The sequence below is a fragment of the Geobacter sp. genome (assembly GCF_030834625.1).
Lineage (GTDB): Bacteria > Desulfobacterota > Desulfuromonadia > Geobacterales > Geobacteraceae > Geobacter.
On sequence record NZ_JAUQXO010000007.1, the window covers coordinates 1 to 57,671 of the forward strand.

Sequence of the window (57,671 nt, forward strand, 5' to 3'; positions counted from 1 at the left end):
CTGGCGGCAGGACTACAACTCGGAAAGACCACACAGTTCATTAAACGACATGACGCCCGAAGAATTTGCAGCTACTTTCAACCAGGAACAACTGACCGAAAACACTAACCTAAACCTGGCCCACTAAGAGGGGGAAGGTCACGGCACCGCTTATGCCAAGTCCTGGGCGGAGCAGGGAACCGCCCGGGCCATTGTCGCTAACAGCAATGCGGGGACCGAGGCGGTCCGGAATTATCGCGAAGGGACCTTCCCGGAGGCTGACCGGATCGGCGGTGACGCTGCCCGGCGCGATGTCTGGGTGAAAGACATCGCCTGCTACTGCTGCCCCCTCGCCTGCAAGAAGAGCGGCAGGACGCGGGGCAAATACGGCGGCATCGTCCACGACGGCCCCGAATACGAAACCGGTGTCATGCTCGGCTCGAACCTCTTGATATCCGACATGCCCGGTTTGCTGAAGGCGATCACCATCCTCGACGATCTCGGCCTGGACCAGATCTCCACCGGCAACGTCATCGGCTTTCTCATGGAGGCCTACGAGAAAGGGCTGATTGATCGGGGATTTCTGGACGGCATCGATCTCAAATGGGGGAGTGTCGATGCGACCCTGGCGATGATCGAGAAGATCGCCGCGAAGGAGGGGGTGGGAGCCCTGGCCGCTGAAGGGGTGCGGGCACTTTCCTGGCACATCGGCAAAGGGAGTGAAAAGTTTGCCATCCAGGTGAAGGGGTTGGAGCTGGCGGCGCACAACATCCAGGCGAATCAGCCCCGGGGGCTCTCGTACGTCACCGCCTCCCGGGGAGCCTGCCACATGAGCGGCGACAACATTGCCATGCAGAACCGCCGGGCCATGCTCGACTCAACCGGCATGTGTTTTTTCCCCACCTTCGAGCCGGCGCTGGAGGAGCCGATGCTCTCCCTGCTCAGCGCGATAACCGGCCATGAATACGACAAAACCGAGTTCGAAAAAACCGGCGAAAGGATCTTTAATCTGGAGAAGCTGTTCAATTACCGCGAAGGATTTCGCCGTGCAGACGATCGGCTGCCTGACCGTTTTTTCGAGGACGCCTTCACCATTGGCCCCAAGAAGGGGGCGGTGCTCGACCGGAACCAGTTCGACACCATGCTCACCCAGTACTACAAAGATCGTGGCTGGGATCCTGAAACCACCAAGCCGGGGAAGGCAAAGTTGCAGGAGCTCGGGCTGGATTCGATCTGATCACAGGGAGATAGGAAAATGAATTCGAAAGTAATAACAATGAAACGAATTCTTTTCTACGTCGTAATTTTTGGAGTCCTTTTTGTTATGGCATCAACACTGCTCAATTCAACCAGTTCTGCCCAGACCCGATCATCTCTGTCACTCGATAGCGACCAGAAAAATCCGGTCATGGTTACCAAAGGCGGGCGGCTTGAACAGGCTCGCATCATGTGGGATTTCTTCTTCAATAAACCTACTGATACCCGTCCATCCGGGAAGATTCCCGTACAGACGCTGACAAAGCAACAGTTACTGGCCGCCCCGAACAACACGGTATACCGCCTTGGTCACTCAACCGTGCTGCTGAAGTTGCACAACGCATTCTGGATCACCGATCCGATGTTTTCTGACCGTGCATCCCCGCTACAGTTTGCCGGGCCGGAGCGGTTTCACACGCCCCCCATCAATATAGACGAGCTCCCGCGGATCAAGGCGGTCATCATCTCCCACGACCATTACGACCACCTGGACCATGATTCCATCATGAGGCTGGCGGGAAAGACGGACTATTTCCTAACGCCGCTCGGGGTGGGAGACATCCTTGTCGACTGGGGGTTGCCGGCAGCAAAGGTGCGGCAACTGGACTGGTGGCAGGGGATTGACATCGGCGATGTCCGTTTTGTTGCCACGCCTGCGCAACACTTTTCCGGTCGCGGGCTGTTCAACAAGAATCAAACCCAGTGGGCTTCATGGGTAATCCTTGCCCCTGACCAGCGCGTGTTCTTCAGTGGCGATTCCGGCTACTTCGACGGATTCAGGCAGATTGGCGAGAAATACGGCCCCTTCGACCTGACCCTTCTGGAAACCGGTGCCTACAATGACAACTGGCCGAATGTCCATATGCGCCCGGAAGAGAGCATCCAGGCGCATCTCGACCTGAAGGGCAAACGCCTGCTGCCGATCCACAACGGCACCTTTGATCTGTCCATGCACTCCTGGCGGGAACCGTTCGACAGGATAGTCGCCCTGGGCAATGTTCAAGGCATTCCGGTCATTACCCCCCTGATGGGTGAACCGGCGAGCATGTACGACACCACGGGTGGCCGGCGCTGGTGGAAATTTCAGGAGAGATACAAAGAAACCGAGCAGGTGCACGTTAAGAGGCTATCTTCCGGCCCCGGCGGTGATAGCTGATGCCGAGCTTGTCCAGGCGTGAACGTAGCGTGCTTGGATGAGAGATGCAGCATTAGAGGTATTATTCCAATTGATCGCAAATGCAGCAATTAGGAAATCCCAAGCCCATGCCGCGTTACCAGATCGAGTACTTTTCCTCCAGGGACAAGGCTGATTGAAGCGTGACGATGAGCCAGAGCTATTGGGACAACCGCATTTTCGTAAAGATCAAACTCAAAATATCGGATGACGTCAAAAGCTCGCGCAATTTGATCACCATAAAACGCAACATCAGCCTTTTGTTTGGCAAAGAGTTTGCGGTTTTGCTTGTCACCAAACGGGTACGGTATCCCAACAGTAAAAATACGACCTTTTTCTGTCTTAAAGATGAAATCTTGACCGTAATAGGTTTCGTGGCCAAAGTTGTCAGTAAGCGCTGATGTGCCAATAATGAAGCGCTCACGGTAAGTGTCATCAACTACTCGATAAGAATTATTTGGCAAAAAACGATTAAGCGCACGAGCATGTTCCATAACCTGCCCATCTTTTTGCAAACCTATGATAATTGGCGGGGGGTACCCTTGTTTTTTCAACTGTTGAGCAATCCGATTATATAGGGATAACAATCTGAAGGAAATGCGAGCTGGCTGCCCAAAAATTGCTAACGGACCATCCAAAATGAAAGCCATACTGGAAAGAGCCTTCGGTTGGTAGTGCGCCAACATTCGGACCAGTGTAGCGACAATTAGGTGTTCAGCAGCATTCATAAACCGAGTCATTGCAGAGGTGTTGTCACCGAAGTCGCTCATCTGTTCGTGAATTCGGAGACTGTCAGTCAGATAAACGTCTTCGTTGCAATCGGGACAAGGCTGAATTTCCTTTTCCTGAATAAACTTGAAGCCACCACTTGGCTCAAAACCACAGACTGGACATTTTTTCATCTCGACAGTACCGCCATCGATGTCGAGTAGGGTGCCTCTGACTGTGAAATCAGTCCCTTTAGCAAAACTTGTACGCTCATCGGAAAGCTGGTCCCAGACAGCACGTCTAAAACCGGCTTGAACGGTTTTGGCTCCTTTGTAACGAATGTTGCTACCGGGTAGCGTAAATGAAATAGCATCAGCGTTTCGATGCATTTCTGCAACCTTAAAAGGGTCCACGAACCTCGACCCCGGCTTGCTTAGTCCGTCATAGTCCTTGAGATCAATTAAAACTAAACTGATTTTCACATAACCAATCTGTGTGCTAGGAAATTTCCCATTGATAGGCTCAGAATATGGACTGGCATCAGATGCAACGATTTTTATAGGTAAGGATAGATTAAGAGGAGCTGGTTGATATGTTGCTACAATTGATGCTGCTTCCTCGTCTGTTGGTTCTCTCATGTAGACGCAATCTTGGAGAAAACCTGCTACATCCGGATTTTTCACAAGATCAGAATGCCCCCCTTTTGAGGCACGTTCTCGGGCATATGGCATATTAGGCACCTACCCCGCTAGTAATCTTTGCTAACTTCTGCTTCAGCTCAGAAGGTGTGAATCTGTGAATTTGAGTTGGAATTACAAACGGTGATGACAGTGTCTTGATTCTAGCAAAACCAACATCTTGGGCTGATTTTAGCGAGTCATGAAAGTCAGCGAAATCATAGAACTTCCCTAACGCCCTAAGTTCATCCTCATTGTTAAGGTGGGACACGAACCAGTTTTCAGTGTTTGCTAGTATGTTGGGATGTATGGAGGATGGTTCCTGAGTCGCATATACGAAGGCAATCTTTGCCTTCGCACCTTCCTTGGCTAGACGTGGCCACGTATCGCTGAGATCGTCTTTCTTGCCGATGAGGTTGTGTGCTTCCTCAACATAAATCACCATGTTCGGTGGAACCTCTCCGGCGTTCATAATGTTAAAGGAACGGACAAAAATTTGTTCAGCAATTCGCTTTGACAACACAGTGCGCACAGTTACGGGACCTGCGGAAAGGTCAAGAATTACTATCTTACCATTCATTAGATGAGCGATGATCTCGTCAATGACATCTCCCATGCGACGCGGCGAGTGATAAGGTCTGTAATTAACGATCGCACGGTAGCCGCCGAAGGGTTGCTCTCGGCTATTTTCTCGCACCATAAAGTTTAGATACGACTCCAGTGTTGGGTCAACCCATGGATTTCCCTTAGTGCTAGACTCAATACCAATTGTTGGTCTGCCATTACTTTTCTGATCTATCTTTATTTTTAAATTAAAACTGCGAATAGTTTCGAACCAAGCGCACGCATCTGACAAGCTTACATTCGAAGACGATGGAATCGAAACTACTAGTGGTGGTGCCTGCGCTGCAGCATATCGGACTATTTGCTCAGTCAGCGTTTTAGAGACAGGTACCGTTACTTGAAAACCAGCTGGAGCAGCGTATCCGGCTTTATGAAGGATGCACTGAAAAACTGCTTTTCGTACCTGCCAACGATTGTGCTCACCACGATCTGAAGTATCAGGTTCCTCAAGAGAAGATGACATTACGTTATCTAGATCTTGTCCAGAATACGACGAAGGCTCTTTCCTGAAAAGCTCTTGAATCAAGTTAAGCCCGTGATTAGTTTCTATATAGAAATTCGTTCTTAAGTCTTCAAAACCCGCCGTATCAATGGCGCGATAACGGACACAATCTGCACCAAATACATCCGCGATAGAACTCCCATCGTCTTGGTGGTTCGCGTTAGCGTATTCGCCGTTAATGTCGAAGATGATCTGTCCAACTTTAATTCCGTCATTCGTCGCTGCCATTGTTACTGCAGCCACAGTCGTCTTTACCGTGTTAGATTTACCGGTTCGTGTCATCCCAAGAACAGCAGTGCGACGGGAAAGAAAATCAGACGGTTGAATCATCACTGGTACCAACTGTTCTCCAGTGCCACGATGAAGTCGAGCGGTTGATGTGTATCGGACAGTGCCAATCTCAATTGCTGTAGGTAACCCTGAAAATCCGGATTTTAGGGCTTCTTCTAGCGCTTTATTACGAACTTCAGGATTGATGTGATTCACAATAGCAGACAAGGCATCGCCCCGGGGCTTGAAAACGCGAAGCCTAGTTGAACTAACGTAATTTTCCAAGTCACTTCCCAAGCGGAGTTCTCCGTTTTCAACGTAGAACGTGCCCAGAATTCGACATTTCAATGCACCGTATTGGAGTTCTGCATGTGTAATAGGATCGAGACCATCACTGCTGTCCCATAGTTTGATTCAATAAATGAAGGCTCGGAGAGCTCCCTGTGTTATAATGCGTTCGCCAAAACCATTACGAAAACAAGGAGATCCGAGCCGTGGCGCATTGTAACACAGTACTGTCTCAGGTTGTCAAATTCTTCCGGCGACATGAATTTGAGTCGCTGGCCCGCGCTAACCATGCGGGGCAGAAATTCCGCTCCTTCGATCGCTGGTCCCAGTTCATCGCTATGCTTTCCGGCCAACTCACGGGGCGAAAAAGCCTGCGCGATCTGGTGGAAAATCTCGCGGCCCAAGGGCATAAACTCTATCACCTGGGCATGAAGAAGGTTCCCCGAACCACCCTGGCTCGGGTGAACGAGGAACAGCCGCACCAGCTGTACAAAGAGCTCTTTCACAAGATGCTGGGTCGTTGCCAAACCGTGGCTCCCAAGAACCGGTTCAAGCTGGACGCCAAGGTCTACCTTTTGGATGCAACGACCATCAGTCTCTGCCTGAAGGTGTTCCCTTGGGCCACCTATCAGCAGAAAAAAGGGGCCGTCAAGCTCCATATGGGACTTTCCGCCGACGGCTACCTGCCCGAATTCTTCGATGCCACCACCGGCAACGTCCACGAGGTTAACTGGGCCAAGCTCCTCACATTGCCGGCGGGCTCGTTTGTGGTCTTTGACCGCGGCTACACTGATTACGGTTGGTATCAGGCGTTGATGGAATCCGGCGTCTTTTTTGTCGCCCGGCTCAAGGACAACGCCCTGGTTGAGTACTTCAACAAACGTCGCGGCAGAAAAGCCCAAGGCGTCATTGCCGACCAGGAGATCTCCCTCAAGGGGATCACGGGCAAACTCCGCCTGGTACATTTCGTTGCGGAGGACGGCAACGAATATCGCTTCATAACCAATGCCGCTCACCTTCCAGCGGCTACAGTGGCAGATCTTTACAAAGAGCGCTGGCAGATCGAGCTGTTCTTCAAATGGATCAAGCAGAACCTGAAGGTGAAGACGTTTCTCGGCACCTCGGAGAATGCGGTACTCACCCAGCTCTGGATCGCCCTGTGCGTTTATCTGGTGCTGGCCTGGTTGAAATTCAAGTCAAAGATCGGGCTGTCGATGCAGCAGATGTTACGGTTATTACAGCTGAATTTGTTCGAGCGGCGTGATCTGGAAACTCTATTGAAACCACCTCAACTCACGCCAAGTCCACAACTGGCGCTACTTTGAAAACTATGGGACAGCAGTGCGAGACCATCATGAATATCCTGATTAAACACTTCATCGGCTGTCCTCCGCTGATTGTGCTCAATTCGCGTTCTTAGCAGATCACTATCTGATGGGAGTGAAGCAGGGCCAAGCACTCGCAGCAATACGACTTCTCTATCAAAGTTATGGGCTTCAGACATTTTTTCAGGATCGAATGCAGCTGCAACAAGAAACCCATTATGAGGGATACCGGAGACACGCTCTTTCCACGCATCATTTGTGAGGACGCAAGCCTCTGTAAAATTCATTGTATATACGTAACCTATATGACTCGTTTGATAATCACCCAAAAGGCTAATTAAGGGGTTAGTATCTACCATTATTTTGTCTGCAATGCCCATCTAAATTCTCCTTTAAGCGGAAGCGTTTGGTGAAGTTGGAATACGCGTCAGACCAAGTCCATGCTTGGCACTCTTTTTATATTTGCGGATTGTTATGCCTATATGTTCCTCATTTTCTGAGGCGGGGGAAGGCAATCGAGATAAATTTGAGAAGAAGAGTTCTCTGCCCACAAAAGAGGCCCCTCCCATCGGATGCGCCGAATAAGTGCTATCAATTACTCTGGCCCGTTTATTATGTTCTTTATATAACTCACGAACTTCTGGAGTGTCATCGTAAGACAATATCCAATTCTCGTTATTATTATCAAGGTAGCTCCTCAAGTTAGTGTGATCCTTATTAGAAAAATAATAACCATACAGTGCATCTGCCTTGTGATAGAAGGGGGGGTCAAAGTAGAAAAAAGTCTTAGTCTTCTCTTGAATACGATCACAGAAATTTTCCCAATCATTGCACGACACTGTAACAACACGCTCACTTAACAAACTTAATTCACGTATTCGCTGGGCAAGTTTTTCTCTATTGAACCTGGCTGCAAGTGTGCGTTTGTCTTGCTGCCATCCGCCAACAGGGCCAGCCTTATGGATAATTCCGTTAAAAGAGGTTCGGTTTAGATATAAACACTTCAGCGCAGACTCTCTAGTGCTGGTTGGCTCTAGTGACTTCTGACGTTTCCACTCGTCAATGGTTAGCGGTACATTGAGGATTTGATCAGCCAGCCACTCGGAATGGATTGGGCAAAATATTGTATCCCAAAGATGCGCAATTAAAGGATCAGCATCATTAAGTGCTATTCTTTCGACAAGTCCTTTTTCTAGTAACGCAATTGATACACTAGCCCCCCCGCAAAACGGCTCCGCGAAGACATCAATACGCAGCCCATTTAATCGAATCACATTTGCAATGAATTCAACAAAACGAGCTTTGCTACCTGGGTACCGAAGAATGCTTCTTGTATTTGTTGACATTAATTTCTCCAATGGAATATCAGTCACGCAGGAACCTGTGGGGTCAGGATTTACATTTAGACTTTTCCCCCTTTTTCAAGTCCACCACTTCATTTATCCGAAATCTTCCTTCTCCCCGGCGGCAGAAAATTCTCCCCGGTCACCACACTCCTGCCGGTCTTCTCCTCAAGATCCACCCGCGCTTTCCGGGCAATGCCGCCCCCCTTCTTTCCGGCCACCTTATTTTCCTTCATGCCGGTGGCTGCCATCGTCTCGGCAATCTGGCGGGTGGAGAGTTCGGCCAGGGCGGTAAAGATCAGCTCCGCTTCACTCATGTGGTCGCGCAGATTCTGGGTCTTCAGTCCTTTGAGCTTCTTGTGCTCTTTGACTGCGACTCCGGCCCATTCCTGATGAATGATGTTGGTCAGGATGGCAAACTCGCTCTCCTTCTTGATGTCGTGCTCTTTCCAGTAATCGGTCAGCTTGTTGCGGGTTTCCTGCCCCATCATCCGCTGCTGGATCCATTTTTCGCTTCTGCCGTGCTGCTGCCAGTACTCCCTTGCCCGATCCAGTGACCGCGCCGGGTCGGCCATGTCCTGCATCCGCTCATAGCCGACCTTTGCCAGCCAGAGCTTGATCGGCTCGGCTTTAGGGCTGGGCACCGACTGGACCAGGCGCAGCAGGGTTTCCGGGCTGGCGACATCTGTGAGGTATTTCTTCCCGTCAGCCGCTTCCAGTTTCAGTCGGTGACAATTTGTCACCGACTCATTCCCTTCCTTGCTCATGCGCTCTTTCAGCTTATTCCAATACTTCCGAGCTGTTTGATAATCCGGCTGCTGCAGCAGTGCCCGGATGATATCAACCACTGAGAAATACCAGGTTTCGGTATCCTCGTCGTAAATTCTGCGGATTTGATAATCTTCGAAAATCGCCAGCTTGTTTTTCATGGCACTAGAATCTCTTGTTTGTGTTCGCTAAACCTAGCCCTGATAACAGGGCTAGGGCTGGATACTGGCTGTAAATAGCTCGAATTTATCGCACTTACCCCTATTAAAGTCAATTATTCTATCGGTTTTATCGAACCATGCTCTACGCTTCTGAAATCATTCTGCCTGCCGATTTGTCCCCATCTGCTTTTAGACCTCCCGTCAACAAACCACGTGCCATATCGGAACACAATGCGTTAAAATGAAACAGTGGCCCCTGTCCTGAAATGGAGCAATGGCGGTGGGCGTTTGTGGCGCGGAATGCTGTAAACGGTCGGTTGGCGGCTTTTGCACGGGAATTGCAGATGTATACGGCTGTATACGGCATCGTCCCTGAGGTTTGACGGTGGGGAGACGGGGGGTGCCCGTTCCGAAAGGAGACAGTGTGAATATCAGCAAGTTTGTGGCGCCGGAAATCATCTTCGGCCGGGAGTCCCTTAGCCAGATCGGCGAGAGCGCCGCACGGATCGGCGCCTCCAAGGTGTTCCTGGTCAGCGACGAGGATGTCATCAACGCCGGGTGGGTGGACAAGGCGCTGTACTACCTTCATGCCGTCGGCCTGGAAACGGAAATCTACTCCTCCCTCACCTCCAACCCGAAGGATTTCGAGGTGACAGAGGGGGCGCGGCGGTACCTGGCCTCGGGGTGCGACGCCATCGTGGCCGTTGGGGGCGGCAGCCCCACCGACGTGGCCAAGGCCGTGGCCATCCTCGCCAGCAACGGCGGCCAGCTGCGCGACTACGAGGGGATCAACAGGATTGCCCGCCCCCTGCCGCCGATGGTGATTGCCCCATCCACCGCCGGAGCCGGTTCCGAGGTGAGCCAGTTCGCCATCATCGTCGACACCGACCGGAAGCTGAAGATGTCCATTATCTCCAAGTCCCTGGTGCCGGATATCGCCATCGTCGACCCGGAACTCCTCAGGACAAAGGACGCCAAGCTGGCGGCCGCCACCGGCATGGACGCCCTCACCCACGGCATCGAGTCCTACGTCTCCCTGGCAGCGACCCCCCTCACCGACATCCACGCCTGCAAGGCGATCCAACTCGTCGCGGCCAACCTGCGTCGGGCGGTGGCCGACCGGGGAGACATGGAGGCGAACACCAACATGGCCATGGCGAGCCTCACGGCCGGCATCGCCTTTTCCAACGCCATCCTCGGCGCCACCCACGCCATGACCCACCAGGTGGACGGCCTCCTGGACCAGCACCACGGCGAGGCCAACGCCTCGATCCTGCCGCACGTCATGGAGTTCAACCTCCCGGCCTGCCCGGAGCGGTTCAAGCATATCGCCTGGTCCCTGGGTAAGGACGTGCGCAACACCACCGTGGAGGAGGGGGCCCGGCTGGCCATCGAGGGGATTCGCGAACTGATCGCCGACATCGGCCTCGCCAAGGGACTCGGCGACATGGGGCTGCGGGAGGAGTTCATCCCGCTACTCAGCCGCAACGCCCTGAACGATGCCTGTCTGGTGACTAATCCGCGCAACGCCACTGTCGACGATATAGAGGTCATCTTCCGTAAGGCGATGTAACCGGGGAAAGCCATGGACAACAGGGAAAAGCTGCTGGAACAGTTGACCGGGGTCGACTCCTCCAAGCTCAACTACTATATCGAGCTGAAAAAGCGGAACCAGGAGGTTCTCAAGCAGAACAGCCGCCTGGAGATCCTGCAGCAGCTGACCCGGGATATCAATATCGACATGTCCATCGAGGATATCATCGAACGGGCCTTCACCAAGTTTCCCCAGACCCTGTCCTGCGACTTTCTTGGCCTGGTGACGGTCCGCAACGGCGCGCTGCTGCTCAAGGCGATGATGCCGAAGGACTTCTGCAGAATAGACAACTTCCCCGCCCATTCCCCCGCACTGAATGTCATCCGGGACAAAAAGGCCGGCATTTTCAACCTGACGGCGGAGGAGCTCAGCCACATCCAGATCAATCCGAGTTATCCGGGGCCGCTCCGGGCGTTGGCGGTTGCGCCGATGTTCAAACGCAACGAGGTGATCGGCGCCCTCATCGTCGCCAGCATCGTCGAGGGGGCCTACAACGAGGCGGATCTCAGCTTTGTCCAGCATCTGGCGGACCAGTTGTCGATCAGTATCCAGAACGCCCGACTCTACAAGCAGGTCTCCCGGGCCAAGAAGGAATGGGAGGAGACCTTCCTGGCGGTTACCGACCCGATCTTCCTGGTCGACACCGACTACAACGTCCTGCTCCACAACAACCGGTTGTCGCCGGAGATGAGCGGGTTCTGGAACCAGGCGGTGAGCAACAAGTGCTTCGCAAAGCTCCATGGCCGCACCCACCCCTGCGAGGAGTGCCCCATCAAGGAGGTCCAGCGGACCGGCAAGCCGGTGTTCCAGCGCTGGCAGACCGAGACGGGGTTGATCCTCGACCTTTCCTACTACCCGGTGCTCAACGAAGACAAGCAGCTGTCGGCGGTGACGATCATCATCAAGGATGTCACCGACAAGACCAAGATGGAGGCGCACCTGGTCCAGACGGCAAAGCTGGCTGCGCTGGGGGAGATGGCGGCCGGCGTGGCCCATGAGCTGAACAGCCCCATGACGGTCATCATCGGCACGGCGCAACTGCTGGCCAGGGATCTCAAACAGGATGCGCACTACGAACAGGCCGAAGTGCTGGAAGATATCATCAACTCGGGCCTGCGCTGCAAGCGGATCATCCAGAACCTGCTCACCTTCTCCCGGCAGAACCAGCCTCCGGCCACGGATGTCGACCTCAATGCCGAGGTGGAGCGGGTTTTGAGCATGATCCAGTACCAGATCAACCGGAACCAGATCAGGATCGTCGAGCAGCTCGCCCCCTTCCTCCCGCGTCTCACCGCCAACGGCCCCCAGATCCAGCAGGTGCTGACCAATTTTCTGATCAACGCCCGGGATGCCCTGACCGACGTGGAGCGGAAGGAAAAAGTCATCACGGTGGCCACCTTGCTGTTGGTGAAGGATGGGAAGAAGTGGGCCATCCTCAGCGTGAAGGACAATGGCACCGGCATCGCACCGGAGAACCTGTCGAAGATCTTCACCCCCTTCTACACGAGCAAGGAAGCGACCAAGGGGACCGGGCTCGGCCTTTCGGTGAGCCTGGGGATTGCCGAGTCCCACAACGGCACCATCGAGGTGGAGAGCAGGCCGGGGGAGGGGAGCACTTTCTCGCTGCTCCTTCCTGTCGAGCAGCCGTGATCCATTGGAGACTTAATTAGTTCCCTCCCCCTTGGCGGGGGAGGGCTAGGGTGGGGGGGAAGTTGCCACAACCTCTGCTGATTGAAATTTCACCCACCCCCTCACCCCCTCCCGTCGAGGGAGGGGGGATACCATGAATGGTAAAGACGGAGAGACCATGTCCCAGACTCAGGTACTTATCATCGACGACGAGGCGGACGTCTGCACTTTTTTCCGCCGACTGCTGACGCGAAAAGGGTACGGTGTCGTCACCGCATCGAGCGAGCCGGAGGCGCTGCGGGCCCTTGGGGGAAACAGCTTTAACGTGGCCATGGTCGATCTGAAGCTGCCGGATACCGACGGCCTCACCCTCCTGAAGGCGATCAAGTCCCGGCAGCCTTCCTGCGAGGTCATCATCATGACCGGCTACAGCACCATCAAGACGGCAGTCACGGCGATGCAGCTGGGGGCCTACGAGTATCTGGAGAAACCCTTCGAAGACATTGGGGAAATCGAGACGCTGATCGAGAAGGCGGCCAGTCATGGCGTGGCCCTGCGCGAGGGGACCGGCGGACGGGAGGAATGGCAGGATGTGGCCCAGGCCGTCGGTTTTCAGGTGGGCGCGTCGCCGGCCATGGGGCGCCTGGTGTCACTGGCCCACAAGATCGCCGGCAAGAACGTGACCGTGCTGATCCAGGGTAATACCGGCACCGGCAAGGAGGTGCTTGCCCGCTTCATCCATGCTGCCTCGGGCCGGGCCGACCAGGCGTTCATTCCGGTCAACTGCGGCGCGCTGCCGGAGAATCTCCTGGAAAGCGAGCTCTTCGGCCACGAGAAGGGGGCCTTCACCGGGGCCGCCCAGCCCCGCCGCGGCATTTTCGAGCTGGCAAACCACGGCACCCTGCTCCTGGATGAAATCGGCGATGCCAGTCCCCAGATCCAGGTGAAACTGCTGCGGGTGCTGGAGACGGGCGAATTCATGCGGGTCGGCGGAGAAAAGCCCATCAAGACCGATGTGCGGGTGATCGCCGCCACCAACGTCGATCTGGAGCAGGCCATTCGCGAGAAGACCTTCCGGGAGGATCTGTACTACCGGCTCAACGTGGTGCGGCTCGAGATCCCGCCGCTCCGCTCCCGCGCCGATGACATTCCCCAGCTGGCGGAGCATTTTGTCCGTCAGCTCAATCCCGATTTCCGCATTTCCCCCCAGGCGCTGCGTCTCCTCCAGGGGTACGGCTGGCCGGGCAACATCCGCCAGCTCGCCAACGTCATGCGGCGCGCCGTGGTCATGTGCAGCGGCGACACCATCCTCCCCGAGCACCTGGAGAGCAGCCTGCTGAGTGGCGCCTCCGGTGCCGCCGAAGATCGTTCCTCCCTTGCCACCGGAGAAGGCGGTTCCCTTTCCCTGAAACGGTCCCTGGAACAATCCATAGGCGCCGAGGATCTCCAGAAGCTGACCCCGGAGGAGCTGCAGGGAATGCTCGACTCCCTGCGCTCCCTGGAAACCAGGCTGGTCTCGGCCATGGGGGAGAAGGGGGGCGGGACACCGGCCCGGCGATGCCTCAAGGATACCGAGGAGGAGACCATCAGGCGGGCACTGGTGCAGTACCGGTGGAACATCACCGAAACGGCGAAGGTGCTGGGCATCGGCAGGAACACCCTCTACCGCAAGATCAAGGAGTACGGGCTGGGGAGCTCCTGAGCGGTTGACGGCGGGTGTTTGAAATTGAAAAAGGCCATCTCTTTTACGGAGATGGCCTTTTTCTGTTGGGGGAGTGATCTTCGGTCCGGTTCTCTGGTTCACGGAGTTGCGGCGGAATCGCCCGTGCCCGTTACCCCCTGCCTCAGCGGCAGCACCACCCGGAAGGTGCTGCCCCTTCCCGCCGTGCTCTCCACCCGGATATTCCCCCCGTGATCCCTGACGATGCCGTAGGAAACCGCGAGGCCGAGGCCGGTCCCGTCGCTGCGGGTGGTGAAGAAGGGGCTGAAGATATTCTTGAGATTTTCGAGGGGGATGCCGACTCCCGTGTCTCCCACGGCAATGGTGCAGGTTCCCGCGTCGCTGTCCCGGGAAGTAGCCACCGTGAGGGTTCCCCCCTGCTTCATGGCCTGGATGGCGTTGAGGATCAGGTTGGTGAATACCTGGCGGAGCTGGTCGCCGTCCCCCTGCAGGGGGGGGAGGTCGGCGGCGTAGGCGCGGCGGACCTTGATGCCAGCGAGGGGGACCTGGTGCCCAACCTGTTTGAGGATCTCGTCCAGGAGGCCGTTCACCGCCACCGTTCCCAGCTCCTTCTGCTGCTGGCGGGCGAACGTGAGAAGATTGCCGACGATCCGCTCCACCCGTCCCACCTGCTGGGCGATGGTGTCCACCTCCTCCCGGTTCGGGTCGTCCTCGTCAATCGCCATCTGGAGAAGCTCCGTGTTCCCCCGGATGATCGCCATGGGGTTGTTGATCTCGTGGGCCACGCCCGCAGCCAGCATACCGATGTCCGCCAGCTTCGCGGCCCGCACCAGATCCTCCTGGGTCTTTACGAGGAGGAGGTTCTTCTCTTCCAGTTGGGCCGTGCGGTCCAGGACCTTCTGCTCCAGGTCCCGGTTCAGCTTCTGGATGTCCTCTTCCCGGTGGGCGAGGGTGCGGGTCATCTGGGCGAATTCGCTGGCCAAATCACCGATTTCGTCGCGAGTTTGGACGGTGATGGCCACTTTCCGTTCGCCGGCGGTGATGCGGCGGGCCGCGGTTTCCAGTTCCTTGATGGGTCGGGCGAGGCGCGAGGCGATGAAGCTCGAAATGGCCAGTCCGATGAGGGAGCCGCAGAGGAGGACCACCCCGAAGATGAGGGATATTTCCCGCTTCATCTCCTGGAAGGGGCGCTCCATGATCCCCACGTAGAGGGAGCCCACCGGCACCCCCTGGAGGTTCAGGATCGGCTCGTAGGCGGAGTAGTACCAGTCGTTCACCACGAAGGCCCGCCCCACCCACTTCTCCCGGTTAACGATGACCCGCCGGTAGACCTCCTCCGAGACCCGGGTGCCGATGGCGCGCCGCTCCGGCGTCAGGAGCACGTTGGTGGCTATCCGCAGGTCCCCCTGGAAAATGGTGGCGTTCCCCACGTCCTGCCCCTGGTAGCTCACCGCCTCAAAGACGATCTTCTTGATCCGGTCCACCAGTTCGTTGTTGTCGTTGAGCAGGATGCCGCCGTAGAGGACTCCGGCGACCCTGCCGGCCCGGTCCCGCACCGGCACCGACGCCACCATGGCCATGCCGGCCCGCTCCACGGCCTCGTCCCGCTGGCGGGCGTGGCGGGTGGGGAGGATCTGAATGGACGCCCTGGCGGCCAGGTTCTTCCCCTCCTTTGCCAGTTCCTCGGGGGGGATGACCTCGGTGCCGGCGATATGCTCGCCCCGCAGCGCCCGTGCCACGATCTGGTCGGCGATCTTGCTGTCGCCGAAGGCCCCATGGTTGCTGGCCCGGAACACGACCTGCCCGTTCCGGTCCACGGCGGTGAGAAAGTCGAGCCCCTCGCTGGTCATCCGGGGTGAGAGGAGGCTGTTGAGGGTTCTGCGATCCCCCTGGGCGATGATCATGGAGGTGAAGGGGTTGGTGGCGGTGAGCTTGACCACGTCGCGGATGTGGTCAAGCTCGCTCTCGTAGACGGCCCGGGCCGAGTTCAGGTCGGTCCGGACCTTCTCCTGTGCCTGGCTCACGACCCGGGAGTTGATGATAGAGATGCCTATGACGCCGCAGAGCACCGTGGCCGCGAAGAGGGGGGCGAGGGTGGCGACGGTGAGTTTGAGGCGGATGGGGAAGCGCTTCGGTCCCATTCAGTCGTCCAAGGTCCCGGCGCCCGGCTGGCCGGGTATGGCCAGGGCGTACTCCACGATCTTGCGGTCGAGGGTCTTGCGGGAGATGCCGAGGATTTCCGCCGAGCGACTCTTGTGGAAGCCGGTCTGGCGCAGCACCCGTTCGATGTGCTCCCGCTCCATGTCCTCCAGGGAGACGAGCAGGTTGTCTGGCCGGCGGGGGGGGGCATCATCCCGGGGGCGGATGGGGAGGACGTCGGGGGTGACCAGGTCGCCTCGGGTTAGGATGGCGGCCCGCTCGATGACGTTTTCCAGCTCCCGGACGTTGCCGGGCCAGCGGTAGCCCTGGAGCGCCTGGAGCGCCTCCGGCGTGAACCCGCGGATCTCCTTCCGGATGCGCCGGGCATACTTGGCGAGGAAGTGGGACGCCAGGGGCTCGATGTCCTCGCGCCGCTCCCGCAGGGGGGGGAGGGCGATGGTGATGACGTTCAGCCGGTAGTAGAGGTCCTCCCGGAAGCGCCCGGCCTCCACCTCCTTTGCCAGATCCTTGTTGGTGGCGGCCACGAAGCGGATGTCAACGCTTTTCGGCTTGGTGGCCCCCACGGGGATGAACTCCCGCTCCTGGATGACCCGCAACAGTTTCGCCTGGACCGCGGCCGAAACGTCGCCGATCTCGTCCAGGAAGAGGGTGCCGCCGTCGGCCTCCTCCAGGAGCCCCTTCTGGGTGGTGATGGCGCCGGTGAAGGCGCCGCGCACGTGGCCGAAGAGCTGGCTTTCCAGGAGGGTGTCCGACAGGGCCGCGCAGTTGATGGAGAGAAAGCGCCGCCCCTTGCGCTGGCTGTTCACGTGGACCGCCCCGGCGATGAGCTCCTTGCCGGTCCCCGATTCGCCGAGGACCAGGATGTTGGCGTCGCTGGAGGCCACCTGGACGGTCAGCTCGTAGACCTCCCGGAACTTCGCGCTGGTGAAGATGATGTTGTCCGGCGTGTCGGGGCGGGAGAGCTCCTCCTTCAGCACCCGGTTCTCCTTCATGAGAAGGTCCAGCTGGAGGGCGTTCTCCAGGAGGCCGAGGATCTTTTCCTTGGGGAAGGGCTTTGTCACATAGTCGTAGGCTCCGAGCTTGATGGCCTCCACCGCCGCGTCGATGGTGCCGAAGGCGGTCATGACCACCACCGGCAGGGCCGGCCGGAGTTTCTTCACCCGCTTCAGGACCTCGATGCCGTCCATGTCGGGCATCCGCACGTCCTGGAGGAGGATGTCGGCATCCCCCTCGGTTCCCCCCTCAAGCCGCGCCAGGAGGCTCGCTCCGTCGGCGAAGGTCTCGACATCGTATTCCTTGGCCAGGAACATCTTCTGGAGGTAGCGCCTGATCCCTTCCTCGTCGTCGCAAATGAGAATGCGTGCTTTCATAATGGGTTACCGTGTTCCGTCGCCGTGGTTTGTCTCATTAGTTTTTGTGTGTCTACGGGACAAAATGATACAGAGGCGGTCAGGATTCCGCAAGACAAGATTCCGCACTGCTCTCCCTGATATGATGGAGATGACGTTGCTTTTAGTGTTTACGGCGAGTTATGGCTGTCGTTGACGTGTAAACGGTATTGGCACGGACGTTGCCCATGAGAGCCCGTTGTCAATTCAACGCAACGGGTCTTCTGGCCCGATATATGAAGGGGGTTTGTGAAATGGGAATTTCACGCAGGCAGTTTCTGCAGCGGGGGGCATTGGCCGGTGCGGCCATCGCGCTCTCCGGCAAACCGGGGGAGGCGAGCGTCGATGCTCCCGATCTCCGGACCAAGGGGCTCAAGACCACGACCACCATCTGTCCGTTCTGCTCGGTGGGGTGCGGCCTGATCGTCCACACCAAGGACGGCAAGGTCGTCAACGCGGAAGGTGATCCGCAGCACCCCATCAACCAGGGGGCGCTCTGCCCCAAGGGGGGCGCGCTCTTCCAGATCGCCAACAACGAGAACCGGCTCCAGAAGGTGAAGTACCGGGCCCCCGGCTCCGACAGGTGGGAAGAGAAGTCCTGGGACTGGGCCCTTGACCGGATCGCCCAGCGGATGAAGGAGACCCGCGACAAATCCTTCAAGGAGACCGAGCTGAACAAGAAGGACCGCAAAGAGTACGTGGTGAACCGCACCGACGGCATGGCCTTCTTCGGCGGCGCCGGCCTCGACAACGAGGAGTGCTACCTCTGGACCAAATTCGCCCGCGCCATGGGGGTGGGACAGCTGGAACACCAGGCCCGACTTTGACACTCGTCAACAGTCGCCGGTCTGGCGGCTTCATTTGGTCGTGGCGCAATGACCAACCATTGGATTGACCTGAAGAACTCTGATGTAATCTTTGCCATCGGCTGCAACCCGGCCGAGAACCATCCCATTTCCTTCAAATGGATCGAGCAGGCCCTGGACAGCGGCGCCAAGCTCATCTCCGTCGACCCGCGCTATACCCGCACCTCCTCCAAGGCGGACATCTACGCCCAGATCCGTCCGGGCACCGACATCGCCTTCCTGGGGGGAATGATCAACTTCGCCCTCCAGAACAACATGATCCACGAGGAGTACGTCCGCGAGTACACCAACGCGACGTTCATCGTCTCCGATAAGTTCGACTTCCAGGACGGCATGTTCTGCGCGTTCGACGACCAGGAGAAGACCTACGATCTCAAATCCTGGGCCTACGCCAACGACGCAGACGGCAAGCCCAGGCGCGACATGGGCATGAAGGACCCCAAGTGCGTCTACCAGCTCATGAAGAACCACTACAAGCGGTATGACCTGGACACCGTCTGCGCCATCACCGGCACCAAGAAAGAGGATTACCTCAAGGTGGTCAAGGCCTTCTGCGCCACGGGCCGCGCCGACAAGGCGGGGACCATCCTCTACGCCATGGGGATCACCCAGTCGACCCACGGCAGCCAGAACGTCCGGGCCGTTGCGCTCCTCCAGATGCTCCTGGGGAACATCGGCATCGCCGGCGGCGGCGTGAACGCCCTGCGCGGCGAGTCCAACGTCCAGGGTTCCACCGACTACGGGCTTCTCTTCCACATCCTTCCCGGTTACCTGAAGTCGCCGGAGTTCGACAACGTGGACCTGAAGGCCTACATCGAGAAGTGGACCCCGAAGACCAAGGACCCCAAGAGCGCCAACTGGTGGGGGAACACCCCCAAGTACACCGTGAGCCTCCTGAAGGCCTGGTACGGCGACAACGCCACGGCCGAGAACGACTTCTGCTATGACTATCTGCCGAAGCGGATGGGGAACTACTCCTACGTGAAGGTCATGGAGAAGATGGGGAAGGGGGAGCTGGAAGGGCTCGTCTGCATGGGGATGAACCCCGCCGTTGGCGGCCCCGACTCCATCAAAGCCCGCGAGGCGCTCGGCACGCTCAAGTGGCTCGTCACCGCCGACCTCTGGGAGACCGAGACGAGCATCTTCTGGAAGCGCCCCGGCGTTGACCCGAAGACGATCCAGACCGAGGTCTTCATGCTGCCGGCCGCTTCTTCCATCGAGAAGGAAGGCTCCATCTCCAACTCCGGCCGCTGGGCCCAGTGGCGCTACGCCGCCGTCCATCCCCTGGGGGATTCCCGCAGCGACCTCCACATCATCGACGAGTTCTACAAGCGGATAAAGGCCCTCTACGCGAAGCAGGGGGGGGCGTTCCCCGAGCCGATCACCAAGCTCGCCTGGAACTACGGCCAAGGCCACGAGCCCGACGTGCATCTCGTCGCCAAGGAGATAAACGGCTACTTCACCAAGGACATGACCATCGTCGACAAGGACAAGACCCTGGAGTTCAAGAAGGGTGACCAGGTCCCGATGTTCAAGTACCTCCAGGACGACGGCTCCACTGTCTCCGGCTGCTGGATCTACTGCGGCTCCTACACCAAGGACGGCAACCAGATGGCCCGCAGGGACGCCAGCGACCCCACCGGCCTCGGCCTCTTCCCCAAGTGGTCCTGGTGCTGGCCGGTGAACCGCCGGATCATCTACAACCGCGCCTCCGTCAACCCGGCCGGCGCGCCCTTCAACCCGAAGCGCCCCCTCATCGCCTGGGATGCCCTGGAGAAGAAGTGGAAGGGGGACGTCCCCGACGGCCCCTGGCCCCCCATGAAGGACGACAAGGAAGGGAAGTACCCCTTCATCATGCTCCCCGAGGGCCACGGCCGCCTCTACGCCCTCGATATGAAGGACGGGCCGTTCCCCGAGCACTACGAACCGGTGGAGAGCCCGGCCAAGAACCTCCTCTCCAAGGTGCAGAGCAACCCGGTCGTCAAGGTGCCGAAGAACGTTTCCAGCGACACCGCTAAGTTCCCCTTGATCGGGACCACCTACCGGGTGACCGAGCACTGGCAGGCCGGCGCCATGACTCGCAGCCTCCCGTGGCTCGTGGAGCTGGTTCCCGACATGTTCGTGGAACTCTCCGAGACCCTTGCCCGGCAGAAGGGGATCAGCCAGGGGGACAAGGTGAAGGTCTCCACCGAGCGGGGCTCCATCGAAGCGGTGGCCCTCGTCACCAGCCGCCTCAAGCCCTTCAATGTGCAGGGGAAGATGATCGAGCAGGTCGGCATGCCGTGGCACTTCGGCTACGCGGGCCTCGCCACCGGCGACAGCGGCAACGTCCTCACCCCCACCGTCGGGTGCGCCAACACCGGCATTCCGGAATTCAAGGCGTTCCTCTGCAACATCGAGAAAGGAGGTAAGGCCGCATGAGTGCCGGAACCATCGACTATTCGAAAACAAAGACGTTCCTGATTGATACCACCAAGTGCACCGGCTGCCGCGGCTGCCAAGTTGCGTGCAAGCAGTGGAACCAGCTGAAGGCCGAGGATACCAAATTCTTCACCGGCGAAGGGTACCAGAACCCCCCCCAGATGTCGGAGCACACCTTCACCCGGGTGAAGTTCAAGGACTACGAGAAGCACGGGCAGAACGAGTTCGCCTTCTACAAGGAGATGTGCATGCACTGCAACGACCCTGCATGCGCCTCCGTCTGTCCCGTGGGCGCCTTCCAGAAGACCAAGGAAGGGCCAGTGATCTACCACGCCAAGAAGTGCATCGGCTGCCGCTTCTGCATGGTGGCCTGCCCCTTCGGGGTCCCCAAGTACGAGTGGAGCAAGGCGTTTCCGCTCGTTAAGAAGTGCACCGGCTGCTACAGCCGGGTGAAGAACGGTCTTCACCCCGCCTGCGCAACCGCCTGCCCCACGGCCATCACTTACGGCAGCCGGGACGAGATGCTGAAGGAGGCCGAGAAGCGGATGGCCGCCAAACCCGACCGCTACTTCAAGGTGGTCTACGGCAAGGAAGAGGCCGGCGGCACCAGCGTCCTCTACCTGACCCAGCAGCCCCTGGACGAGCTCGGCTTCAAGCCGATCACCAAGCGGCCTCTGCCGTCCTACACCTGGCAGGCCCTGCGGTTCGTGCCGGGGATATTCCTCACCGTCGGCGGCACCCTGTCGCTGGTCTCCTGGTTCCAGCACCGCAAGGACCGGGTAAAGCGCGAGGAAGAGGAACGGAATAACCGGAAGGAGGGGAACCAATGACCGCGGCACGCATCGTCATGAATGAAATCAAGGGGTACCATCGCTTCATAAAGTTCCTGATGGTCCTCGTGGGGGCGGCGGCCCTGGCCTCCGCCGTCCGCTTTATCTTCGGCCTGGGGGCCACCACCAACCTGAACGACCTCTACCCTTGGGGCCTCTGGATCTCCTTCGACGTGGTCACCGCCGTGCCCCTGGCGGCCGGCGCCTTCACCGTCGGCATCGTGGCCCACGTCTTCCACATCAAGAAGCTGGAGCCCCTGGTCCGGCCGGCCATCGTCACCGGGTTCCTGGGCTACTCCCTGGTCTGCGTGGGGCTGGTTCTGGACTTGGGGCAACCCCATCGGGGGCCCTACGTCCTCTTCAACTGGAACGTCCATTCCCCCATGTTCGAAGTCTCCATGTGCGTCATGGCGTACACGACGGTTCTCTTCCTGGAGTTCCTCCATCCGGCGAGCGAGAAGTTCGGCTGGCACATCCCGCTGCGGCTCCTGCGGACCCTGGAACTGCCGTTCGCCATTCTCGCGGCCATGATCTCCACGCTCCACCAGTCGACCCTGGGGACCTTCTTTCTCATCGCCGTCGACAAGCTCCACAACCTCTGGTACAATCCGCTCCTGCCGCTGCAGTTCTGGCTTTCGGCCATCTTCACCGGCCTCTCCATCGTCATCTTCGAGGCGAGCCTCGTGCACAAGTACATGGGGCAGCCCGACGAGTCGGACCTGCTGGCAACGCTGACCAAGATCATCCCCTGGATAATGGGGGTCTACATGCTGGTGAAAGTCTACGCCCTGGCGTTCCTCAGCCACGGACCGCTCTTCGACCGGCCGGTCCTGACGGCCCTCTTCAGCGTGGAGGTGGTCGTGGGGCTCCTGATTCCGTTCGCCATGTTCCTCACGAAACGGATCAGGACCGACAAGCAGATGCAGCTGCGGGCCGCCTCCCTGGTCATCACCGGCCTTGTGCTGAACCGGTTCAACGTCTCCATGTTCGCCATGCACCAGCCCGGTCAGCCGGCCTACTTCCCGAACTTCATCGAGTCGGTGGTGACCATCGGCATCATCGCGGCCCATATCCTCTTCTTCGTGCTCGTGGCCAAGTACTTCCCCATCTTCGAGCATCATCCCGAGGCCACCGACTACACCATCCCCGACCGCTTCCGCAGGATCGAGAAGCATGGCCACGGGACGGTGAGCGAGGCGTAGGTACCATCGTGTAGGGGCGGGGTTCCCCCGCCCTTGCCACCATAACCATCAAAAGAAGAAGGGCGGGGAAACCCCACCCCGCCCCTACGTTTACGGGTCCAGACCTTATGAAAACCATTCACATTTACTCAAACGGCCGTCTGGAAGAAAAACAATCGGGCATCGTCCAGGAATTCCCCCTGGTTCTCCACGTGAACGGCCGGGAGATCGCAACTCTCATCGCCTCGCCCCACGATCTCCGGTTCCTGGTGGCGGGGTTCCTCCGCAACCAGGGGTTCGTGGAGCGGGCCGAGGATTTCCACATGCTGGCCGTCTGCGACGACTTCGGCATCGCCAACGTGCGGATAAGGAGCGAACTTCCGGAGCGGCTGAAGCCGGTATTGACCTCCGGGTGCGGCACGGGCGTCACCTTCACCCTGGAGAGCGGTCAGAGGGTGGCTAAGAGGGAGCTTGGAGCATCCGTCTCCCCCGACGCCGTCTTCCGCCTCATGGAAGAGCTTGCGCGGCGGGCCGACAACTACAGGAGCCACGGCGGCATCCACTCCGCGGCCGTTGGGGATGGGGAGGGGAACCTCCTCCTCTTTGCCGAGGACATCGGCCGCCACAACACCCTTGACCGGATCGCCGGTGAGGCCCTCTTCAAGAGTATCGACCTGGCCGGAAAGATCCTCGTCACCTCGGGGCGGGTTTCCACCGAAATGGCCGCCAAGTGCGCCCGGCTCGGGATAGCGCTCGTCGCATCCCGCACCTCCGCCACCGACATGGCGGTCAGGATGTGCGACGAGGCGGGGATCGTCCTCATCGGCTACGTCCGGGGGGGGAAGTTCACAGTCTACGCCCACCACGAGCGGTTGGTGATGGAAAAGACCGTAGGGGCGGGGTTGCCCCGCCCTGGGCGCGGAAACCGCGCCCCTACGATTTCCCAACGCATTCCCGGCGTCACCGGCGTCATCCTGGCCGGCGGGCAGTCGAGCCGCATGGGGAGCAACAAGGCGCTCCTCCCCTACAAGGGGGGGCGCTTCATCGAGTCGATTCACCGGCAGCTGGCCGAGATATTCGACGAGGTGCTGCTCGTCACCAACAACCCGGAGCAGTACGATTTTCTCCCCTGCCGCAAAGTAACGGACCTCTATCCGGGGATGGGGGCACTGGCCGGCATCCATGCGGGGCTCCACCACGCCGCCAACACCGCCGCCTTCATGGTCGCCTGCGACATGCCGTACCTGAACAGCGACCTCATCCGGCATCTGGCCACCCAGGCCGATCCGGGCGGGGTCCTCATTCCCGAGAGTCCCGCCGGCCTTGAGCCGCTCCACGCCGTCTACGGCAAGGGATGCCTGGCCGCCATCGAGACGACCCTCCTCTCGGGCGAGAGGCGGATTGTCTCGTTCTTCGGCCGAACCAACGTCAACCGGGTCAACGCCGAGCAGGTGGCCCTCTTCGACCCTGACTTCAATACCTTCAGCAACATCAATACCCCTGTCGACTATTACCGGCTGCGGGATGGCGAACGGGACGAGCATGCCGCCGAGTTCACAGCCGACCGCATTGCGGGGTAGCACAACACTGCAGCAGGATCAACAGTACACGTGAAAAGGAGATTTACCCATGTTCGGATTCGGAATGCCAGAAATGGTCATCATTCTCGTCATCGCCCTGGTCGTCTTCGGCCCGGCAAAGCTTCCCCAACTGGGTCAGTCCCTTGGCGCCGGCATCAGGAACTTCAAGAAGGCGTCGCTGGAAGAACCAGAGCAGATTCCGGTCAATGACAAGAAGGAGGGTGCTGCCTGACCGCGCTCTTACCCTTCCCTAACGCACGAAGGCCCGCCCTGCATCATGGGGAGCGGGTCTTTTTTGTTGGAGACGGCAGCATTAATGATGACAATTTGTCGGAAAGGTTTACATGCTTTCGTAGGCAGGACTTACAGTTTGCGCGGTAGCAGTGATGCCGACGTCTGCGAATGCCTCGAACTGGCTAACTTATCGAAAGGTTTGGATTTTGCATTATAGGTAGGTCAACTGACTTGTTACGGTTGGCTGCCTTCATGCGGCAACGGAGCCGGTGCTGCGGACACAAGGAAGGAGTTCACCTCATGCGTTTTAAAAGAGTGATGCAATCCGTGGTTGTTGGTGTCGTGGCGCTTTGGTTCTCTGCCGTCGCTTTTGCGGGAGAACAACCGGTCGCCATTTTCCATTCCTTCAACGAAAAGTACGCTGACGTGGAGAAGTACGTCTGCTCCCTCGCCAAGCAGGGGTACTCCCACATCCAGATCGCGCCGGCGCAGAAATCCAATCCGGCCGGAGAATGGTGGGCGAGGTACCAGCCGGTTGATTACTCCGTCATCGAAGGGCGGGGGACTGAGCAGGAGTTGAAGCGGCTTATCGTCAGGGCGCACCGGTGCAAAATCAAGGTAATCGCCGACGTCGTCTTCAACCACATGGCGAGCATGCCGGAGTATCAGGACCTGAACTATCCCCAGTTCGGCCCGGAAGATTTCCACCCTCCCTGCGACATCAACTATCAGGATGGCACTAGGGATACGGAAGTGGACTGCTGGCTCGGTGGCCTGCCGGATCTGGACCTGAGCCGGAAAAAGGTGCGGGATATTCACCAGGCCCACATCAAGAAGCTGCTCAAGCTCGGTATCGACGGTTTCCGCTTCGACGCGGCCAAGCATATGTCGCCGGAGATTGTCAAAAGTTACATCGACTACATTGACTCGCAGAGCAAAGGGAAGACCTGGAACTACCTTGAGGTGATCGAGGACGGCGATACGAGCGCCGAGCGGTACAACTGGATCGCTGCGGTTACGGACTTTCTGCTGTACAACTCCATGAAAGGCGCCTTCAGTTTCGGCGGCGACTTGCGCACTCTGGCCGTTCCCCCGGCGGTGAACGACCCACGCAGCGTCACGTTCGGCCAGAACCATGACACGATCCGGGCGCTGAACGCCAACGCCATCAATCCCTATAACGACCCGGCAGACTCCTACCTGGCCACCGCCTATGTCCTCGCGCGAGAAAACGGCACTCCGCTGGTTCTCGCCCAGGACAACCTCGCCGTACCCTATATCAAGTATGGCGTCGCATTCCGCAGGATCATGCGGCAACGGGGCGCTGAGGGAAAGGGCGTGCGGGAGAATGTCCTGGCGGTGACCAACTCACCCACCGTGCTGGTCATGGAACGGGGGGCGGAGGGCTTTTTCGTCGTGAACAAGGGGGCGGAGAAGTTCGATGTCCCCACGCTCGACCTCACCTTCACCAATCTCGAGGGGTGCTACCGGGAACTCCGCAACAATTTCACCGTGGCGGTGGAGCGGCGGGCCGACTACAAGAAGTACGTCACCCGATGGGGAACGTGGACCCGCGGCGGGATGGAGGTTCAGGCTCGGGACGCGCTTTATTTCATCCGCGAGCCATGGGAGAAGTGCAAATAGGGAGCTTTGCTCCTGATCCAGTCGATTACTGCTCGATATCCAGCTCCCGCTTCTTGGTGTAGAGCAGCCGCACCAGATCGTACTCGAAGGGGGAGCCGGTCTGGTAGTACCGGAAGGGGATATTGTGCCGCGTATTGACGGCGTCCGTGCCCGTATAGGCAGCTCCCCATCCAATGTTCTTGTCCATGTCCGTCGGCTGGTTGAGGTAGAAATAGTGCGCCGCGGAATCCGCCGCCAGGCCGGTCGTGTCCCTCAGGCTGGAAGGGCCGAAGATCGGCAGCACGATATACGGTCCCGGGTTCAATCCCCACCATCCCAGCGTCTGGCCAAAGTCTTCCCCATGCTTCGGAAATCCCAGATCGGTGGCAGGGTCCCACATTCCGCCGATGCCGATCGTCGTGTTGATGAGGAACCGGGTAAAGACGGTGGCGGAGGTCTTCGGCCTCGCCTGGAGAATCGAATTGGCCAGGTTGCGGATCTCGGCGATGTTGGAGAAGATGCCGGAGATCCGGTCTTCGAGATAGTTCGGGGTGATGAATTCATAGGCCCGGGTTACCGGCAGGAACAGGTATTCGTCGAACGTCGCGTTGAACCTGTAGAGCGCCCGGTTCACCGGCTCGATGGGATCATATACGTCGATGACGTACGACAGCCCCGGTTTGAGTACCTGTTTGGCCGGCCGGCGCGGGGCGAGGATCTCCCGTGAGCCCTTGGCTGCGGTCCTGGGAGTGGGTAGGGCTGATGCGGCGGCCGGACGGGGTGCGGTAAACGGAGCGTTGAGCGATTCCTCGGAATCTGACTGGGGCGGAGCAAGTTCCCCGGTCAGGACCGGGGAAGGTGCGGTGCGGGCCTGCTCCGGCTGCTCAGACGCAGGCATCTTCTCTCCCTTTGCGCCGGCAGCGCCTGCCATGTCCGGTGACGCCGCACCCGGGCTGCCGTCGGATGCCGCCTCCTGCTTGAAGATGTCAAGCATGTGCGCCACGTTCACCCGGTGGTCGATGTTGCCGCAGTGGCCGCCCCGGGGATAGATCCTGGCGCGGGAGCCGAACACCTTGCGCAGGTAGTCGATGTCTCCCGGACTCAAGAGCAGGTCGTCGGCGTTGTGAACCAGAAAGACCGACGAGGAGTTGCGCAGGAATGGCTCGATGCTCCTGAGGCTGAGATTCTCGATCATCTGCTGCTCGGTCATCCCCGGTATTTGTTCCATATAGTAGGGGACGAGAAGATCCCGGAAATAGTCCAGGAACTTGACCATGTCCGCGACCTTGAAATAGTCGGTCAGGGAGTCGGTGGTGGAGAGTTCGAGGTTTTTCGGCTTGATGTAGCCGGCGTTGGTGAAGACATCGGATGTGAAGGCCAGGTTCGCCACGGACAGCCGGAATGAAAGCCCGATCAGCGCCGCCAGGTTTTCGTCATTGGGCTTTCTCCCCCTGAAGAGGAAATCGCCCGTAAAATTGACCCGTTCGTTCGGCTGGTAGATGGCCGAAAAAGCCCTGAACGCATTGTCGAAGAACTCCTCGAATTTCTCCTCCCCCCCCGGTATCTTCTTGATCATCTCGTCCAGGTTTCCCGCTGCATTGTAGAGGCTCACCGGCGGATTGATGAGGAGCACCCTTTTTAACCCGAACAGGCCGAGCCGGTCATCCAGCTCGGCCAGAAACGCGGCATGGGCTGCGCCGAGACTGTAGCCGGCGAGATGAAAGCGGGTGATCGCCACATCGTCCCGGATTTCACGGGTGATCAACTCCATGGCCCGGTAGAGATCTCGGGCGTCCTCTCGCAGGAAGCCGGGGATGCCGGTACCCGATGCAGCGGGAATGAAGTTCGGATGGGTTGTGGAGGGAAGGCAGACCACGTGGAATCCCGCCTGGAAAAACGTCCTTTTCAGGAACTGGATCTTCGAGTCGTTGTGTCCGGCTCCCATGCCGGCAACAAGGAAGATGAGCGGCGCGGCCCGGTCCTGGGCGGCGATGGAATAACGCAATTTCTTGCTGTACCAGAGGATGTCGGGAACCGGTCGGTCCTCGAACACCATCACCTCTGTCTCCCTGACAGAGATTCTCTGGGGCACCTCGGCCTTCAGTTCCTTTGGCGTTCCGAGCACGGTAGCCACGTAGGGGTCTGCATACGGATAATCGTAGGGTTCATCCGCCGCACCTGCCAGCGGAATCAACGCGTGCCAGCAGATGACCAGCGCCAGCAGCGCGCCCTGGAGCAAACCAGACGGACGACCCTTACGGGCCGATGTGAACCGGGAGCCGCCTCCTCCGTTATAACCGGCGGTTGCCGGTTGAGTATCCCTTCGTGTCCTGAAGAGCATGTCAGCCTCCTTCTGTAGTGTTCAGCCTTGTGCAGAATCTTCTATTTTCGCCCCTTGCGCTGCTTTCTCAACATCCGGGCAATCTCTTCCTCACCGAGGGGCTTCGGCTGTTTAACCCGCAGGCTTTCCGCCAGCTCGCGGGCGAAGTCCCGCTGGAGCGTGACATTGATTGCGACCGTCACGAGCATGGCGATCACGGCGCCGAGGGAGGCAAGGGCCATGTCCTTGTGGGCGTCCCATATATCCCCCTGGGTTCCCAGGTATGCCACCCCCAGGTCACCGCCGAAAAGCTCTGCAGCCCCCCACTCGAACAGCTCGAAGAGCATCGAGGTGGCCATGGTCACGTCGAGGGGGAGATAGTAGCCCCACACCCCGCGCACCTCCGCCACCCGCAGGAACACCTCGCGAATCGGGTAGGCGAGAAGCAGCCCGAAACAGAAATGGGCGAGCCGGTCGAAGTGGTTCCGCTGGAAGCCGAGGAGCTCATTGAGGGGGGTGCCGGTCAGGCTCCGGAACCATTCGTCATAGGGGACCTTGGCGTAGGTATAGTGGGCGCCCACCTCGTGGAGGCAGAGAAAAATAAAGATGGACGTGTAAGAGACCCGTGAGAGGGGGAGCCTCTTTCGGGTCAGCACCAGAAACGGCACGATGAGAAACACCAGCACGTTCTCCAGCGCCCAGTCCTTGCGGTCGTAAGGTGCAATGGCGAGGAGCGCCCAGAGGACGAGGAATATCGCGCCGAGAGTGAGAAGATAGTACCGGTTTTTTCCCGCGCAATTCATGGGGCCTCCTCCTTGCACTGTCACAAGGGTACACCACCTGGGGCGTCAGACAAGGGGCGCGGGGTGGTTTTCTCGTGCCTTGCCGGAGGGCAATATAATGTAATCTCTTGAAATTATTTTATACTGTCTCTGGAGCCGCGTAACCTCACGGCTATGCCGGCCCATGACGATTTCTCGGGAGAGTCAGGTGATTCGATTCATCAGGTGGGATAAAACGAAAAGGAGGTGCCGGAAAGCGCACGTGGCAACGGGGTCGGCCGAGGGGGTCCCGCACTGGTTCGCGGGGGGCTTATTCCTCCTGTGTTTGCTCCTGTTGTCCTGGTCCCAGGCCCAGGCAGGGGCCAATCGGCTCAGGTTGGGGTACTTCCCGAACATTACCCATGGACAAGCCCTCTACGCGCGGGCGACCGGCGAGTTGGAGAAGGCGATCGGCGTCCCCATCGAGTGGGTCCCCTTCAACGCCGGTCCATCGGCCATTGAGGCCCTGTTCGTCGATGCCGTTGATGCAACGTTTATCGGTCCCAGCCCGACTATCAACGGGTACATAAAATCCAAGGGCGAGAAGTTTGTCATTGTGGCCGGTGCTTCCAGTGGCGGTGCAGGGCTGGTGGTACGGAAGGATTCGGGAATCGGGGGAGAAAAGGATTTTGACGGCAAGGTGATCGCCACGCCGCAACTGGGAAGCACGCAGGACCTCGCCGCCCGGGGCTGGTTCGCGGCCAAGGGGTATCACCTCAAGGAAACGGGAGGAACGGTTGCGTTGGTGCCCCTTTCCAACCCCGACCAATTGACTATGTTCACGAAAAAGCAGATTGACGGTGCCTGGACCATTGAACCGTGGCTCTCCCGGCTGGAGCTGGAGGGGGCTGGCCGCCTGTTTCTGGATGAAAAATCCCTCTGGCCCGAGGGACGCTACGTGACCACGCATCTGGTCGTGAATAAAAAATTTCTGGCCGAGAACGGGGAGCTGGTGAAAAAACTGCTGACGGCCCATGTGGAAATCACGCAACGGATGAATGCCGACAAGGCTGCCACCGCCAGATTCCTCAACGCACAGTTGAAGAAAGACACGGGCAAGGAGCTGAAAGATGAGGTCATCGGCCGAGCCCTCGCTCGTGTGGAATTTACGTGGGACCCCATCGCTCCGTCCCTGCGGAAATCAGCCGAAATCGCCCATAAAATACGATTTCTCAGGTCTCCCCCCCAACTCCATGGGATCTATGCACTCAACCCTCTGAACGCGGTTTTGCGTGAAAAAAATCTGCCCGAGGTGAGGGATGGAGTACGTTAACCGAACGGAAACGCACGCGTCACCGCTGCAAGATTCTCCAGCCACACCGTCTCAGGTGAAGCTGCAGCTTACGAATGTTTCAAAGACGTTTCAGAGCGCGACGCAGACAGTGGAGGCGCTGGCGCCCTTCAATCTGGAAATACAGGAAGGCGAGTTCGTGGTTTTTTTCGGCCCTTCCGGTTGCGGGAAGTCCACCCTGCTGGATATCATCGCCGGGTTCGAAGCGCCTTCCACCGGAGAAGTCCTCTTTGAAGGCAAACCCGTCACTATGCCGGGTAATGATCGCCTGATGATGTTTCAGGAACACACGTTATTCCCGTGGCTCAACGTTGTCAGAAACGTGATGTACGGCCTGAAGAACAAACGGGAATTTCGGTTTCGCCCCTGGAAACAGCGCGAAACCGCGCGCTCCTGGCTCAAGATGATCGGGTTGGAGGAATTCGAGAAGTCCTTGATCCATGAGCTCTCAGGCGGCATGAAGCAGCGGGTCGCGCTGGCCCGAGCGCTGGCGCCGGACCCGAAAGTGCTGCTTGTGGACGAGCCGTTTCCCGCCCTCGACGCGTTGGTCCGGACAAAACTTTACGCCGATCTCCAGGATATCCTGGTCCGTACCGGCAAGACCATCATCTCCGTTACGCACGATCCGCGGGAAGCCGCTTGCCTGGGTGACCGCGTCCTGATCTTCACGCCGCGGCCCGGCAGGATTCAGAAAGAAATCCGCGTGGACCTGCCGCGACCGAGGGATATCAACGATAATGAAGTCGGTGAATACGCCAGCCAGATCATGGCTGAACTGGAGAACCCGCCCGATGAACAGTGAACAGAACAAGAGGGCAACCATCGTTGTGGTGCTCTTCTACGTCCTGATTTTCGTAATCTGGCAGGCGATGTTCAGTGTCGGCCTGATCCCGGAATACCTGTTTCCTTCTCCCGTTCAGGTGGCCAAGCGGTTGTGGGAACTGGGGGTTGACGGATATCTGCTTCCCAGTGTCGAGGCCACTCTCGTGCGAATGGGCAAGGGCTTCACCCTCGCAGCAGCAATCGGGTTGAGCATCGGGCTTATCATGGGGGTCAGTCCGATCATCAATCTCTGTTTAAAGTCGCTCTTCCTCGGTCTCCAGACCCTTCCGACGGCGGCCTGGGTTCCGATATCCCTGCTCATCTACGGCCTGAGCGATCAAGGGATCTATTTCGTGATCATCATGAGTTCAGTGCCGGCCATTGCCATTGCCACGTCGACCGGCATTCTGCATATTTCGCCCCTCTATCTCCGGGCCGCGAAAACCTTGGGCACGGCCTGGTACGCAATGCCCGGCCGGGTGATTCTTCCCGCAGCGCTCCCCTCGATCGTTAGCGGCCTCAAGCTGGGGTGGACTCTGGGCTGGCACGGCGGTGTCTCCGCAGAATTGATCAAATCAACGATCGGCCTTGGTTTTCTGCTCTACATGGGGCGCGAACTGAACGATGCGTCCCAGGTCATGGGGATCATGGTGGTGACGATTCTGTTTGGTCTCCTGCTCGATCGTTTTTTCTTCGGGATCATCGAGCAGCGCATCCGTATCCGGTGGGGGCTTGAGAGGAAAGGGTAGGTTCGAAATTCGGCGAGTCAGTGGTGCAGTGGTGCGTGACCTGGGAGACGTCTGCTTATGGCGGGACAGCCACGTGATGGCAACGTGTCGGAAAGGGTTACATGTATGTGTAGGAAGGGGTTACAGTTTGTGCGGTTGCGGCGATGCCATCGTCTGCGAAAGACCGAAAATGCTTAACATGCGGAAAGGTGTGGTTATTGCTTATAGTTGACTAACCAACGTGCTATGGATGGCAGCCTTCATGCGGCGGAGTAGCCGCACACTTCCCTTCTCTTTTTCTGCTGCAGCACTTTATGGTGCTGAAAAACCTCCTCTCCTGTAACATCCCCGGTTTTCATTCATTTTTTTCAAGCCGCCGTAGTAATGGATCTTGGCAACCCCTTATTGAGACCGGTCCCGCAAAAGGTTTGCGGGAGCCTCGACAGAAAGGAGCTTACGATGAAATCAGCGCATTTCAGGGCCATTGCCATCATTACATTGTTTTGTGCAGTACTCTTTTCCCGATCCGCCATTGCAGTGACCACCACATTCTTTGACCCATCCCAAACGGCAACGACGAGCCCAGGAGACATATCCGACACGATTGATACCGAGGGATATCGCTTCACCTATTCGCTGGACAAGCATTTTACCGGTGGAACGGGAACGGAGATCGGTCGGCAGGAATTGTATGTATTTCCTTCTGAGGCAAATGTGCCTATCGGATTGCATGCACAAGCTGTGACAGCGTCAGATCCCACTGGCTCCGCGCAAATAAACATCAGCCGGGTTGATGGAAGTATATTTGATCTGAACGCGCTGACCTTCCGCTTGCTTGCCAATACGTCGGGAGCCGGTGCCAATATGGAGATTACACCAGTTCTCAATGGCAATGACGGTCAGATGGTCTTCCTGGAAGCATCGGGCGGATATAATAGTACCTTTTCGTACAGTACGTCCCTGTCATCACTGATTGGATACGATGCATATAATCTCAGTCTTTACGTAGACTTTGCACTCTTGGGTGTCACTTTGACAGATGCCACTGTTGTCCCACCTCCGATTGACCCAGAACTTCCGCCTGGTCCGGGTCCTACGCCCGTCCCTGAACCTGGGACGTATGCGATGATGCTCGTCGGTCTGGGAGTGCTGGGTAGAATCCAGTTCAAAGTGCACCACTGAAAAAAGGGGACGAACCTTTTTATGTGACTGAAATGGCCGCCTCAGATCCACTTCTTGCCCCTGAAAAACTTGAGCATCCCCCCGACCACCACCAGCATGAGGAGGAGCACGGCGGGGTAGCCCCAGCGCCATTCCAGCTCGGGCATATAGCGGAAGTTCATGCCGTAGAGGCCGACGATGAAGGTGAGGGGCATGAAGAGGGTGGCGATGATGGTGAGCACCTTCATGACTTCGTTGGTGCGGTTGCTGATGGTGGAGAGGTAGATGTCGAGGAGCCCCGAGAGGATGTCGCGGAAGGTTTCCACGGAGTCGATGATCTGTATGGTGTGGTCGTAGACGTCGCGCAGGTAGACGACGGTTTCCTCCCGCACGAGCGTCGATTCGCGCCGCTCGAGGCCGCTGATCACCTCGCGGAGCGGCCAGATGGATTTGCGCAGGAAGATGATTTCGCGCTTCAGGGCGTGGAGCCTCCCGACGGTTTCGCGCGCCGGGTTGGCCACCAGCTCTTCTTCGAGCCGCTCGATCCGATCCGCCAGGTTCTCCAGGATGACGAAGTAGTTGTCGACGATGGCGTCGATGAGGGTGTAAACGAGAAAGTCGGCCCCAAGGGAACGGATCTTTCCCCGCCCGCCCCGCAGCCGCTCGCGAACCGGGTCGAAGGGGTCCCCCGCAAGCCCCTCCTGGAAGGAGAGAACGAAGTTCGGGCCGAGAATGAGGCTCACCTGTTCGGAGGCCACCCCTTCGCTGCCGTTTTTGGGGGAGAGCATCTTGAGGACGATGAAGAGGTAGGCGCCGTAGTCCTCGCGCTTGGGGCGCTGGTCGGTATTGAGGATGTCTTCCAGCACCAGGGGGTGGAGGCCGTAGCATTCGCCCATTTTCTGGAGAAGCTCGATGCTGTGGATTCCCTCCACGTTGATCCAGCTCACCCCCGGCCGGTCGCGCAGGGGGATGCAGGCGGCCAGGTCGTCGGAGGCCTGTTCGGAGAAGCTGCTTTCATCATAGGTGGTGATGGAGACGCGGGACGCCTCCCGGTGCCGCTCGCCGATGTGGACGAGGGTGCCGGGGGGGAGTCCCGCCTTGGAGGAGCGCTTCTTGACGAGTTTGTTCTTCATGGGGGCTGTGGTGGCTCTGCCGCGCGTCAGAACGGCCTGAGCCTGATCCCGAACTGATCCTCCAGGTGGAGGTAGTTCCCGTGCACCATCCCTTCGCCGTTGGCGATGGCCACCTTGCGCTTGCGGACGTCCTCTATCCACCGCGGGTTGCTGGCCTCGGCCCGCCGGTTGGCCACGATAACCAGCCGCGCCTCCTCGGCCTCGTCAGTGCCCAGGCCGCTCCCCAGGCGGGCGAAGTCGGCCATGATCTGGGACTTCACCAGGGGCGAGATGCTCCCGTTCTGCACCTTGATGTCGAACATGAGGGCCACGCCCCGCTCGGACCAGAGCCCGTACTCGGCGCAGAGGGCCTTGGCGTCCTTGAAGAGCTTGCCCGCGGCGTTCACCTGGATGGCCTGGAACTCCTCGGTGCGGCCCAGGGCCGTGAGGAGCCCCTTCCAGGGCTCGAAAAGGCTGAAGCGCCGCTGGTCCTGGGCCGAGCGGACCCAGGCGAGCTGGTCGTCCTTGTCGGAGGTGAAGATGGCCTTCAGCTCCGGGAAATAGTCGTGGCAGATGTCCTCCAGGAGGCTCGGGTGCTTTTGCGCCATCTCCCTGAACAGGGGCTGCAGCGACCCTTGGCCCAGGTTCCACTGGAGGGCGCCGAAGCTCAACCCCTGGCCGTCGAAGTCGCCGGAGGCCATGGCGAAGCAGTCGGGGACCGGCCTGCTCGTCTCAATGGTGCCGGTGAGGGCAAGGCAGCGGTATTCCAGCTTCTGCTTGCAGATCTCCGGCTTCTGGAGCTTTCCGCCGCCAAAGAGCTTCTTCCAGGTTCCCTCGCCCACGACCCCGTCCACCCCGAGGCCGTTCTGCTTCTGGAACATCTTCACCGAACTCTCGGTGCCCCCGCCGAAAATGCCGTCGCAATCACCGCTGTAGAGGCCCAGCTCCGCGAGCCGTGCCTGGATCTTCTTCACCTCTGGTCCCTTGCTCCCCCGTCGATAGGCGTTAGTCATGTATCCCTCCTGGATGTGTGATTGTGTGTGCCTACGCCGTTCCCTCGGTGACAGTCACCAGCGAAACGGGGAGGGGCTCCGACTCCCAGGTGACCTCCGGGAAGAGGGCCCTGTCGAGGCGGAGATAGGTGCCGTCGACCCCCGACTCGGCCCACCAGCATTCGGTGCCCCTGACGGGGAGGTCCTTGAACAGGTAGAGTTGGCTGTCCTTGTCTCTGGCTACGTACATGGCATCGGGTCCTTTCGGTGAAAGCGATGTTCTAATGAACAAAGTGTACTGTTGGTTTCGGGTTTGTCAAAAAGTTCCGGGGTATGGGAGTTCAATGAGCGGCTTCGACCCTTTTGAGCACACTGGGAGCAGGGATTTCACGGTCTCTTTCTGAATGGGGAGGACCTTGATGGCCTAAGCGTTGAAGAGGGTGACCGGCACGATGGAGACAGGTACCTGGCCCATTGTTTTGCTCGGTTTCTCCTTTGACATGAAAAAATTGACAACATATAGTGCGAGGCGATTGGAAAGCTCTTAGGATGAGTATCGTCCGACCTCTTCGCTCAGTTGGAGCGAGAAACACTGAAGATGAATATGGGAGAAAGAACGGAAACCGCTCAATAGGCAAATGGAACATTTCTACTTTTATAATTTCTTGTAATTCAGATGGTTGCACAGAGTTTGTTTCGCTTTTTGGTTTGATGATTTGCAGCAGGCGGGAAGATGGCCAGGTCTGATCAATAGCGAGTTGGGGAGGATCTCATGGGATGGAAAGTATTTGCACTGTTTGCTACAGACCAACACGGGGGGTATTTTGGCTCAGTGGCTCTAAGATAGAGTATAAGACTTTTCAATCACAACTATTGAGACTTTATCCAAATGGAGAAGTGTTGGCTATCGTTCTGCATAGCGTTGTAAATCTGTGGGGATACAGCCTTTACTCAAATGGGCGGCTTATTCGTTCTGCTGCTGGTGATTCAAATAATGGCTTAATTATCAATACAGGTTCTCCACTTCCAGAAGAAGAAAGAATTCTAAATGATTGTCCAATTGACAAAATTGATGAAGATGGTTTTGGTGAAGACTTAGTATTCGATGTCACAACTCGATTTTTTGGTAAACGGATTGATGAATTCGATGAAATCAACCTTGAGATGACCGCATACTCACGAAAAAATAGTGGATTCAAGGCGATCATCAATAAAATGCTGGGCCGTCCCTAACCAGCTCCTGCAACGTGTCCGCCCTTTGATGTCGATGGCAAGTTTTTTGACGAATTCAGATAGCCGAAGTGCGTCAAAAGGCAGTTATGCCTCAACCTTTTGCATCGGTTGTATGGTAATGGTCAGTCCCATGCCATGGAGGACGTTAAATAGGCTGGTAAGTTCCGGATTGCCTCGTTTTGAAAGCATCTGATAAAGACTCTCGCGCTTTACGTGTGATCTTTCGGCAATCGCCGCCATGCCACCGTTAGCCTGCGCCACCTCTCGCAAGGCTAGCAGCATCGCTGATTTGTCACCTTCTTCCAGAACTGCATTCAGGTAAGCAGCGGCATTTTTTGGGGATTTCAACCATTCATGAAGATCGGATTCGTAGTCGGTCATATGTTTCATTTTCTTTGCTCCTGATGGTTTTTCCAAAACCGTTGGGCGCTTTCTATGTCGCGCTGTTGAGTCCGCTTGTCTCCGCCACACAAAAGGAGAACAACCGTTCCATTGTCAATAGCGTAATAAACACGGTAACCGGGGCCATGGTCTATCTTCAGTTCCACAACACCTTCGCCGACGTTACGGACTGAACCGAAGTTTCCTGCCCTCACCCGCGTCAAGCGAGCGCGGATGCGCACTGCCGCAATGTGATCGCGCAAACAAAGTAGCCATTCCCGGAATGGCTTGTTCCCGTTTTCGTCGGTGTAATACGCTATTCTGAATGGCTCTGTTTGCATTGCCAATAATGTAAGTTATATCTTACACCAAGTCAACTGATTAAATAGTCGGGGTTTCCAACCCTATCAGGCCCCGAGGGCGGGTCATCCTCAGCCCCGTTACGAGTCACAAAAGTAATCGGAACATACCCAGATATGACAAATAACAAACGCACCATACAAAAATACATGGAAGGTTTCAGGGAAACTGACCGTGAGAAGATACAGTCGTGCTTGACCGATGATGTGGAGTGGGAAATTCCGGGCCTGTTTCATTCCCGGGGAAGGGCCGCGTTCAACAACCACATCGTCGATCCCGGGTTTGCCGGGAACCCCATCATCAGCGTAACCCGAATGACCGAGGAGAACGACGTTGTGATCGCGGAGGGGACGGTCCTGGCAACGCGTGAGGACGGAACGTCCCTGCCCCTTGCGTTCTGCGATGTCTTTGAGCTGGAAAACGGCAAAATCCGACGTCTGACCAGCTACCTGATGGAAACAGGCAAACCGGCTTCGTGCAGTGGCGTCTAACGTCGGGTGAGGCCGCTATGCGGAAGCGAGCATCGGTTGCTCCCTCATCTCCCTTCCTTTCCGCCCAGTTCCCTTACCGGTCATTCTCCGTGCCGCTCAGTGTGTCAAGGTCGACATTGAGTGTTCGGGCGATTTTTTTAAGAAGGGCCACAGAGGGTTTCCGCTTGCCGGATTCTATCTGTGATATGGCAGCAGCCGTCACCCCACAGGCATTGGCCAGTTCAACGGCGGTGAGGCTTCGGAATTCCCGCCAGACACGCACCGGATTATCGCCATCCAGCAGCCGGTCAACGACCTCGGCAGGTATCAGTTCTTCCTCGCCGGAAGCCAGAGCTTTCCGGGCGCTGTCGAAATCCCTGATGTCAGCCAGCATCTCGGCGTTCTCAATCAGTTGCAGGTAGTCGCAATAGGGGATTACGGCATATTCGGGCTTGCCGTCTTTCCGGATGATCTGTGTTTTCATTGGTAGATGCCTCCACGGGGGCCTATGTCAAGCACAAGGATTACCAGTTGTTCGTCCTCGATTTCGTAAATCACTCGCCAGTCGCCCACTCGCAAGCGATAGCCAGGCCGGCCCTGAAGCTTTTTGATGTTCTGGCTGGGTTGGTAGGGGGCTTCAGCCAGGAGATGAATCTTCTCACGAATCAACCGTGCCGTGTTCCTCGGCATTGATTGAAGGGCCCTGAGTGCCCTTTTCGTGTAAGTTATGTTATGCATGCAATATGTTTAACTAATAGTTAACTTGGTGTCAAGCATCAATATCCGCATTCTCATCCTTGATGGCAGTTTTACACTACATCACAGACAGAACCCCTCACTTTCACACCACATTCACTTCCACCGCATCCGAATAAACCAGCCGCCGCTCCCGTCCCGAGCCGAACCGCTCGGTGAGCCCCGCTTCGGGGACGTCGCCGAGGAACGCCTCGTACTCCTCCACCACCACCCGGAAGCAGGCATCGGGATCATCGACGGGAAGGGTGATGGTTCCTTCCCAGACAGAGAGGGTCTTGAGGGCCTGGGCGTTGAAGAGGGTGACCGGCGCGATGGAGACCGGCACCCACCCCATATCCCCTTCACCGGGGCCGAGCCACCGCTCCAGCCGGGCCTCGATCTCGCTCGCGCAGTTGAAGGAGGCGTTGCGCCGGTAGCCGGTGCCGGAGACGGTGATCCGGAGTGTCGCCGGGTCGGCGGCGTCCCGGGCCACCCAGCAGATCCGGTCCGGGGCGAACTGGGCGAAGTCGGCCAGCACCACCCGGGAGAGCTCCGCCTTGCCGATGGATTTCGGCTGGTAGCGGACCAGGGCCAGCCGCACGAAGGGGTAGTAGGAGTCGCCGGCGTCGATGTCCATGTCGCAGTAGAAGAGGTGGCGCTCCTCGTCGTACCCCACCTCGTGGCCCGCCACGGCCACCAGGGCGTCGGGGCGCTCCTCGATGGTGAGGGAGGTCTGCACCGCCACGGCCCTGGTGAAGTTCTGGAGCGACGGCACCTGCTGGGTGGGGCCCGAGAGCCAGATGGGGTCGCGCCCCCACTGGCTGGCGTAGGGTTTCAGCTCGTCGGGCACCTCGATCCGCACGAAGGTGTCGCGGATCGGCTTGCCGGTGATGCACCAGTCCCGCTCGCCGGGCCACATCACCACCCCCAGGAGCTCCCCGTCGCCGGAGGAGAACCAGGGCTCCTCCAGGTAGAGGCGCAGGCCGCCGGTGCGGCGGCTGAAGGTTCCCCGGTCGTCCTCGCCCGCCTCCCAGCCGAAGGTGGGGACCACGTAGAGGAGGTTCGGCGCCAGGGGGCGGGCCGAGTTGAGCACTTCCGCCTCGAAGAGGTGGGTGTCGGAAGCGGGGGGAAGCTCGGCTTGCGGCGGCCGGGTCAGGTCGTCGGTGGTGAGGGTGGGGTCGAAGTAGTCCCGGAACCGGGTGGTGGCGGTGGCGTAGTAGCCGACCGCGCGGTATTTGGTGTCGCCGAATTCGTGGCGCCGGTCCCCCCACGGCACCGACGGGGAGTCCGGCGAGGCCACGGGGAGGTCGAAGGCGTGGGATTCGCCGTTTTTGCGGGCGAAGCCGATGCCGGTGGGCTCGCTCCAGCGGGCCAGGAGGTCCACCTTGCCGGTGCTCGGGGCGTGGACCCCCACGGCCCCTTCCACGGTGGCGAAGGTGTCCCCCAAGGCGGCTTTCCGGGGATTGAGGGCCTCGATGACCGGCGGCGCCAGGGGCTGCTGCACTGCGTGGACCAGGGTCAGCTCCCGGAAGGGGGTGAGCATCCAGTGGAGCCCGTCCAGGGCCAGCTGCTTCAGCCGCGCCCGGTCATCGTTGTCAAAGGCCTCCTCCTCGATCCACTTCCAGACGGCGAGCTTCTCCAGGTCGGCGGGAGTGACCCGGGAGCTGAGGCGCACCCTGGCCACGGCGGCCTTGGGGAGCTCCACGGTGAGGATGCGCTCCGTGGCGTCCCAGGAGGGGGGGCCGTTCCCCTCGATGACGGCGATGCGGAACGGTTTCCCCTGCCACCAGCCGGGGGCTGCGTCGAAGGTGACGGCCTGGGCCGATTCCGGCGCCGTGCCGGGGAGCCCCCGCAGGACCGCGGCGCTGGCAAAGGGGTCGGCCAGGTAGGGGACCTCGGCCGGGAGCGCGGCGGGGTTCGGGTACACCTCCGGGATGGTCGCCGCGTCCTTCGTGGCCAGGAGGTTCCAGGTGGCCGGGGTGGCGTCCACTCCCGTGGGGGTGTCCAGGAGGCCGTACTGCTCGATGGTGGCCACGGCGGTCCGGGGAGGGAGGAGGAGCCGCTCCGACGTCTCGGGGGAGAGGACGCCGTCGTCGGCGGGGGTGTCGTTGTAGCTCCGGATGACGAGGCGCGCCGTCGATTCCCCCGGCAGATTCGAGAGGGGGACGGCGGAGACGATGGCCACCGTCGGCGCCTCCACGGGCTCGAAGCGGCGGTAGGTGACCGGCGGCGAGGCCTGGGAGGCGTCGGTGGAATCGAAGGGGAGGCTGTTGCCGGCCACGTCCACGGCCCGGGCCCGGATTCGATAATTTCCACCGAAGCGGAGCCGGGGGAGGGATTTGGGGGTCGGCTCGGCCGTGATCTCCAGGTTCAGCGACGTCGACGAGGGGTTTCTGGCCTTGCCGTCGGGCCCCAGGTTCTCGCCGTGGCTCAGGCCGTCGTTCTGGATCGCCTCGCCGGGCCGCGGGGCCACGAGGCTCCAGCCGTCCCAGTGGAAGAGGGCCTCGTGGAGATAGAAGTCGTTCCTGGTGGGGTCCACGTCCTGCATGGCGGCGGCGGTGACGGTCCCCTCGTCTGCGGCGGTGATGGTGGCCTGAGGTCCGGCGAGCCGCCCCACCCGGTAGGTGATGCCGCGCCGGCAGAGGGAGCGCCAGGCGCCGGCGGCGTCCTGCACGTCCACCCGGAAGCCGCCGGTCACGTCATCGGCCCAGAGCTCCGGCGGGTTCTGGGGATTGAGGGTCGTGTTGGCCTGGGTCACGGTCTTGAAGGTGTTGGCCAGCCGCACCGCCCGGCCGGTCCGGAGCACCGAGACCCCGCCGGCCCGCAGGGCCGGGAGGCCGTCGTCCTGGGGGGAGTCGAGGGTCTTGAGCCTTCCCTGCTGGCGCATCTGGAGCTGGTTGGCGTAGTCGATGGCCTTCAGGGCCGCGCCGTCCGCGTCCACCTGCTGGATGCTGAAGTCGGGCGTGCCGAGCCGCAGCCAGCCGTCCGCCAAGTCCGACGCGGCCTTCGGCGCGGGGAGGAAGCGCTTCTTCGCCGTGTCGAGGAGGTAGCGGACCCGAAGGGGCTGGTCGTCGCCGGCGAACTGATGGTGGACCTCCGCCACCTGGACGGTGCCGCTGGCGGGCTGGCCGGCCAGGGGGACGCTCACCTCGATCACGAGCCCCAGCCGCCGCAGGAGGAGCGGGTGGTTCCCGAGCATTGCCACGGCCTCGTGGAAGTCGAAGTCCGGCACCGGCACCGGGTTGTCGCGCTTTCCCCCCTTGAAGCGGTGGAAGTGCTTGGCCCGGAAGAAGTCCATGGCCGGCTCCGGCGGCCCCGGCGGGAGGGCCGTGGTCTTGAGCTTCTTGTACCGCCCCAGGAGGTCCTGCTCCAGGTGGTCGTCCAGGTTCAACCACTCACGCCCCTGTCCCTCCACGGTCCGGACCAGGGTGGCCCCCTTCTGGGCCAACTCGGCGATCAGGGGAAGGTCGGTGGGGGAGGCGACCCCCACGGCGGCGTAGAGCTTGCGCAGGTGCTCCACCACGTTGGCCACTGGGTACGAGTGGATGAGCTGCTTGGACTGGTCCGCCGGGACGAAGGAGCGGACCGTGGTTTCCTCCGGCGGGAAAAGGGCCTGCCAGAGGGCAGGGTCGGCTCCCGACGGGATGATGGTTGCCGCCACCGGCGCCTGGCCGTTGAACTGGATGGAGAGCTGCAGGGGCTGGGCCGGCCAGTTGGTGAAGGCGGGAAAGGCGCTGAGCTTCAGGAGCGGTCCGCCCGTGTCGAGCCGGGGCGATACCATCACCGACAGGAGGAGGTTTTTGCCGTCAGCGCTGATTCCCTTGGGAAGGGCGGTCCAAAGTAGTGTCTGTTTCATATCAGTATCCCTCTCGGAGATTCAAACTTTAAGAAAATTCCCTCCCCCCTGGCGGGGGAGGGTGGGGTGGGGGGGAAGTTGGGTTATTCACTGCGATATGCGGCTTCCCCCTCCCCCCTGCCCCCTCCCGCCAGGGGAGGGGGTTGATGCTTTTTTCAGGCAAACGCCGCGGCGTAGGCGGTCCAGCGCGGCTGGGGCATCATGATGCCGAATGGCGGATCTCCGCTGGAGCCGGCGAACTGTTTCCGCATGGTGACGGTGACGCTGGCGCTGAAGAGGAGCACCTCCACCTTCACCGACACCCGGCACTCGCCCCACGCCTTGCCGGCGCCGAAGTCGTAGTCGAGCCCCAGGTAGAACTCGATCGATACGGTGATGAGGCCGATGACCTCCAGGGCGCCGTTGGCCCGCACGTAGCCGGTCAGCTGCGAATGGTTGCTGGTCACCTCGATCTTCAGGTATATGCCGGCCATGAGGGAGATGCCGCCGCTGGCCACCCCCAGGTCGATGGCCACGCAGCCGCCGAACTCCAGGGAGGCCTCCAGGGTCTCCACCCCGTCCATCCCCACGGCCAGGGCGAAGAACCCGCCGCCGCCGAAGGGTGCCACCGACACGGTGAAGGGGCTCTGGCGCTCCGAGAGGTTGAACCGCAGCCGCATCGGCTCGCCGGTGAAGGGGAGGGTGAGCCGGGCGCCGAGGGCGATGTTGGCGATGGAGAACACCCCCACGGAGACCGCAGGGATGGTGAGGGAGTAGCCGGCGGTGATCCCCTGGGGAGTCACGTCCAGGAAGGGGGGATCGGCGAAGTTGGCCGGCTCCAGGTAGTCGCGCAGGGTGTTCACGAACTCCAGGGCGCCGGTGAAGGCGATGTCGGTGATATCCACGTGGACGTCCGGCTTCTTCCCGTCCACGGAAGTGAAGGAGAATTCGTCGAACTTCACCTCGACAACCTGGGCCAGGTTGATGGTGAAGTCGACGATTTTTCCCGTCAGCTGGAAGGTTTTTGCGCCCCCCGCCTTGGGGGTCCTGAGGACGCTGTCGAGGGTGAGCTTCGAGGCGGCTCCCTTCACGAAGGGGCCGCTGGCCTTGAGCTTCGTGGTCTCCCAGTGGAGGGTCGTGGTGATCTCGGTGGCGCTGTTGGCGGTGACGAGCTTCGGCGCCTGGGCCAGGAAGTCGCCGGGGATCAGGGTGTCGAGGATGCTGGCGAGGGTGATCCCCCCCAGAAGCTGGGCGTCGAGGCCGGCGAAGAACTGGGCCGGGTTGAAGTTTCCCTCGGCGAAGCTGTCGGCCGTGTCCCCCACGGTTCCCAGCTCCCGGGAGAGCCCGCGGATCACCATGCTCGGGGTGGCGACGCCGCCGGAGCGGTCGGAGCTCTTGCCGGCCGTGTAGTCCAGGGAGGGGGCCGGGAGCATGGCCGGCACCCGGGCGAAGAGCCCTGCCTTGTTCTTCACCGGGTCGAAACCGTGCTCCAGGTAGCGCGGGGCCAGCTCGATCGTAGCCGGGTCGTTGCTGCCGGTCATCTGCCGCAGGGCTGCGATGGCAACCTGGGCCTGGTCCATCTTCGGGCAGCAGGGGGGCTCCCGGGTGCCGTCGGCCGGGACAAGGGCCAGGAAGCTCACGGACTCCGTGTCGAAGGTGGTTTTGCCGGCGTATCCCGCCGCATCGGCAAAGGCCACCTGCTGGCCGCCGAGGTAAGCCTTCCGCCGGTCCTTCTCCTTGGGGGCGTTGTAGGCATCCACCGCCACCTTGATCTCGGCGGCGTTGTCGAGCATGTCGGAGCGGACAAAGGCCAGGGGCATCACGAAGTCCACCTCGCGCCCCTCCCAGTCCCACCCCTTCAGGTGGAAGAGGAAGTCGCCGGGCCCCACCCGGGGCCAGAAGGCGGCGCTGTCCCGGATCGGCGCCCAGGGGGGATTCCTGGGGCGGGTTCAGGTTGGGGGTGACGAGCGTCGTGATCCGGATGCGCCGGAGGTGGATTTCGCGGCCGTCGTGGGTGTAGATGCTGCCGCCGAAGGCCCGCTCCGGCTCCCTGACGATGATGAACATCCGCTGCCGGATGTACGCCACCGGGTCGCCGGTGGGGGAGAGCTCCACCTTCCGCTCGCTGATCTTCACCAGGGACGCCCGGTTGCCGCAGTGGAAGAGGAATCCCTTGTAGACCACCCGCACGAAGTGGTCGCGCCCCTGGGTGGCCCGGTGCCGCCACTGCTCCACGGAGTATCCCGCCGGCGGTTTCAGCCGCAGGTCGCTGTCGAGCCATCCCCCCAGGGAGGAGAGCATCAGCTTGTTGATGGTCACCGGGGTCGGCGTGCCGATGGTGAAGTCGGCGGTCAGGTCCACCAGCTGCCGCCGGTCGTCCTGGTCCAGGGGCATCAGGAACGGCTTGTCGAAGTCGGTGGGGATGTCGTGGTCCCGGGACCAGATGGCCCGCACGGTCCGGTACTGGTGGGGCTCCTCGGTGATCGACTCGCCCGACCTCACCGCCAGCCGGGTGTGCCAGAGCTCGGTCCGGCCGTCCCGGGTCACCGGGGCGTTGGCGTGGACCCAGGTGCCGTACCGGTTGGGGGAGAGGAGCAGGCGGAAGGGGAGCTCGATCTGGGTCGTGGTGGCCGAAGGGGGGGCCGGTTTCAGGAACATCCACGGAACATTGGTGATGGTGTCGATGGGACGGAGGTTTCCGAGGACCGTCTTGCGCGCGGGGGGTGCCGTTGCCCGCCGCACCGGCGTGGCCCGGTTCGAGAGGGGCGTTGCAGCCCTGAAGACGATGTCCGGACCGGGGAGGATGATGGGGGGGCGATCGGCCAGCTTGAGCCGCACCGACCCCGGCAGGGCCGTGGGGGCCAGGGACGGGGTGAGGGGGTGCCAGTCGAGGATGGTCGCGCCGTTCAGGAGAAACGTCTGATCCCCCTGGGGGAGGGTGAAGACCAGGCGGCTCGGCTTGGCCATGAGGGCCTTCACCGGCGGCGACGGCGGGTTGGGGATGCTCGGCCCCTGATCCGCCTGCTGGGATGCCGGCATGTCCGAATCGCTCACCTTGTAGCTGGGGTCCGCCTCGAAGAAGGTCTCCTCGCCGATGCTCTGGGGTGGGAAGACCACCGCCAGGTAGGAGGCGCCCGTGGTCAGGGGCTGGAGGCGCCGCGTCGTCCCCTCGGTCACGAGCCGCAGGTTGGTCCACCGGTACCCCAGGTGGAGGAAGTCGTCGCGCCGGACCACGGCCAGGGAGGTGTTGCGGGGGAGGCGCACCGTGGCGGTGCCGGCCGCCCCGTCGATCTCCACGTGGCCGAAGGTGGGCTGGAGGGTGCCCAGGGGCCGCCAGGTGACGAGGACCTCTGAGCGTGGCGGCGCCGGCTCGGGGCGGACCAGCATCCCCTCCACCCGGGGGGCGCTCTTCATGAGGCTCAGACGGCAGACCATGACAGGAGGCGAACTCCCCGCCTGGACGATGCCGGCGAAGGGGGCCTGGCGGGACTGTGCCAGCAGCAGGCTCACCCCCTGGCTGTGGAGCCAGAAGGGTGACTCGTCCACCTGGGCCACGAGGCCGGCGGCGGTCCGCTGCCGGCTGTCGTCGAAGAGCTGGCCGTAGCGCGGGTTGCGCAGCGGAATCCGGAACGGCTCCCCGTCGCTCCCCCGGAGGCCGCCGCCGGTTTCGAGCCCCGCCAGGGTCGGGTCGGCCACCGACTGGGCGAAGAGGAACCGGATGGCCTGGTCGGTGGGGAGGAGCGCCGTCTCCAGGGAGAGGCCGTCGAAGCGGAACGACCCCAGGTGGATGGTTGGGGCGGAGGCCGCGAACTCCGGCTGGAGGGGGAACTGGCTGTCGGAGGCGAAGAGGATGTTCGTGCGTCGAAGGGTGTTCGGGAGGAAGGCCGCCGGGGCGCCGGGGGGGAGGAGCGCCACGAGCGCCACGTCGGCGGAGATGTTCTGCTCGAAGCCGGGGAGGCGGAAACCGTCAATGGAGAAGGTCGCCAGGAGCCAGTCCGGCGTGAAGGCGGCGATGCCCGCCCCTTTGGCCGCCAACGCCGAGGCCGGACCCAGCGGAGAGCATTCCAGGTCCAGATGGACCGGCGACAGGGCCAGTTGCGTCCGCGCAAGCCACGGGGAGAGAGGGAGGGTGGCGTCGAAGCTCCCGTACTTGAGCCGGAGCCGAAGGGTCCAGGTGCCGTCGACAAGGCGGATCGCAGCCCTGAGGGACGCAGGAATCGAGGTGCCGGGGTAGAAGGCGCCGGCCAGGGCGATATCCACACCGCCGTTCTTCTGCGTCACCGTCAGGGTAGGGGTGCCGCCTAACCAGCCGGCCTCCAGGTGCCAGAACTGGTTGACCCCCTGTTCCTGAAGAGTCAGCTGGAGTTGGTCGTAAACCAGTGCGAAGGGGCCGACGGTGATGAACTTCGGCGGCGGCCCCTTCGCCACCGGTTTCGGCGCAGCCGCCGTAGTACGCGTGGCCCGTGCACCGAGGAGGAGTTCCTCCGCCGCGCCGAGCCAGTCGAAGGTGGCGGACTTCGGGTCGCGGCGTATCGCCGCCAGCGACAGCTCAGCGGGGTCGAGCCGGGGAAGACGGAGTTCCGTGAGCTTTTCGAACGAGAGGCGGGGAGTCTTCATGCGTGCCCTCCTTGGCGTTCCGCACGTTGGTCATCGCAGTATTACGGGTGGTTGGCAAACGGAAGCAAACGTCTCCGCCGGAGGAGGGAGAGGGGCGGGGTTGGTCGATGTTCTAATGAACAAAGTGTACTGTCGGTTTCGGGTTTGTCAAAAGGGGCGGGTGGCGGTATCAGAACCCAGCTCTTTGCTCCTGCCGGGGAAAGCATCACAAAACCTTGTGATTGCATCAAGCAAGAGGTGCGGGGATGCGACAGAGCACCTTGTCGTTTGTTCCTGTCGCGCCTTCGAGAACCACGTCCCCGCCAGGTTCGACCACATGGACGGGCCGGGCGGTGAAGTCCAGCCACCGGATATCGAGTCGATTGCTGAGGGCGCGTCGTTTCGCGGTTACGAGTTCATGCAGCTCCCGGCGCTGGGATTGTCGCAGCCCAAACTCGTCTTGACGTTCGAAGCCGTTGCCGCGCGGGATGAAGGGGAGGATGCTCAGCCGTCGCACCCTGCGCTCCAGGCAGAAGGCGATCATCCACTCCACGACCCATGTGCCCCCCGCTATGACGGTGGTCTGGACCGATGTGGGAACGCCGGCTGCAATGAGACGGCTGAGATTGCCGGTGGTGTGGTCGAAGGCATCAACGCCGACGATGCTGTTGTGGTGTTCACGGTCGCCGTGGAGACTGACCTTGACCTGGGTGCCTGTTGCCCGGAGGAGCGGCAACAACGCATCGGCGATCGTGATGGCGTTGGTGGTGAGCTTCGTTTTGGCCCCCCGTGCATGGGCATGGGCGAGCAGTTGCGGGAGGGCCGGGTGGATGGTTGGTTCGCCGCCGCAGAAGTGCAAGGTCTTCACCCCGTGGGACAGGAGCCAGTCAATGCGCTGCATGAGGGCCTCGGCAGGCTGGTGGTCGCCGGTCGGTGGAGCGAGACAGAAGCCGCACCGGGCGTTGCAGGAACGGGTGACCCGAAAGCAGATTGCCGGCGGCAGGTGGAGGGTCATGGCGGGGCCTCGCGGTGTTTCAGCGGCGGCACTCAGCGAGCATGTTGCAGAAAAGCATACCCTGCTCGATGGCGTCGTCCAGCGCCACATGGTTGTGGGGGAGGGGATCGAACCAGCGCTTGGGCATGGTCCGCTTGGTGATGGTTTGGTACTCCTTGCCGAGCATCACCATGGCCATGGTCTTGATGTCCAGCGCCGAGAAGCTGAAGGGGCTCCGGCCCGCGAAGCGCATCAGGTACCAGTAGACGAACATGAAGTCGAAGGCTGCGGGGTAGCCTACGAATACGGGCTTGGCAGGGAGTGCGTCGAGCCACTTCACGTAGTCGGCCATGGCCCCAGCTGGCGCGCGAAGGTCCTGGCGACAGGCCTTCCAGGCCTCGGGATGTTTAGCCCACCATGCCATGGTGTCGGGATGGCCCGATGCCCCGGGCAGGAGTTCCAGGTTCGCCGAGAACGTTGAGACGAGGGTCTTGTCGGCCATAAACGCCGCAGACCCGAAGCTCAGCATGGAGTGGGGACCGGGGATCGGGCCGTCCACCTCCACATCGGTGCTGACATAAATCTCTTTCATGCCGGTGGTGTCTCCTTTGTCGTAAGATGGTCACGCACCCAGCGCGTCACGGTGTTGCGCCCGCGCTTCACCAGTGCCGTGCTCCAGTCCTTGCACCGTGGTGGCGGCGGCAACCTGCGAAGGTCGGATGCGCGCAGCAGTTCGGTATAGCGAGCCACCTCGGCCTCACCCGGCCTGCTGGCATCAAAGGCGAGCCATACCACACGGCCGGCCCCCACCTCCGGCAGCCACGGCGCCCAGCGTCCGATGGTCGCTACGGAGCCCCATCCGCAGGTGGCCAGCGACAGGGCATCGAACAGCCCCTCCACGAGGATCAGCGGATCAGCACGCCAGCCACCCAGTACGCTCACCGCGCCGCCACCGGGCCCGAACGTGAGCATCTTGTTCTCCCCGCGCACAACATGCAGGTATCGCCCGTGTACCGCCACCACTCTGTCCTCCCTGTCCCGCATTGCCACGAGAACCGCGGGCCGGCCGCCGTAGTCCCTGTCGAAACGCACACCAGCGGCGTCGGCGATGTCTGTGGGTACGCCCCTCCGCACGACATAGGCCAGGCCTGGGGTCCCGGCAAGAGGCACGGCGCGTGCAAGGCGTTCACCCGGGGATTCTCCGGTGCCCGGCATGTATGGCGAGTCGTCAAAGGAATGCAAACCGTTCTCCTTTATCAGGAAGGTGCTTCCGAGGATAGTATACTAAGGGACTCTGAATATACCAATATCCCATCTCGCATCTCGTCTGTGGGCCATCTTTTGCCGCGCCTCAATCGCACAATTCTCGACGTAACCCTGCTACGCCTGTGGTTGTGCTCATGGTGTCGCGCCCCGGACGAAAAAAGCCACCCGAATCCGGGTGGCTTTTCCCTTTACTTGAACTACTTCGATTTAACGATGGTCATCATCGTCGTGCTCGTCATCATGCTCGTCGTCATCATGGGTTTCAGGCTTAAAAATTACGTTACGGTATACCGAGCTGCTGTTGCCCGCTTCATCCGTCGCGGTAACCGTAATGGCATACAGTTTGGGAGTGGTGAATTTGAGCTCCTGCTCGAAAGCACCGTTGTCTTCAACTTTAGGGGTGAAGGTATTACCATCCATGGTGATTTTGACGGTGACATTTTCCAGGGGATCAACAACCTTTCCCTTTAGAGAAATCGAGGAATTTTTGGTGGTGATGTCCTGGAGTGGGGAGGTTACCGAAAGCGCCATGCTGGCGGTGCCGTAGGTTACCGTCCGCTTGGCGGTGGAGACATTGCCTGCAAGGTCGGTCGCAGTTATGGCGATGGTGTTGACCCCCTGCGCCAGGTTGACGGTGACACTGAAGCTGTTGCCACTGATGCTGGCCAATTGCGGGCTGCCGCTGTTGACGATGACGCTTACCGTTGAGATCTCGCCGATTGTGCCGCTGATTGTGATGAATGACTGTGAGCTCTGGCTGTTGTCGGCGGGTGCGGAGACCGCGAGGACCGGAGCATTGGGGTCATAGGTTACGGTGCGGGCGTCAGTCTGCTGGTTGCCGGCGTTGTCTGTGGAGACGACCGTGATGGTGTTGGCTCCGACGGTGAGGGTCAGGGCGGTGCTGAAGGAACCATCAGGATTGACGGTGATTGCCTGGCCGTTGACGGTGACGGACTTGATACCGCTTGCATCGCTGGTGCTGCCGGTGATGTTGAGGGTAACTTTGTTGGTGTATGAGCCGTTGTTCAGGGCGGAGATGGTGAGCGTCGGTTTTGTGGTGTCGGCGGTCTGGACGGTAACCGTCACGCTGGCGCTCTTGGCAAGGGATACGTTGCCCGCTGCGTCCTTGGCCCAGCCGTAGAAGGTGTTGCTGCCGGCAACGGCGGTGACGCTGGCCGGTGCGGTGGCGCTCCAGCCGGTGGCGGAGGCTGCCGGCGCGGTGGTGCTCGTGGTGATCAGGTAGCCGGTGACCCCGACGTTGTCGGTGGCGGTGAAGGCGCTGACCGGCACGGTGAGGCTGGTGGCGGTAGTGGGAAGCGTGAAGGCGCCCACCACGGGAGCGGTAGCGTCGGGGAGCGTGACCGTCACGCTGGCGCTCTTGGCAAGGGATACGTTCCCGGCCGCGTCCTTGGCCCAGGCGTAGAAGGTGTTGCTGCCGGCAACGGCGGTGACGCTGGCCGGAGCGGTGGCGCTCGTGGTGATCAGGTAGCCGGTGACCCCGACGTTGTCGGTGGCGGTGAAGGAGCTGACCGGCACGGCGAGAGTGGTGGCAGTTGCGGGAAGCGTGAATGCGCCGACCACCGGGGCGGCGGTGTCGGGGAGCGTGACCGTCACGCTGGCGCTCTTGGCAAGGGATACGTTCCCGGCCGCGTCCTTGGCCCAGCCGAAGAAGGTGTTGCTGCCGGCAACGGCGGTGACGCTGACCGGAGCGGTGGCCGTCCAGCCGGTGGCGGAGGCTGCCGGCGCGGTGGCGCTCTTGGTGATCAGGTAGCCGGTGACCCCGACGTTGTCAGTGGCGGTGAAGGAGCTGACCGGCACGGTGAGGGTGGTGGCGGTTGCGGGAAGCGTGAAGGCGCCGACCACGGGAGCGGCGGCATCGGGGAGCGTGACCGTCACGCTGGCACTCTTGGCAAGGGATACGTTCCCGGCCGCGTCCTTGGCCCAGCCGAAGAAGGTGTTGCTGCCGGCAACGGCGGTGACGCTGACCGGAGCGGTGGCCGTCCAGCCGGTGGCGGAGGCTGCCGGCGCGGTGGCGCTCGTGGTGATCAGGTAGCCGGTGACGGCCACGTTGTCGGTGGCGGTGAAGGAGCTGACCGCTACGGTGAGGCTGGTGGCGGTTGTGGGAAGCGTGAAGGCGCCCACCACGGGAGCGGTGGTGTCTGCCGCAGCGGCAACGGTGAATGAGTTGGTACTAATGGCCACTTCGCCGTGGGTACTTCCGTTATTTGCACTGTTGCCGAAGTAGGCCATCTTCCAGGTATAGGTGCCCGGCGTTGCCGGTGCCGGCGCGGTCAAAGCCGCCGGGAACGTAGTTGAACCGCCCATGCCGCTGGCGTTGCCGTTCGATACGGCAATCTGAGTATTGCTCTGGTCGTAGAGGATGGCCTTGATCCAACCGCTTCTTGTGCTGCCGCTGGTCAGGGTCACCGTCACCGTTTCGCCGGGTGTATAAGAAGTTTTGTTGGTAGCGGCCTTCAAAGATCTGTTGCCGTGGTAATGACACCCGTTGCAGGAGGCGACTACTGGGGCACTATGGCAGGTGACGCAGCCTCTGCCTGTGAAATAAGACGATTGTGCAGATGCCTCTGTACTCCAGAACTGAAATGTTGCCAGTGCCATGGCGAAGATGAATAACACCGATGTTTTACTGATAAACTGCATACCGACTCCTTTCTCTTTGGAACACACGTTACTTGGGTTGTGAATACAGCTTTTCGTGAACATCTGTGAATTGTCCCTCCCGTGCGCTGGTTGTTGCCCGGAGATTTTGTGCACAAAAAAACCGGGGCCGATATCGTGTGATATTTCGGCAACCCGGCTGTCTACTTGAGACCCTGTAGGCTTTCCGCCCCATCCTCGCGGATGGTTTAGTATTATCGTGTACCACCTGCTGAATGTCATGCCGATTTCTTCAACAACTGCCGGTCGGCATGAGCTGACGCCTTTCAGACGCGTGTTCCTTCTTCAATATTTAAAGATTCTCTTTTTCGACGTTGGACACAAAAAAGCCGGGACCGAATCTCGTGCGATTTTCGGTAACCCGGCTGTCTTCTTGAGACCCTGTAGGCTTTCCGCCCCATCCTCGCGGATGGTTTAGTATTATCGTGTATCACAATTGTTGCTGTGTTGTAATTATGTGTGTTGTCTTTATGCCCTGATTGGACAGGTGAAGTCAAAAAAAATTATTCTAATAAACTCAGCAGCTATCACAACGGTGTGATCAGTGGCATTCCTGAGTCGGGTGCCAGAGAAAGACCCATTGTAGCTGTTGCATGGGAAATATAATGTCCTCATTTGTGACCCTGTGCAATGCGGAGACGCGACGCTATCGGCCCCGCTCCCAGGTGCTGAAAAGGATTTTCATGACCCCGGGGCTGGGGCCGACCGGCTCCAGAAGCTTGAAGGCGGACAAGTTGCCGCGGCTGGTCCGGACGCAGGCGTAGGCGCTTTCAGGCACTCTCTGGATGGGGATGCGCTTTTCCGTCATCCTCACGTTGGAGCAGCTCTCGTACGAAGGTTTCTCCCGGGTGAAGCCGATGGCTGCACCGTTACGGGGGGTCAGGTACCGCTCCGTCTCAGTCACTGCCTCGAACCAGAAATCCGCATCCCCATCCCGGACAATTTTCCCTGAATCCAGATCGAAGAGATAGGTCTGTGGAATCTTCCGGTTTCCGCTGGCGAGCACGGTGTGCCCTGCGGCAGTACCGCCTTCAGTCGGCTGCACGGCCACCAGAAGGTCCACCGCCGTACCGCGCTTCACCGTGGTCCCTCCCTTCAGCTTCTGGTCGAGGACCGTTCCGGGGCGCGCCCGGTCCGTGGGCCGCGGAGTCTCGGCCCCTGGTCGCAGTCCTGCCTCCACCAGCATCTTCACGGCACGTTCCAGGGGCTGTTTCACCACGTTGGGCACCGTCACCAGTTCCGGCTCGGGTGGCTTGACGGCTACCACGAGACTGACTTTCTTCCCCCGAGCCAGCTTGGCGCCGGCCTTGGGGGTCTGGGCGATGACCGTGCCCGGTTTTGCCTTGCCGGTTTCCCGCTTCTCCACCGCTCCCACCGTCAATCCGGCTTTTGCAAGCGCTGCCTCGGCTTTGCCAAGGGTTGTCCCGGCCAGCTTTGGCACGGTAACGAACTTCGGCAGGGGAGGTTCCTGTTGTCCGCCAGGCTGCGGCTCTTCCGGCCGTTCGGGGGGGAGGGCCACGAGGAGGATTACCCCCGCTCCGGCGTGAATGCTTGTTTCCGCCGGCGGCTCCTGGTGGAAGACCGTGCCGGGGCGGTCGTCGGGCGAGATACGCCGCTCCACCTGGGGCTGCAATCCCCTGGTGCGGATGGTGTTGACGGCCTCCTGCTCTTCCATGCCGATGACCCGCGGCATGGTGATCACTGCCGGTTCAGCCGGCCCCTGGCCTTTGGGGGGAACGGTGGCGCCGGTTGTGTTCGTAAAGGGTGGCGATCCCTTGAACAGCCTGACGACGCTGTTGCGCAACGACTCGACGCCGGTGAAGAGCCCCGCCAGCGCCAGCACGATTGCGGTGATGGAGCTGATGAGCCAGACGAGCCGGTTTTTCCGCACCACCTGTGCAGGTTTGGTTCCGGTCCCCCCTGTCGGTGCCGGTGCCGCAGACTCCCCCAGGACTCGTCCCAGAGTCTCCACCAGTTGCGCCAGGTCCGAGTCCCAGTGGGTGTCGTTGATCTCGATGGCGTTGCGGCGGGCCAGGAGCTTCAGGTCGTCGGGAAGGTCCCCTTCGCCGGGCATGGCCGCATCCTGGACCAACACCGGAATCACCCGGATATTGCGCCGCAGGGCCGTCCCCACCTCCAGGCGGATGAAGTCCTTGGGGTCGTCCAGTCGGCGCTGGCCTGCCCTGTCGGTGGAGTCGAGCCACCGCCGGCCGATGATCACCAGGAGCACCGCGCAGGAACCCACGGCCCGGTCGATGGCCTCCACAAAGTCCACCCCCGGCTCGATGGCGGAGACGTCCATGAAGACCCGGTCCCTGCCGAAGCGTTCCCGCAAACGATCGTAGATACGTCCGGCGTGGCCGGCGCTCTCCTCCCGGCGGTAGCTGATGAAGATTCCTTCCATCCCGGTCTCCTTGCTGTTCAACGGTCGGTGGTGGATTTCCCGTGGGCTTCACGGGCGGTTTTTTCCCTCTTGTCAGTACGTTCCCGCCGCCAGTGGGCGCGCTTTCCCGAGCATGCCGGCTGAATCGGCTCTGGCCAGTTCGTCGAAGAGGCGGAGGCTGCGGGCCACGATCCCGACATCGCGGCAGATGGTACGGGCGGCCCTGTATGCCGCTCCGGCGGCGGCCAGGTGCGCCGGGTCCGCCTCGCAGAGGGCCAGCCCGCAGAGGGCCAGCCCCCGGGAGTCGAGGGCCGGGGAGTTCCGGTCGTTGCGGGAAAGCAGCAGGTCTGCCGCAGCAACAGCAGAGACGAAGGCCTCCCGGGCCGTATTCACCTCACCCCGGCGCAGGGCGATGACGCCGGAGATGGCCCAGGCCCCGTGGCTTGTGCGGGGAACCTCGTGGATGCGGGCCTCGGCGGCTAAACGGGCGGCCTCGGCCAGGTCGCCGGTGCAGAGGTGGACGTAGGCCTGCCCCCACTCGGCCAGGGTACGGAACTGGGTATTGCTGATTTCATCGGCAATACCCAGGGCATCTCCGTAGGAGGCCATAGCCTCGCTCCACTCCCCGCGGTCCCGGTGGATGTCCCCCAGGTAGGTGAGGCTCACCACCTCGCTGTAGCGGTACCCGATTTTCCGGGCAATGGCCAGGCTTTCGCGGCAGCGGGCCAGGGCCTCGTCGGTCTCCCCCAGGTCATTGAGGCGGGCCCCCTGGTTGGCCAGATGGATGGAATTCCCCTGCCTGTCGCCTCCCTGGTTGGAGAGCTCGAAGGCCTGCCGGTGGCATTGGAGGGCTTCCCGGCTGGCTCCCAGGTCCACCAGGTAGTAGCCCCGGTTGTTGATGTGGGCGGCCTCCGCCAAGGGGGTCCCCACCTGGCGGGCCAACGCAAGGGCCTCGTCGTAGAGTTCGAGGGCGCGGCGGATTTCTCCCAGTTCGCCATAGCAGTTGGCCAGGCTGCCGGTCCATGCGCTCTGGCCCCAGGTGTCGCCGCTGGCGCGGGCTGCTTCCAGGGCTTCGCCGTAGCTTTCGATGGCCTTGGCGTAGCGGCCGGTCCAGTAGTAGGCGGTTCCCAGGTTGCCGCAGCTGTTCTGCCGCAGCCACGGGTCGTTCAGTTTTCCCCGGAGCTGCTCGTGCATCTGGGCCACGAGCCGGTAGTAGCCCCAGAGCATGAGATACTCGAAGTCGATTTCCTGAAGGACTGCGGCGGCCGAGTCGTGGTCGCCGGCTGCGCAGCGGAGGTCGAACTCGGCCAGGTGTGGTGCCAGGTCGTCGATGGTGCGCCACTCTTCCCGCGGGGTCCGGGTGAGGCTGAAGAAGTCCGCTCCCCTCCTGAAGAGGGCCGACCGCGCGAAGGGGGGCGGCTCATCCGCTGCCGTCGCTCCCGGGGCGTCGGCGGGTATGGTGGCCAGGGCGTAGGAGCGGTCCACGGGGTGAAGGTAGTAGCGGCCTGCATCTTTCCGGGCGAAATGCATGGTGACGAGCCTGTTCATGACCGGTGCCGCGTCGATGCCGGGGAGATGGGGCTGGAGCAGATAGTCCACCGCCACCGGCGTCACCGGCCTGCCGTAGACGGCCAGGGCCTGAAGCACCTTTTCGGCAAGGGGATCGAGGCGGCTGAAGGCCTCTCCCACGAGCACCTCCACCACGTTTTCGGGGAGGGGCGCCCGGGCATCCCCCAGCACCTCCGCCATGGTCGTGTAGCGGTCGGCGGAGAGGATGGCGTAGAGGGCCTCCAGGGCCCGGGGGAAGCCGAGGGTCCGTTTCTGTGCCTCGGCCAGGAGCGCATCGGGAGCCTTCTTGAGCCCTACGGTGCCGTCGGCGTCCATGGCCCGGAGGATGTTCTCGGCATAGGGGGATTCGAGACCATGGTCCAGCTCCAGCCGCATCTGGCGACCCGGCTCCACCAGGGCCAGCTGCCGGGGTGCGATCCGGGTGGTGATGATGACCTTCATCCCGTGGTGGGGAGTCCGCAGGAGGGTCTGGAGGGCCTCGTCCAGTTCCCGGTCGCGAATCGCCTCGGTAGCCGGGTTGATGGCATCCTCGAAGTTGTCCAGGAGGACCACCGTCCGCCCCGCGGGGAACGCTTCCAGAAGGGACCGCATCCTGGCTTCGGCGGAGATGAGGGGATCCTTCGCGATAGACTCCAGCGGGCGGGCGGCGTCCGGAGGGAGAAGCTTCGCCAGATCGGCCATGAGGTTGGTGAGGGTGAGGCGCCGGGCACCGGCAGCGCTCAGGTAGACGATGCCGTCCACGGTCATGGCGCCACGGTCGTCGGGGAGTTGCCCTCCCTCCAGGGCCTTCAGGGTCCGGCAGACCATGGCGGTCTTGCCGACGCCGGCCCGCCCCACTACGGTCATGAGCCGCCGGGCATCGTCCGCCAGGAAATCGGCCACGAGCCCCGTTTCCACGTAGCGGTTCTGGAAGTAGCTGGGGGCCACCGCCGGCGGCGCGTTGACGAATCTCCCCCCGGCCCGTTTCGGCGGCGGGTGCGTCGGCTGCCGTTCCCGCTCCAGTCCGAGGCGGATGCTTTCCTCGACCCGGCGTGCCGCTGCCTCCGGGTCGGCCACGATCCGCTTCTGGGCCTCGATCTGCCTTGTCAGCTCTTCGATCTCGCCGCCGATGCGGGTCTGCTCCGCCGGATCGGCAGCCCGGCGCAGGTCCCGCTGGGCGTCGGCCAGCCGCTCCTTGAGGCCGTGGAGCACCCCCTCCGGCGAGTCGAGCCATGCCAGGTGAGCCCGCAGACGGTCGAGGCCGGAGGCGAAGTCACCGGTGAAATCCACGTACTGACGGTTGGCGATCCGGAAGGGGAGTTCGGCCTCCTTCCGGAGAAGGAGCGGAATGATCGGCTTCTTGCACTTCAAAGCACGAGCCCACTCGGGCTTGCAGACGGAGAGATCGTCGACGCTGTCCGGCGTCATGACGAACAGAAGCCCCGCGCAGCCGGTGATGGCATCGGCCACTTGCCGGTCCCAGTCGTCTCCCGGCCGCAGGTCGCGACGGTCGAACCAGGTGCGGAAGGGGGGCGCGCCCGTTTCCAGCTCGGTGCAGAGCTGTTCGGCGAAGGGGCGGGCCTCGACGGCCGAGTAGCTGATGAAGTAAGGGCGGTCCATGGTCAGGGATGGGCCTCCGTGAGTGTTGTGCCGATGAGCTCCTTAAGTATAGACGATCAGG

At 60.6% G+C, this 57,671-nt stretch carries 48 protein-coding genes, 1 pseudogene and 2 riboswitches (1 of these 51 running past the window's edge); of the genes and pseudogenes, 24 read left to right on the top strand and 25 right to left on the bottom strand.

The features are described 5' to 3' along the window. The 3 genes and pseudogenes from RCH91_RS00200 to RCH91_RS00210 form a co-directional block, all read left to right on the top strand. A partial coding sequence (locus RCH91_RS00200; RefSeq protein WP_306532552.1) for an integrase core domain-containing protein occupies positions 1-127 on the top strand: 127 nt, incomplete at its 5' end. Positions 128-166: 39 nt separating this feature from the next. Then, positions 167-1,216, top strand: a pseudogene (locus RCH91_RS00205) (aldehyde ferredoxin oxidoreductase C-terminal domain-containing protein); the annotation flags it as partial. Between the two features lie 87 nt (positions 1,217-1,303). Continuing rightward, complete coding sequence (locus RCH91_RS00210) at positions 1,304-2,392, top strand: MBL fold metallo-hydrolase (protein ID WP_373694346.1); 1,089 nt, start codon at positions 1,304-1,306, stop codon at positions 2,390-2,392. Between the two features lie 89 nt (positions 2,393-2,481). Here the strand turns inward: RCH91_RS00210 and RCH91_RS00215 are convergent, their stop codons facing one another. Both RCH91_RS00215 and RCH91_RS00220 read right to left on the bottom strand, forming a co-directional pair. After that, positions 2,482-3,801, bottom strand: a complete 1,320-nt coding sequence (locus tag RCH91_RS00215) for a hypothetical protein (RefSeq protein WP_306532491.1) — start codon at positions 3,799-3,801, stop codon at positions 2,482-2,484. Between the two features lie 49 nt (positions 3,802-3,850). Then, positions 3,851-5,476, bottom strand: coding sequence for an ATP-binding protein (locus RCH91_RS00220; RefSeq protein WP_306532492.1), 1,626 nt, complete (start codon positions 5,474-5,476; stop codon positions 3,851-3,853). A gap of 209 nt (positions 5,477-5,685) precedes the next feature. On the opposite strand from RCH91_RS00220, the gene RCH91_RS00225 reads away from it, so the two are divergent. Continuing rightward, a complete protein-coding gene (locus tag RCH91_RS00225; RefSeq protein WP_306532493.1) occupies positions 5,686-6,804 on the top strand; it encodes an IS4 family transposase in 1,119 nt (372 codons plus the stop codon). Here RCH91_RS00225 and RCH91_RS00230 read toward each other — a convergent pair. The 3 genes from RCH91_RS00230 to RCH91_RS00240 form a co-directional block, all read right to left on the bottom strand. After that, positions 6,768-7,184, bottom strand: coding sequence for a hypothetical protein (locus RCH91_RS00230; protein WP_306532494.1), 417 nt, complete (start codon positions 7,182-7,184; stop codon positions 6,768-6,770). The genes RCH91_RS00225 and RCH91_RS00230 overlap by 37 nt on opposite strands. Positions 7,185-7,196: 12 nt before the next feature. After that, on the bottom strand, positions 7,197-8,150 hold the full coding sequence (locus tag RCH91_RS00235; protein WP_306532495.1) for a DNA adenine methylase: 954 nt from the start codon (positions 8,148-8,150) through the stop codon (positions 7,197-7,199). Positions 8,151-8,239: 89 nt separating this feature from the next. Continuing rightward, positions 8,240-9,076 carry a Bro-N domain-containing protein gene (locus tag RCH91_RS00240; protein ID WP_306532496.1) on the bottom strand — a complete coding sequence of 279 codons (837 nt, stop codon included), beginning with the start codon at positions 9,074-9,076 and terminating at the stop codon, positions 8,240-8,242. A gap of 424 nt (positions 9,077-9,500) precedes the next feature. On the opposite strand from RCH91_RS00240, the gene RCH91_RS00245 reads away from it, so the two are divergent. From RCH91_RS00245 to RCH91_RS00255, 3 genes are all read left to right on the top strand, one after another. Beyond that, positions 9,501-10,649 carry an iron-containing alcohol dehydrogenase gene (locus tag RCH91_RS00245; RefSeq protein WP_306532497.1) on the top strand — a complete coding sequence of 383 codons (1,149 nt, stop codon included), beginning with the start codon at positions 9,501-9,503 and terminating at the stop codon, positions 10,647-10,649. A 12-nt stretch (positions 10,650-10,661) separates the two neighbouring features. Next, positions 10,662-12,320, top strand: coding sequence for an ATP-binding protein (locus RCH91_RS00250; protein ID WP_306532498.1), 1,659 nt, complete (start codon positions 10,662-10,664; stop codon positions 12,318-12,320). A 157-nt stretch (positions 12,321-12,477) separates the two neighbouring features. Continuing rightward, positions 12,478-14,001 (top strand): sigma-54-dependent transcriptional regulator, encoded by a 1,524-nt coding sequence (locus RCH91_RS00255; protein ID WP_373694348.1) that lies wholly within the window; start codon positions 12,478-12,480, stop codon positions 13,999-14,001. Positions 14,002-14,099: 98 nt separating this feature from the next. Here RCH91_RS00255 and RCH91_RS00260 read toward each other — a convergent pair whose 3' ends face one another. Together RCH91_RS00260 and RCH91_RS00265 are read right to left on the bottom strand one after the other, a co-directional pair. Further along, a complete protein-coding gene (locus tag RCH91_RS00260; protein WP_306532500.1) occupies positions 14,100-16,121 on the bottom strand; it encodes a cache domain-containing protein in 2,022 nt (673 codons plus the stop codon). Next, positions 16,122-17,510, bottom strand: coding sequence for a sigma-54 dependent transcriptional regulator (locus RCH91_RS00265; RefSeq protein ID WP_306532501.1), 1,389 nt, complete (start codon positions 17,508-17,510; stop codon positions 16,122-16,124). Positions 17,511-17,782: 272 nt separating this feature from the next. Here RCH91_RS00265 and fdnG point away from each other — a divergent pair, with 272 nt between their 5' ends. From fdnG to RCH91_RS00295, 6 genes are all read left to right on the top strand, one after another. Further along, positions 17,783-20,815, top strand: coding sequence for a formate dehydrogenase-N subunit alpha (fdnG, locus tag RCH91_RS00270; RefSeq protein WP_306532502.1), 3,033 nt, complete (start codon positions 17,783-17,785; stop codon positions 20,813-20,815). Next, positions 20,812-21,645: a 4Fe-4S dicluster domain-containing protein gene (locus tag RCH91_RS00275; protein ID WP_306532503.1), complete on the top strand. Its 834-nt coding sequence runs from the start codon at positions 20,812-20,814 to the stop codon at positions 21,643-21,645. The genes fdnG and RCH91_RS00275 overlap by 4 nt, the downstream gene beginning before the upstream one ends. Then, the gene (gene nrfD, locus RCH91_RS00280; protein ID WP_306532504.1) at positions 21,642-22,847 is read left to right on the top strand and encodes an NrfD/PsrC family molybdoenzyme membrane anchor subunit; all 1,206 of its coding nucleotides are present in this window, start codon (positions 21,642-21,644) and stop codon (positions 22,845-22,847) included. The genes RCH91_RS00275 and nrfD overlap by 4 nt, the downstream gene beginning before the upstream one ends. Before the next feature lie 107 nt (positions 22,848-22,954). Then, positions 22,955-24,406: a formate dehydrogenase accessory sulfurtransferase FdhD gene (gene fdhD / locus RCH91_RS00285; RefSeq protein WP_306532505.1), complete on the top strand. Its 1,452-nt coding sequence runs from the start codon at positions 22,955-22,957 to the stop codon at positions 24,404-24,406. A gap of 49 nt (positions 24,407-24,455) precedes the next feature. Next, positions 24,456-24,638, top strand: a complete 183-nt coding sequence (locus tag RCH91_RS00290; RefSeq protein WP_306532506.1) for a twin-arginine translocase TatA/TatE family subunit — start codon at positions 24,456-24,458, stop codon at positions 24,636-24,638. Positions 24,639-24,940: 302 nt separating this feature from the next. After that, positions 24,941-26,284: an alpha-amylase family glycosyl hydrolase gene (locus tag RCH91_RS00295; protein ID WP_306532508.1), complete on the top strand. Its 1,344-nt coding sequence runs from the start codon at positions 24,941-24,943 to the stop codon at positions 26,282-26,284. A 25-nt stretch (positions 26,285-26,309) separates the two neighbouring features. Here the strand turns inward: RCH91_RS00295 and RCH91_RS00300 are convergent, their stop codons facing one another. Together RCH91_RS00300 and RCH91_RS00305 are read right to left on the bottom strand one after the other, a co-directional pair. After that, the gene (locus tag RCH91_RS00300) at positions 26,310-28,604 is read right to left on the bottom strand and encodes a VacJ family lipoprotein (RefSeq protein ID WP_306532509.1); all 2,295 of its coding nucleotides are present in this window, start codon (positions 28,602-28,604) and stop codon (positions 26,310-26,312) included. Between the two features lie 41 nt (positions 28,605-28,645). Further along, positions 28,646-29,386, bottom strand: coding sequence for a DUF2238 domain-containing protein (locus RCH91_RS00305; RefSeq protein WP_306532510.1), 741 nt, complete (start codon positions 29,384-29,386; stop codon positions 28,646-28,648). A gap of 241 nt (positions 29,387-29,627) precedes the next feature. Between RCH91_RS00305 and RCH91_RS00310 the strand changes: the two genes are divergently transcribed. The 4 genes from RCH91_RS00310 (at position 29,628) to RCH91_RS00325 (ending at position 33,427) form a co-directional block, all read left to right on the top strand. Further along, positions 29,628-30,677 (top strand): ABC transporter substrate-binding protein, encoded by a 1,050-nt coding sequence (locus tag RCH91_RS00310; protein WP_306532511.1) that lies wholly within the window; start codon positions 29,628-29,630, stop codon positions 30,675-30,677. Further along, entirely contained in the window at positions 30,664-31,497 is an 834-nt protein-coding gene (locus tag RCH91_RS00315; protein WP_306532512.1) for an ABC transporter ATP-binding protein, read from the top strand. Before RCH91_RS00310 ends, RCH91_RS00315 begins: the two co-directional genes overlap by 14 nt. After that, on the top strand, positions 31,487-32,266 hold the full coding sequence (locus RCH91_RS00320) for an ABC transporter permease (protein ID WP_306532513.1): 780 nt from the start codon (positions 31,487-31,489) through the stop codon (positions 32,264-32,266). The genes RCH91_RS00315 and RCH91_RS00320 overlap by 11 nt, the downstream gene beginning before the upstream one ends. 438 nt (positions 32,267-32,704) lie before the next feature. Further along, entirely contained in the window at positions 32,705-33,427 is a 723-nt protein-coding gene (locus RCH91_RS00325; RefSeq protein ID WP_306532514.1) for a PEP-CTERM sorting domain-containing protein, read from the top strand. 41 nt (positions 33,428-33,468) lie between these two features. On the opposite strand, the gene corA is transcribed toward RCH91_RS00325, so the two are convergent. The 3 genes from corA to RCH91_RS00340 are packed head-to-tail and all read right to left on the bottom strand — an operon-like array spanning position 33,469 to position 35,760. Then, positions 33,469-34,539, bottom strand: a complete 1,071-nt coding sequence (corA, locus tag RCH91_RS00330; RefSeq protein ID WP_306532515.1) for a magnesium/cobalt transporter CorA — start codon at positions 34,537-34,539, stop codon at positions 33,469-33,471. Between the two features lie 26 nt (positions 34,540-34,565). Beyond that, positions 34,566-35,531 carry a peptidoglycan-binding protein gene (locus tag RCH91_RS00335; RefSeq protein ID WP_306532516.1) on the bottom strand — a complete coding sequence of 322 codons (966 nt, stop codon included), beginning with the start codon at positions 35,529-35,531 and terminating at the stop codon, positions 34,566-34,568. Positions 35,532-35,562: 31 nt separating this feature from the next. After that, the gene (locus RCH91_RS00340; protein WP_306532517.1) at positions 35,563-35,760 is read right to left on the bottom strand and encodes a hypothetical protein; all 198 of its coding nucleotides are present in this window, start codon (positions 35,758-35,760) and stop codon (positions 35,563-35,565) included. A gap of 527 nt (positions 35,761-36,287) precedes the next feature. On the opposite strand from RCH91_RS00340, the gene RCH91_RS00345 reads away from it, so the two are divergent. Next, positions 36,288-36,743, top strand: coding sequence for a hypothetical protein (locus RCH91_RS00345; protein ID WP_306532518.1), 456 nt, complete (start codon positions 36,288-36,290; stop codon positions 36,741-36,743). An 84-nt stretch (positions 36,744-36,827) separates the two neighbouring features. Here RCH91_RS00345 and RCH91_RS00350 read toward each other — a convergent pair whose 3' ends face one another. Next, positions 36,828-37,133 carry an addiction module antidote protein gene (locus RCH91_RS00350; protein WP_306532519.1) on the bottom strand — a complete coding sequence of 102 codons (306 nt, stop codon included), beginning with the start codon at positions 37,131-37,133 and terminating at the stop codon, positions 36,828-36,830. Beyond that, positions 37,130-37,465 (bottom strand): type II toxin-antitoxin system RelE/ParE family toxin, encoded by a 336-nt coding sequence (locus RCH91_RS00355; protein WP_306532553.1) that lies wholly within the window; start codon positions 37,463-37,465, stop codon positions 37,130-37,132. The genes RCH91_RS00350 and RCH91_RS00355 overlap by 4 nt, the downstream gene beginning before the upstream one ends. Positions 37,466-37,600: 135 nt before the next feature. Between RCH91_RS00355 and RCH91_RS00360 the strand changes: the two genes are divergently transcribed. Next, a complete protein-coding gene (locus RCH91_RS00360) occupies positions 37,601-37,975 on the top strand; it encodes a nuclear transport factor 2 family protein (RefSeq protein ID WP_306532520.1) in 375 nt (124 codons plus the stop codon). 73 nt (positions 37,976-38,048) lie between these two features. Here the strand turns inward: RCH91_RS00360 and RCH91_RS00365 are convergent, their stop codons facing one another. The 4 genes from RCH91_RS00365 to RCH91_RS00375 form a co-directional block, all read right to left on the bottom strand. Then, a complete protein-coding gene (locus tag RCH91_RS00365; protein ID WP_306532521.1) occupies positions 38,049-38,438 on the bottom strand; it encodes a helix-turn-helix domain-containing protein in 390 nt (129 codons plus the stop codon). Then, entirely contained in the window at positions 38,435-38,692 is a 258-nt protein-coding gene (locus RCH91_RS21365; RefSeq protein WP_373694345.1) for a type II toxin-antitoxin system RelE/ParE family toxin, read from the bottom strand. The genes RCH91_RS00365 and RCH91_RS21365 overlap by 4 nt, the downstream gene beginning before the upstream one ends. 103 nt (positions 38,693-38,795) lie before the next feature. Beyond that, positions 38,796-42,545, bottom strand: a complete 3,750-nt coding sequence (locus RCH91_RS00370; RefSeq protein WP_306532523.1) for a hypothetical protein — start codon at positions 42,543-42,545, stop codon at positions 38,796-38,798. Between the two features lie 155 nt (positions 42,546-42,700). After that, positions 42,701-44,413, bottom strand: a complete 1,713-nt coding sequence (locus RCH91_RS00375; RefSeq protein ID WP_306532524.1) for a hypothetical protein — start codon at positions 44,411-44,413, stop codon at positions 42,701-42,703. 131 nt (positions 44,414-44,544) lie between these two features. On the opposite strand from RCH91_RS00375, the gene RCH91_RS00380 reads away from it, so the two are divergent. From RCH91_RS00380 to RCH91_RS00400, 5 genes are all read left to right on the top strand, one after another. Next, positions 44,545-44,703: a hypothetical protein gene (locus RCH91_RS00380; RefSeq protein WP_306532525.1), complete on the top strand. Its 159-nt coding sequence runs from the start codon at positions 44,545-44,547 to the stop codon at positions 44,701-44,703. Positions 44,704-44,733: 30 nt separating this feature from the next. Then, the gene (locus tag RCH91_RS00385) at positions 44,734-45,447 is read left to right on the top strand and encodes a hypothetical protein (RefSeq protein WP_306532526.1); all 714 of its coding nucleotides are present in this window, start codon (positions 44,734-44,736) and stop codon (positions 45,445-45,447) included. Continuing rightward, positions 45,405-45,878: a hypothetical protein gene (locus RCH91_RS00390; RefSeq protein WP_306532527.1), complete on the top strand. Its 474-nt coding sequence runs from the start codon at positions 45,405-45,407 to the stop codon at positions 45,876-45,878. The genes RCH91_RS00385 and RCH91_RS00390 overlap by 43 nt, the downstream gene beginning before the upstream one ends. Continuing rightward, positions 45,862-46,128 carry a hypothetical protein gene (locus RCH91_RS00395; protein ID WP_306532528.1) on the top strand — a complete coding sequence of 89 codons (267 nt, stop codon included), beginning with the start codon at positions 45,862-45,864 and terminating at the stop codon, positions 46,126-46,128. The genes RCH91_RS00390 and RCH91_RS00395 overlap by 17 nt, the downstream gene beginning before the upstream one ends. Positions 46,129-46,307: 179 nt before the next feature. Next, the gene (locus RCH91_RS00400; RefSeq protein WP_306532530.1) at positions 46,308-46,829 is read left to right on the top strand and encodes a hypothetical protein; all 522 of its coding nucleotides are present in this window, start codon (positions 46,308-46,310) and stop codon (positions 46,827-46,829) included. Between the two features lie 538 nt (positions 46,830-47,367). Here RCH91_RS00400 and RCH91_RS00405 read toward each other — a convergent pair. The 7 genes from RCH91_RS00405 to RCH91_RS00435 form a co-directional block, all read right to left on the bottom strand. After that, positions 47,368-48,135 carry a radical SAM protein gene (locus RCH91_RS00405; protein ID WP_306532531.1) on the bottom strand — a complete coding sequence of 256 codons (768 nt, stop codon included), beginning with the start codon at positions 48,133-48,135 and terminating at the stop codon, positions 47,368-47,370. Positions 48,136-48,154: 19 nt separating this feature from the next. Beyond that, positions 48,155-48,706: a 3'-5' exoribonuclease domain-containing protein gene (locus tag RCH91_RS00410; RefSeq protein ID WP_306532532.1), complete on the bottom strand. Its 552-nt coding sequence runs from the start codon at positions 48,704-48,706 to the stop codon at positions 48,155-48,157. Continuing rightward, positions 48,703-49,137, bottom strand: coding sequence for a toprim domain-containing protein (locus RCH91_RS00415; protein ID WP_306532533.1), 435 nt, complete (start codon positions 49,135-49,137; stop codon positions 48,703-48,705). The genes RCH91_RS00410 and RCH91_RS00415 overlap by 4 nt, the downstream gene beginning before the upstream one ends. 450 nt (positions 49,138-49,587) lie before the next feature. Continuing rightward, on the bottom strand, positions 49,588-51,813 hold the full coding sequence (locus tag RCH91_RS00420; RefSeq protein WP_306532534.1) for a hypothetical protein: 2,226 nt from the start codon (positions 51,811-51,813) through the stop codon (positions 49,588-49,590). 372 nt (positions 51,814-52,185) lie between these two features. Continuing rightward, a riboswitch (cyclic di-GMP riboswitch) is annotated at positions 52,186-52,262 on the bottom strand. A gap of 149 nt (positions 52,263-52,411) precedes the next feature. Continuing rightward, positions 52,412-52,488, bottom strand: a riboswitch (cyclic di-GMP riboswitch). A 217-nt stretch (positions 52,489-52,705) separates the two neighbouring features. Next, positions 52,706-54,463, bottom strand: coding sequence for a PASTA domain-containing protein (locus RCH91_RS00425; protein WP_306532535.1), 1,758 nt, complete (start codon positions 54,461-54,463; stop codon positions 52,706-52,708). A 72-nt stretch (positions 54,464-54,535) separates the two neighbouring features. After that, positions 54,536-57,610: a tetratricopeptide repeat protein gene (locus tag RCH91_RS00430; RefSeq protein ID WP_306532536.1), complete on the bottom strand. Its 3,075-nt coding sequence runs from the start codon at positions 57,608-57,610 to the stop codon at positions 54,536-54,538. A 56-nt stretch (positions 57,611-57,666) separates the two neighbouring features. After that, a protein-coding gene (locus RCH91_RS00435; RefSeq protein WP_306532537.1) for a hypothetical protein crosses the window boundary here: on the bottom strand, positions 57,667-57,671 show its 3' end. It continues 1,723 nt past the right edge of the window; the window shows 5 of its 1,728 coding nt (coding positions 1,724-1,728); its start codon lies beyond the right edge, outside the window; the stop codon is at positions 57,667-57,669.

Coding starts and splice junctions, on each gene's coding strand:
- RCH91_RS00265 (WP_306532501.1), bottom strand. CDS start 17,510: ATGAAAGCACGCATTCTCATTTGCGACGACGAGGAAGGGATCAGGCGC.
- RCH91_RS00365 (WP_306532521.1), bottom strand. CDS start 38,438: ATGAAAACACAGATCATCCGGAAAGACGGCAAGCCCGAATATGCCGTA.
- RCH91_RS00300 (WP_306532509.1), bottom strand. CDS start 28,604: ATGCTCTTCAGGACACGAAGGGATACTCAACCGGCAACCGCCGGTTAT.
- RCH91_RS00230 (WP_306532494.1), bottom strand. CDS start 7,184: ATGGGCATTGCAGACAAAATAATGGTAGATACTAACCCCTTAATTAGC.
- RCH91_RS00290 (WP_306532506.1), top strand. CDS start 24,456: ATGTTCGGATTCGGAATGCCAGAAATGGTCATCATTCTCGTCATCGCC.
- RCH91_RS00320 (WP_306532513.1), top strand. CDS start 31,487: ATGAACAGTGAACAGAACAAGAGGGCAACCATCGTTGTGGTGCTCTTC.
- RCH91_RS00275 (WP_306532503.1), top strand. CDS start 20,812: ATGAGTGCCGGAACCATCGACTATTCGAAAACAAAGACGTTCCTGATT.
- RCH91_RS00235 (WP_306532495.1), bottom strand. CDS start 8,150: ATGTCAACAAATACAAGAAGCATTCTTCGGTACCCAGGTAGCAAAGCT.
- RCH91_RS00325 (WP_306532514.1), top strand. CDS start 32,705: ATGAAATCAGCGCATTTCAGGGCCATTGCCATCATTACATTGTTTTGT.
- RCH91_RS00255 (WP_373694348.1), top strand. CDS start 12,478: ATGTCCCAGACTCAGGTACTTATCATCGACGACGAGGCGGACGTCTGC.
- RCH91_RS00315 (WP_306532512.1), top strand. CDS start 30,664: ATGGAGTACGTTAACCGAACGGAAACGCACGCGTCACCGCTGCAAGAT.
- RCH91_RS00340 (WP_306532517.1), bottom strand. CDS start 35,760: ATGTACGTAGCCAGAGACAAGGACAGCCAACTCTACCTGTTCAAGGAC.
- RCH91_RS00360 (WP_306532520.1), top strand. CDS start 37,601: ATGACAAATAACAAACGCACCATACAAAAATACATGGAAGGTTTCAGG.
- RCH91_RS00305 (WP_306532510.1), bottom strand. CDS start 29,386: ATGAATTGCGCGGGAAAAAACCGGTACTATCTTCTCACTCTCGGCGCG.
- RCH91_RS00350 (WP_306532519.1), bottom strand. CDS start 37,133: ATGAAACATATGACCGACTACGAATCCGATCTTCATGAATGGTTGAAA.
- fdhD (WP_306532505.1), top strand. CDS start 22,955: ATGAAAACCATTCACATTTACTCAAACGGCCGTCTGGAAGAAAAACAA.
- RCH91_RS00425 (WP_306532535.1), bottom strand. CDS start 54,463: ATGGAAGGAATCTTCATCAGCTACCGCCGGGAGGAGAGCGCCGGCCAC.
- nrfD (WP_306532504.1), top strand. CDS start 21,642: ATGACCGCGGCACGCATCGTCATGAATGAAATCAAGGGGTACCATCGC.
- RCH91_RS00370 (WP_306532523.1), bottom strand. CDS start 42,545: ATGAAACAGACACTACTTTGGACCGCCCTTCCCAAGGGAATCAGCGCT.
- RCH91_RS00405 (WP_306532531.1), bottom strand. CDS start 48,135: ATGACCCTCCACCTGCCGCCGGCAATCTGCTTTCGGGTCACCCGTTCC.
- RCH91_RS00250 (WP_306532498.1), top strand. CDS start 10,662: ATGGACAACAGGGAAAAGCTGCTGGAACAGTTGACCGGGGTCGACTCC.
- RCH91_RS00335 (WP_306532516.1), bottom strand. CDS start 35,531: ATGACTAACGCCTATCGACGGGGGAGCAAGGGACCAGAGGTGAAGAAG.
- RCH91_RS21365 (WP_373694345.1), bottom strand. CDS start 38,692: ATGCATAACATAACTTACACGAAAAGGGCACTCAGGGCCCTTCAATCA.
- corA (WP_306532515.1), bottom strand. CDS start 34,539: ATGAAGAACAAACTCGTCAAGAAGCGCTCCTCCAAGGCGGGACTCCCC.
- RCH91_RS00345 (WP_306532518.1), top strand. CDS start 36,288: ATGGAAAGTATTTGCACTGTTTGCTACAGACCAACACGGGGGGTATTT.
- RCH91_RS00240 (WP_306532496.1), bottom strand. CDS start 9,076: ATGAAAAACAAGCTGGCGATTTTCGAAGATTATCAAATCCGCAGAATT.
- RCH91_RS00260 (WP_306532500.1), bottom strand. CDS start 16,121: ATGGGACCGAAGCGCTTCCCCATCCGCCTCAAACTCACCGTCGCCACC.
- RCH91_RS00410 (WP_306532532.1), bottom strand. CDS start 48,706: ATGAAAGAGATTTATGTCAGCACCGATGTGGAGGTGGACGGCCCGATC.
- RCH91_RS00210 (WP_373694346.1), top strand. CDS start 1,304: ATGGCATCAACACTGCTCAATTCAACCAGTTCTGCCCAGACCCGATCA.
- RCH91_RS00295 (WP_306532508.1), top strand. CDS start 24,941: ATGCGTTTTAAAAGAGTGATGCAATCCGTGGTTGTTGGTGTCGTGGCG.
- RCH91_RS00355 (WP_306532553.1), bottom strand. CDS start 37,465: ATGCAAACAGAGCCATTCAGAATAGCGTATTACACCGACGAAAACGGG.
- RCH91_RS00430 (WP_306532536.1), bottom strand. CDS start 57,610: ATGGACCGCCCTTACTTCATCAGCTACTCGGCCGTCGAGGCCCGCCCC.
- RCH91_RS00380 (WP_306532525.1), top strand. CDS start 44,545: ATGCTGCCGCCGAAGGCCCGCTCCGGCTCCCTGACGATGATGAACATC.